The 53,850-nt window shown below is 70.4% G+C and carries 59 protein-coding genes and 1 pseudogene; 25 read left to right on the forward strand and 35 right to left on the reverse strand.

Annotation, left to right across the window (positions count from 1 at the left end):
* The first annotated feature begins 188 nt into the window (after positions 1–188).
* Positions 189–689, forward strand: a complete 501-nt coding sequence (locus AB0C27_RS41705) for a SigE family RNA polymerase sigma factor (RefSeq protein ID WP_357856676.1) — start codon at positions 189–191, stop codon at positions 687–689.
* Entirely contained in the window at positions 686–1,999 is a 1,314-nt protein-coding gene (locus AB0C27_RS41710) for a hypothetical protein (protein WP_357856679.1), read from the forward strand. The genes AB0C27_RS41705 and AB0C27_RS41710 overlap by 4 nt, the downstream gene beginning before the upstream one ends.
* Before the next feature lie 286 nt (positions 2,000–2,285).
* On the opposite strand, the gene AB0C27_RS41715 is transcribed toward AB0C27_RS41710, so the two are convergent.
* Entirely contained in the window at positions 2,286–3,230 is a 945-nt protein-coding gene (locus tag AB0C27_RS41715) for a TetR/AcrR family transcriptional regulator C-terminal domain-containing protein (RefSeq protein ID WP_357856682.1), read from the reverse strand.
* Positions 3,231–3,274: 44 nt separating this feature from the next.
* On the opposite strand from AB0C27_RS41715, the gene AB0C27_RS41720 reads away from it, so the two are divergent.
* Positions 3,275–4,057, forward strand: coding sequence for an alpha/beta hydrolase (locus AB0C27_RS41720; protein WP_357856685.1), 783 nt, complete (start codon positions 3,275–3,277; stop codon positions 4,055–4,057).
* A gap of 300 nt (positions 4,058–4,357) precedes the next feature.
* On the opposite strand, the gene AB0C27_RS41725 is transcribed toward AB0C27_RS41720, so the two are convergent.
* On the reverse strand, positions 4,358–4,762 hold the full coding sequence (locus AB0C27_RS41725) for a MerR family transcriptional regulator (RefSeq protein WP_357856688.1): 405 nt from the start codon (positions 4,760–4,762) through the stop codon (positions 4,358–4,360).
* 407 nt (positions 4,763–5,169) lie between these two features.
* The gene (locus tag AB0C27_RS41730) at positions 5,170–5,553 is read right to left on the reverse strand and encodes a VOC family protein (RefSeq protein ID WP_357857142.1); all 384 of its coding nucleotides are present in this window, start codon (positions 5,551–5,553) and stop codon (positions 5,170–5,172) included.
* 382 nt (positions 5,554–5,935) lie between these two features.
* On the opposite strand from AB0C27_RS41730, the gene AB0C27_RS41735 reads away from it, so the two are divergent.
* The 3 genes from AB0C27_RS41735 to AB0C27_RS41745 all read left to right on the forward strand — a co-directional run bounded on the left by AB0C27_RS41735 (position 5,936) and on the right by AB0C27_RS41745 (position 7,716).
* The gene (locus AB0C27_RS41735) at positions 5,936–6,343 is read left to right on the forward strand and encodes an ArsI/CadI family heavy metal resistance metalloenzyme (RefSeq protein WP_357856691.1); all 408 of its coding nucleotides are present in this window, start codon (positions 5,936–5,938) and stop codon (positions 6,341–6,343) included.
* An 84-nt stretch (positions 6,344–6,427) separates the two neighbouring features.
* A complete protein-coding gene (locus AB0C27_RS41740; RefSeq protein WP_357856694.1) occupies positions 6,428–7,093 on the forward strand; it encodes a nitroreductase in 666 nt (221 codons plus the stop codon).
* A 161-nt stretch (positions 7,094–7,254) separates the two neighbouring features.
* On the forward strand, positions 7,255–7,716 hold the full coding sequence (locus tag AB0C27_RS41745) for a hypothetical protein (RefSeq protein WP_357856697.1): 462 nt from the start codon (positions 7,255–7,257) through the stop codon (positions 7,714–7,716).
* 49 nt (positions 7,717–7,765) lie between these two features.
* On the opposite strand, the gene AB0C27_RS41750 is transcribed toward AB0C27_RS41745, so the two are convergent.
* Together AB0C27_RS41750 and AB0C27_RS41755 are read right to left on the reverse strand one after the other, a co-directional pair.
* The gene (locus tag AB0C27_RS41750) at positions 7,766–8,752 is read right to left on the reverse strand and encodes an alpha/beta hydrolase family protein (RefSeq protein ID WP_357856700.1); all 987 of its coding nucleotides are present in this window, start codon (positions 8,750–8,752) and stop codon (positions 7,766–7,768) included.
* A 188-nt stretch (positions 8,753–8,940) separates the two neighbouring features.
* On the reverse strand, positions 8,941–9,618 hold the full coding sequence (locus AB0C27_RS41755) for a hypothetical protein (protein ID WP_357856703.1): 678 nt from the start codon (positions 9,616–9,618) through the stop codon (positions 8,941–8,943).
* Between the two features lie 159 nt (positions 9,619–9,777).
* Between AB0C27_RS41755 and AB0C27_RS41760 the strand changes: the two genes are divergently transcribed.
* Positions 9,778–11,766, forward strand: a complete 1,989-nt coding sequence (locus tag AB0C27_RS41760; protein WP_357856706.1) for a histidine kinase — start codon at positions 9,778–9,780, stop codon at positions 11,764–11,766.
* Positions 11,763–12,407 carry a response regulator transcription factor gene (locus AB0C27_RS41765; RefSeq protein WP_357856709.1) on the forward strand — a complete coding sequence of 215 codons (645 nt, stop codon included), beginning with the start codon at positions 11,763–11,765 and terminating at the stop codon, positions 12,405–12,407. Before AB0C27_RS41760 ends, AB0C27_RS41765 begins: the two co-directional genes overlap by 4 nt.
* A gap of 7 nt (positions 12,408–12,414) precedes the next feature.
* On the opposite strand, the gene AB0C27_RS41770 is transcribed toward AB0C27_RS41765, so the two are convergent.
* Positions 12,415–13,656 (reverse strand): DUF6596 domain-containing protein, encoded by a 1,242-nt coding sequence (locus tag AB0C27_RS41770; protein ID WP_357856712.1) that lies wholly within the window; start codon positions 13,654–13,656, stop codon positions 12,415–12,417.
* Between the two features lie 62 nt (positions 13,657–13,718).
* Complete coding sequence (locus tag AB0C27_RS41775) at positions 13,719–14,351, reverse strand: TetR/AcrR family transcriptional regulator (protein ID WP_357856715.1); 633 nt, start codon at positions 14,349–14,351, stop codon at positions 13,719–13,721.
* Between the two features lie 170 nt (positions 14,352–14,521).
* Between AB0C27_RS41775 and AB0C27_RS41780 the strand changes: the two genes are divergently transcribed.
* From AB0C27_RS41780 to AB0C27_RS41790, 3 genes are all read left to right on the forward strand, one after another.
* Entirely contained in the window at positions 14,522–15,916 is a 1,395-nt protein-coding gene (locus tag AB0C27_RS41780; RefSeq protein WP_357856718.1) for an MFS transporter, read from the forward strand.
* On the forward strand, positions 15,913–17,103 hold the full coding sequence (locus AB0C27_RS41785) for an FAD-dependent monooxygenase (protein ID WP_357856721.1): 1,191 nt from the start codon (positions 15,913–15,915) through the stop codon (positions 17,101–17,103). Before AB0C27_RS41780 ends, AB0C27_RS41785 begins: the two co-directional genes overlap by 4 nt.
* 116 nt (positions 17,104–17,219) lie before the next feature.
* A complete protein-coding gene (locus AB0C27_RS41790; protein WP_357856724.1) occupies positions 17,220–18,893 on the forward strand; it encodes a DUF4328 domain-containing protein in 1,674 nt (557 codons plus the stop codon).
* Positions 18,894–18,937: 44 nt separating this feature from the next.
* Here the strand turns inward: AB0C27_RS41790 and AB0C27_RS41795 are convergent, their stop codons facing one another.
* A complete protein-coding gene (locus AB0C27_RS41795) occupies positions 18,938–19,138 on the reverse strand; it encodes a DUF397 domain-containing protein (RefSeq protein ID WP_357856727.1) in 201 nt (66 codons plus the stop codon).
* Between the two features lie 27 nt (positions 19,139–19,165).
* Complete coding sequence (locus AB0C27_RS41800; protein WP_357856730.1) at positions 19,166–20,038, reverse strand: helix-turn-helix transcriptional regulator; 873 nt, start codon at positions 20,036–20,038, stop codon at positions 19,166–19,168.
* Between the two features lie 424 nt (positions 20,039–20,462).
* On the opposite strand from AB0C27_RS41800, the gene AB0C27_RS41805 reads away from it, so the two are divergent.
* Positions 20,463–20,708, forward strand: coding sequence for a hypothetical protein (locus AB0C27_RS41805; RefSeq protein ID WP_357856733.1), 246 nt, complete (start codon positions 20,463–20,465; stop codon positions 20,706–20,708).
* Positions 20,709–20,768: 60 nt separating this feature from the next.
* On the opposite strand, the gene AB0C27_RS41810 is transcribed toward AB0C27_RS41805, so the two are convergent.
* Complete coding sequence (locus AB0C27_RS41810; RefSeq protein WP_357856736.1) at positions 20,769–20,993, reverse strand: hypothetical protein; 225 nt, start codon at positions 20,991–20,993, stop codon at positions 20,769–20,771.
* Between the two features lie 284 nt (positions 20,994–21,277).
* Here AB0C27_RS41810 and AB0C27_RS41815 point away from each other — a divergent pair, with 284 nt between their 5' ends.
* Positions 21,278–21,631, forward strand: a complete 354-nt coding sequence (locus tag AB0C27_RS41815; RefSeq protein WP_357856739.1) for a VOC family protein — start codon at positions 21,278–21,280, stop codon at positions 21,629–21,631.
* A gap of 15 nt (positions 21,632–21,646) precedes the next feature.
* Here AB0C27_RS41815 and AB0C27_RS41820 read toward each other — a convergent pair whose 3' ends face one another.
* Positions 21,647–21,892, reverse strand: coding sequence for a hypothetical protein (locus tag AB0C27_RS41820; RefSeq protein ID WP_357856742.1), 246 nt, complete (start codon positions 21,890–21,892; stop codon positions 21,647–21,649).
* Between the two features lie 235 nt (positions 21,893–22,127).
* Here AB0C27_RS41820 and AB0C27_RS41825 point away from each other — a divergent pair, with 235 nt between their 5' ends.
* The 3 genes from AB0C27_RS41825 (at position 22,128) to AB0C27_RS41835 (ending at position 24,022) form a co-directional block, all read left to right on the forward strand.
* A complete protein-coding gene (locus AB0C27_RS41825; RefSeq protein ID WP_357856744.1) occupies positions 22,128–22,487 on the forward strand; it encodes a hypothetical protein in 360 nt (119 codons plus the stop codon).
* A complete protein-coding gene (locus tag AB0C27_RS41830; protein ID WP_357856747.1) occupies positions 22,484–22,678 on the forward strand; it encodes a helix-turn-helix transcriptional regulator in 195 nt (64 codons plus the stop codon). The genes AB0C27_RS41825 and AB0C27_RS41830 overlap by 4 nt, the downstream gene beginning before the upstream one ends.
* Positions 22,679–22,768: 90 nt before the next feature.
* The gene (locus AB0C27_RS41835; protein ID WP_357856750.1) at positions 22,769–24,022 is read left to right on the forward strand and encodes a hypothetical protein; all 1,254 of its coding nucleotides are present in this window, start codon (positions 22,769–22,771) and stop codon (positions 24,020–24,022) included.
* A gap of 52 nt (positions 24,023–24,074) precedes the next feature.
* Here the strand turns inward: AB0C27_RS41835 and AB0C27_RS41840 are convergent, their stop codons facing one another.
* Positions 24,075–24,911, reverse strand: coding sequence for an SDR family oxidoreductase (locus AB0C27_RS41840; RefSeq protein ID WP_357856753.1), 837 nt, complete (start codon positions 24,909–24,911; stop codon positions 24,075–24,077).
* A 186-nt stretch (positions 24,912–25,097) separates the two neighbouring features.
* On the opposite strand from AB0C27_RS41840, the gene AB0C27_RS41845 reads away from it, so the two are divergent.
* Positions 25,098–25,979 (forward strand): helix-turn-helix transcriptional regulator, encoded by an 882-nt coding sequence (locus AB0C27_RS41845; RefSeq protein ID WP_357856756.1) that lies wholly within the window; start codon positions 25,098–25,100, stop codon positions 25,977–25,979.
* On the opposite strand, the gene AB0C27_RS41850 is transcribed toward AB0C27_RS41845, so the two are convergent.
* The 9 genes from AB0C27_RS41850 to AB0C27_RS41890 all read right to left on the reverse strand — a co-directional run bounded on the left by AB0C27_RS41850 (position 25,963) and on the right by AB0C27_RS41890 (position 36,363).
* A complete protein-coding gene (locus AB0C27_RS41850; protein WP_357856759.1) occupies positions 25,963–27,462 on the reverse strand; it encodes an aldehyde dehydrogenase family protein in 1,500 nt (499 codons plus the stop codon). The two genes, AB0C27_RS41845 and AB0C27_RS41850, sit on opposite strands and share 17 nt — an antisense overlap.
* The gene (locus AB0C27_RS41855; RefSeq protein ID WP_357856763.1) at positions 27,459–28,190 is read right to left on the reverse strand and encodes a class II aldolase/adducin family protein; all 732 of its coding nucleotides are present in this window, start codon (positions 28,188–28,190) and stop codon (positions 27,459–27,461) included. Before AB0C27_RS41855 ends, AB0C27_RS41850 begins: the two co-directional genes overlap by 4 nt.
* A complete protein-coding gene (locus AB0C27_RS41860) occupies positions 28,187–29,977 on the reverse strand; it encodes a thiamine pyrophosphate-binding protein (protein WP_357856766.1) in 1,791 nt (596 codons plus the stop codon). Before AB0C27_RS41860 ends, AB0C27_RS41855 begins: the two co-directional genes overlap by 4 nt.
* A 42-nt stretch (positions 29,978–30,019) precedes the next feature.
* Positions 30,020–31,384: an SLC13 family permease gene (locus AB0C27_RS41865; RefSeq protein WP_357856769.1), complete on the reverse strand. Its 1,365-nt coding sequence runs from the start codon at positions 31,382–31,384 to the stop codon at positions 30,020–30,022.
* Positions 31,385–31,636: 252 nt separating this feature from the next.
* Positions 31,637–32,407 carry an IclR family transcriptional regulator gene (locus AB0C27_RS41870; protein ID WP_357856772.1) on the reverse strand — a complete coding sequence of 257 codons (771 nt, stop codon included), beginning with the start codon at positions 32,405–32,407 and terminating at the stop codon, positions 31,637–31,639.
* Between the two features lie 80 nt (positions 32,408–32,487).
* Entirely contained in the window at positions 32,488–33,777 is a 1,290-nt protein-coding gene (locus AB0C27_RS41875) for an FAD-dependent oxidoreductase (RefSeq protein ID WP_357856775.1), read from the reverse strand.
* A complete protein-coding gene (locus AB0C27_RS41880; protein WP_357856779.1) occupies positions 33,774–34,397 on the reverse strand; it encodes a maleylpyruvate isomerase N-terminal domain-containing protein in 624 nt (207 codons plus the stop codon). The genes AB0C27_RS41875 and AB0C27_RS41880 overlap by 4 nt, the downstream gene beginning before the upstream one ends.
* The gene (locus AB0C27_RS41885) at positions 34,394–35,227 is read right to left on the reverse strand and encodes a fumarylacetoacetate hydrolase family protein (RefSeq protein ID WP_357856782.1); all 834 of its coding nucleotides are present in this window, start codon (positions 35,225–35,227) and stop codon (positions 34,394–34,396) included. The genes AB0C27_RS41880 and AB0C27_RS41885 overlap by 4 nt, the downstream gene beginning before the upstream one ends.
* Positions 35,227–36,363, reverse strand: a complete 1,137-nt coding sequence (locus AB0C27_RS41890) for a cupin domain-containing protein (RefSeq protein WP_357856785.1) — start codon at positions 36,361–36,363, stop codon at positions 35,227–35,229. The genes AB0C27_RS41885 and AB0C27_RS41890 overlap by 1 nt, the downstream gene beginning before the upstream one ends.
* A 67-nt stretch (positions 36,364–36,430) precedes the next feature.
* Here AB0C27_RS41890 and AB0C27_RS41895 point away from each other — a divergent pair, with 67 nt between their 5' ends.
* The gene (locus AB0C27_RS41895) at positions 36,431–37,213 is read left to right on the forward strand and encodes an IclR family transcriptional regulator (RefSeq protein ID WP_357856788.1); all 783 of its coding nucleotides are present in this window, start codon (positions 36,431–36,433) and stop codon (positions 37,211–37,213) included.
* 9 nt (positions 37,214–37,222) lie between these two features.
* On the opposite strand, the gene AB0C27_RS41900 is transcribed toward AB0C27_RS41895, so the two are convergent.
* The 3 genes from AB0C27_RS41900 to AB0C27_RS41910 form a co-directional block, all read right to left on the reverse strand.
* Positions 37,223–37,531: a hypothetical protein gene (locus AB0C27_RS41900; protein WP_357856791.1), complete on the reverse strand. Its 309-nt coding sequence runs from the start codon at positions 37,529–37,531 to the stop codon at positions 37,223–37,225.
* 73 nt (positions 37,532–37,604) lie between these two features.
* On the reverse strand, positions 37,605–38,618 hold the full coding sequence (locus AB0C27_RS41905; protein ID WP_357856794.1) for a helix-turn-helix domain-containing protein: 1,014 nt from the start codon (positions 38,616–38,618) through the stop codon (positions 37,605–37,607).
* A gap of 189 nt (positions 38,619–38,807) precedes the next feature.
* The gene (locus AB0C27_RS41910) at positions 38,808–39,365 is read right to left on the reverse strand and encodes a zinc-binding dehydrogenase (protein WP_357856797.1); all 558 of its coding nucleotides are present in this window, start codon (positions 39,363–39,365) and stop codon (positions 38,808–38,810) included.
* Positions 39,366–39,485: 120 nt separating this feature from the next.
* Here AB0C27_RS41910 and AB0C27_RS41915 point away from each other — a divergent pair, with 120 nt between their 5' ends.
* Positions 39,486–40,049, forward strand: coding sequence for a TetR/AcrR family transcriptional regulator (locus AB0C27_RS41915; protein WP_357856799.1), 564 nt, complete (start codon positions 39,486–39,488; stop codon positions 40,047–40,049).
* 100 nt (positions 40,050–40,149) lie between these two features.
* Here AB0C27_RS41915 and AB0C27_RS41920 read toward each other — a convergent pair whose 3' ends face one another.
* Positions 40,150–40,386, reverse strand: coding sequence for a hypothetical protein (locus AB0C27_RS41920; RefSeq protein WP_357856802.1), 237 nt, complete (start codon positions 40,384–40,386; stop codon positions 40,150–40,152).
* 31 nt (positions 40,387–40,417) lie between these two features.
* Here AB0C27_RS41920 and AB0C27_RS41925 point away from each other — a divergent pair, with 31 nt between their 5' ends.
* Positions 40,418–41,542 carry a hypothetical protein gene (locus tag AB0C27_RS41925; protein ID WP_357856805.1) on the forward strand — a complete coding sequence of 375 codons (1,125 nt, stop codon included), beginning with the start codon at positions 40,418–40,420 and terminating at the stop codon, positions 41,540–41,542.
* Between the two features lie 107 nt (positions 41,543–41,649).
* The gene (locus AB0C27_RS41930) at positions 41,650–42,126 is read left to right on the forward strand and encodes a hypothetical protein (protein WP_357856807.1); all 477 of its coding nucleotides are present in this window, start codon (positions 41,650–41,652) and stop codon (positions 42,124–42,126) included.
* 131 nt (positions 42,127–42,257) lie between these two features.
* On the opposite strand, the gene AB0C27_RS41935 is transcribed toward AB0C27_RS41930, so the two are convergent.
* From AB0C27_RS41935 to AB0C27_RS41950, 4 genes and pseudogenes are all read right to left on the reverse strand, one after another.
* On the reverse strand, positions 42,258–42,422 hold the full coding sequence (locus AB0C27_RS41935; RefSeq protein ID WP_357856810.1) for a LuxR C-terminal-related transcriptional regulator: 165 nt from the start codon (positions 42,420–42,422) through the stop codon (positions 42,258–42,260).
* A 193-nt stretch (positions 42,423–42,615) separates the two neighbouring features.
* Positions 42,616–42,903 (reverse strand): annotated as a pseudogene (locus AB0C27_RS41940) (response regulator transcription factor); the annotation flags it as partial.
* Positions 42,900–44,897: a histidine kinase gene (locus AB0C27_RS41945; protein WP_357856813.1), complete on the reverse strand. Its 1,998-nt coding sequence runs from the start codon at positions 44,895–44,897 to the stop codon at positions 42,900–42,902. The pseudogene AB0C27_RS41940 and the gene AB0C27_RS41945, both read right to left, overlap by 4 nt.
* Before the next feature lie 69 nt (positions 44,898–44,966).
* Positions 44,967–45,614 carry a hypothetical protein gene (locus tag AB0C27_RS41950; protein ID WP_357856816.1) on the reverse strand — a complete coding sequence of 216 codons (648 nt, stop codon included), beginning with the start codon at positions 45,612–45,614 and terminating at the stop codon, positions 44,967–44,969.
* 220 nt (positions 45,615–45,834) lie between these two features.
* Here AB0C27_RS41950 and AB0C27_RS41955 point away from each other — a divergent pair, with 220 nt between their 5' ends.
* Positions 45,835–46,353, forward strand: coding sequence for an RICIN domain-containing protein (locus AB0C27_RS41955; RefSeq protein ID WP_357856819.1), 519 nt, complete (start codon positions 45,835–45,837; stop codon positions 46,351–46,353).
* 238 nt (positions 46,354–46,591) lie between these two features.
* On the opposite strand, the gene AB0C27_RS41960 is transcribed toward AB0C27_RS41955, so the two are convergent.
* Together AB0C27_RS41960 and AB0C27_RS41965 are read right to left on the reverse strand one after the other, a co-directional pair.
* Complete coding sequence (locus AB0C27_RS41960; RefSeq protein ID WP_357856821.1) at positions 46,592–46,957, reverse strand: hypothetical protein; 366 nt, start codon at positions 46,955–46,957, stop codon at positions 46,592–46,594.
* A 49-nt stretch (positions 46,958–47,006) separates the two neighbouring features.
* Complete coding sequence (locus tag AB0C27_RS41965; protein WP_357856824.1) at positions 47,007–47,549, reverse strand: hypothetical protein; 543 nt, start codon at positions 47,547–47,549, stop codon at positions 47,007–47,009.
* A 145-nt stretch (positions 47,550–47,694) separates the two neighbouring features.
* On the opposite strand from AB0C27_RS41965, the gene AB0C27_RS41970 reads away from it, so the two are divergent.
* Positions 47,695–48,441: an alpha/beta fold hydrolase gene (locus AB0C27_RS41970; RefSeq protein ID WP_357856827.1), complete on the forward strand. Its 747-nt coding sequence runs from the start codon at positions 47,695–47,697 to the stop codon at positions 48,439–48,441.
* A 74-nt stretch (positions 48,442–48,515) separates the two neighbouring features.
* Here the strand turns inward: AB0C27_RS41970 and AB0C27_RS41975 are convergent, their stop codons facing one another.
* Positions 48,516–49,328 (reverse strand): PIG-L family deacetylase, encoded by an 813-nt coding sequence (locus AB0C27_RS41975; protein WP_357856829.1) that lies wholly within the window; start codon positions 49,326–49,328, stop codon positions 48,516–48,518.
* A gap of 53 nt (positions 49,329–49,381) precedes the next feature.
* Positions 49,382–50,080, reverse strand: coding sequence for a methyltransferase domain-containing protein (locus AB0C27_RS41980; protein ID WP_357856831.1), 699 nt, complete (start codon positions 50,078–50,080; stop codon positions 49,382–49,384).
* Between the two features lie 341 nt (positions 50,081–50,421).
* Here AB0C27_RS41980 and AB0C27_RS41985 point away from each other — a divergent pair, with 341 nt between their 5' ends.
* Complete coding sequence (locus AB0C27_RS41985) at positions 50,422–51,090, forward strand: response regulator transcription factor (protein ID WP_357856834.1); 669 nt, start codon at positions 50,422–50,424, stop codon at positions 51,088–51,090.
* Complete coding sequence (locus AB0C27_RS41990; protein ID WP_357856836.1) at positions 51,087–52,478, forward strand: HAMP domain-containing sensor histidine kinase; 1,392 nt, start codon at positions 51,087–51,089, stop codon at positions 52,476–52,478. The genes AB0C27_RS41985 and AB0C27_RS41990 overlap by 4 nt, the downstream gene beginning before the upstream one ends.
* A gap of 147 nt (positions 52,479–52,625) precedes the next feature.
* Here the strand turns inward: AB0C27_RS41990 and AB0C27_RS41995 are convergent, their stop codons facing one another.
* Together AB0C27_RS41995 and AB0C27_RS42000 are read right to left on the reverse strand one after the other, a co-directional pair.
* Entirely contained in the window at positions 52,626–53,114 is a 489-nt protein-coding gene (locus AB0C27_RS41995; RefSeq protein ID WP_357856839.1) for a hypothetical protein, read from the reverse strand.
* Positions 53,115–53,161: 47 nt separating this feature from the next.
* The gene (locus AB0C27_RS42000; RefSeq protein WP_357856842.1) at positions 53,162–53,680 is read right to left on the reverse strand and encodes a nuclear transport factor 2 family protein; all 519 of its coding nucleotides are present in this window, start codon (positions 53,678–53,680) and stop codon (positions 53,162–53,164) included.
* Positions 53,681–53,850: the final 170 nt, after the last annotated feature.

Raw genomic sequence — 53,850 nt, forward strand, 5'->3', positions numbered from 1 at the left:
GCCAGCGGCTGGGTTGCTCCGACGTACTCGACCAAGATCGTGATTGTGGGGTGCAGGCTTGTCTGAGCTATACCCCTGTTGTGCGGTCCAGGGTGGTCATCCCCGAGATTCCCGGAAAATGTTCGCCGGACGATGCAACAGCTGCGCCTCTTCGGCCGTCTGGGACGTGACGACTGAAGGGACGACAAGTGGACGACGAGCCCGGCTTCGACGACTTCGTAGCAGAGCAGACGACAGCGCTGCTCCGTTACGGATACGTCCTGACCGGAAACCCGCATGACGCCGCCGACCTGGTTCAGGAGGCGCTGATACGGCTGTGTGGCGCCTGGCCGAGGGTGAGGCGGAAGGACAGCCCGCACAGCTATGTCCGGACGACGATGGCGCGCTTGCACATCAGTGTCTGGCGGCGGCACCGGCGGGAACACCTCACCGAGGCACCGCCGGACCGGGTGCACCGCGAGGTCTTTCCTTCCGACGAGGAACAGGGCCTGTGGCAGGAACTGGCCGCGCTGCCCCGCAGGCAGCGGGCCGTGCTGGTGCTGCGCTACTACGAGCAGCTCAGCGACGCCGAGATCGCCAAAGTGCTCGGCATCTCCGCCGGAACCGTGCGCAGCCAGGCATTCCGTGGCCTGGACAAGCTGCGTTCCTCCCCCTTCTCCTCGACGGCGACCCACGGGAGCATGCGATGACCGATCTGGAAGACAAGCTGAGCCGTGCCCTGTCCGGCGCGGCGCTGGATGCGCCGCAGGCGCCGGCCGGGCTGCTGGCGGCGGTCAAGACGCGCCATCGCCGGCGGCGGGCCAGGAGCGCCGCCCTGACCGCGGCCGCGGCCGTGGTGCTGGTGGCCGGCGGGGTGGGCGTGGTGGTGAACACTCTGGGTGTCGCGGCCGAGCCGCGTCCCGCGGTGAGCGCGACCGGAGAGGGCGGGCCGCCGCTGGACAAGGTGCCGCCGCCTGTCGAGAAGGTGTGGCCGCAGGCGGTGCACAAGATCCCGGCCAAGCTGCCCGACGGCCGAAAGTACTATCCGCAACTGCTCCTAGACGATCGCACGCTGTTGGTCATGACGGGCGTCAGCGACGGGAAGCGCCAGTACCTGTGGAGCTACGAGCTGAGCACTGGCCGGCCCAAGCGGATCGCCGAGATCCCCTCGACGAAGGGATCGGCGATCTTCGCCGACGACGTCGCCGCAGGTGGCGGCCACATCGTCTGGTGGGCCTCCGTCAAGGAGAAAGGCGGTCCCCGAGTCGCCCGGATCTGGACGGTGCCGGCGACCGGCGGCCGGCCTCGGCGGGTGACCGACGTGCCCCTCGGCAACGTCATGAAGGAGGGGCACATTCAGGGGTTGTCGGTGACGGGCTCGGACGTGGCCTTCTCGTACGAGAAGGGCGGCGTGTATCGGGTGCCCCTGAGCGGGGGGTCGCCGCAGCCGGTGAAGGGGGCCGAGCGGCACCACATCCTGAGCTGGCCGTGGGTGGGTTTGCATCAGGGGAAGTCGATCTTCCGCGAGATGCTCAACGTCGAGACCGGTGCGCGGAACGTGGCCGTGGTCAAGACCGGTGAGGAGGTCAGGTGCGGCGTCGAGCGGTGCTGGGGCACGCTTGGCCGGTACGAGACCGTCAAGGTCCCCCAGCGCCGTGACCGCTCCGGCAAGGTGATCACGTGCGGCGGTCGCAAGTGCCCGAAGACGGTGCAGACCCGTACCGTATTGCGGGGGTTTGTCCGTGACCGGGACGGCTCCCATGAGCGTGAAATGACGAAGCTCCTCCGGGACGGCGGCGTCGAAGCCGGTCTGGAGCGCTTCTTCCAGGTGGCGTCGGTGGGACCTGGGGAGCAGTTCTACGCGGCGCTTCACGACGCCGACACCGGCAAGTCTGCCGATCTCGGCATACGTCCGGAGGACGGGCGGGGCATGGCGATGCCGGACAGCGGCTCCGACCGGTTGCTGGCCTACGAGGTCGGGGACAAGATGTACGTCCTGGACCTGGCCGCGATCAAGTAGACGCTTCGCTCGTCCGGCAGCTTGATCGCCGCGATCGGTGAGGGCTGGTGCGAGGGCTTGGCCTCGGTCGAGTGGGGCCGGTGCGTGGGGCTTGGCCGCAATCACGTGGGGCCCCGTCCGGGGCTTGGCCGTGGTCAGGTGGGGTCCCGCTGGGGGTGTGGCCGCGATCAAGTGGGGCCGGTGCGGGGGCCTGGCCACGGTGATGGGTCCGGCCTGCCGGACCGCCACCGCGGCCTCTCCGCTGATGCTCGGGCCTGTCGCCGCTGCTCCGGTGGCAGGCACGCCTCTACGGTGCGGTGCGGGTGGGTGTGGTGGGTCCGTTGTGCTCGTGGGACAGTACGGCGGACGTGCCGGCGATGAACACCCGCAGGCCGTGTTCGAAGGCCGTTTCGCCGATCGACTGGCCTCCCTCGAGCACAGCGGCCGCCAGCGTGGCCGGTGCCGCGTCCAGGGACCCCGGTGCGCGACTCGAAGTGGGACCCGGAGCGGGAGCGGGGCTTGGAGCGGGCTCCGCCGGGGGTACTGCCGCTGGCTCCAGCGTAGGTTCCGGCGTGGGACCCGGCGTGGGACCTGGCGCGGGCTCCCGAGCGGGACTCGGCGCGGGCATCGCCGGGGGCCCTGGGGCCGGTTCTGGAGCGGGCTTCGGCGGGGGGCCTGCCGCGGGCTCCGGAGTGGGGCCCGGTTGGGGACCTGGCGTGGGTTCCAGAGCGGAACCCAGTGCAGGTGCCGCAGTGGGACCCAGTGCAGGTGCCGGCGCGGGGGCCGGTGCCTGCTCTCGCAGGACGAATCCGTTCACGTACGAGGTCAGGGCGCCGATGGTGTGCAGGGCCAGCGCCGGTGTGAAGCCCCGCTCGACCATGGCCGCCAGCTCCCGATCGAACAGGGCCACGGTCTCCTGGCTCAGCGACCGGGCGTGGGCGACCACGCGGGCGCCGTCACGCCGGGCCAGCAGCGTGGCGCGGTAGGCCCGGGCGCGGCGCAGGAGCCAGTCCTGCCAGGACTCGTCGTCACGGGGCGGGCCCATCCCCGGAGCGCGGCAGATCGCGTCGGCCATCCCGTCGAGAAGTTCCTGCTTGGTACGGATGTGCCAGTAAAGAGCAGGGGACTGAACGCCGAGCTCCGCGGACAGCCGGCGCACCGTGAGCCCCTCCAACCCCACCTCGTCGAGCAGGCGGAGGGCGGTGTCGATCAGCACCTGCTTGGTCAGGCCTGGCCTCTTGTCGCTGGGCATGCGGGTAGCTTAGCATCGCTAAGGGGCATCCTTAGCGATGCTAAATGGGAGGCGTGGTGCGTACGTACGACGAAGGCCAGGGGCGGCCGATCGTGATGGTCCATCCAGGACTGTCCGACGGGAGGCGATGCGGGAGAGTGGCCGCGATCCTCTCCTCCCGTTACCGGGTGCTGCGACTGGACCGCCTGCAGTACCGGCCGGATCGCGGCGCGCCCGTGCGGGTGGAGCAGGAGGCCGAGGACGTGCTGAGGCTCGCCCGCTCCGCCGGAGAGCCGGTGGTGCTCTACGGTCACTCCTCCGGCGGGGTGGTCGCGCTGGAGGCCCTGGTGGCCGCACCGGACGCGTTCGCCGGCGCCGTGATCTTCGAGCCGGCCGCGGTGATCGGGGCGCCGCTGTCAGGAGAGGGCGGCGAGGTGCTGCGACGGGCTCGCGCGGCGATGGCGTCGGGGCGGCCGGGCAAGGCGTTGAGGATCTTCATGCGCGACACCGTGGAGCTGCCGGATGGGCAGGCCCGGCTCGTCGGCGCGATCACCGCCCTTATCCCGCGCTACCGCCGCCTGATCCCCAGGCAGCTCGACGACCTGGAGGCGCTGGACCGGCTCGGTGTACGCCTCGACGCCTACGCCACGATCAAGGTCCCGGTGGTCCTGCTCGGCGGCGACCACGGCCCGGCGCACCTGTCCGAGCGGCTGGACGCGATCCAGCGTGTCCTGCCGAACGGCGAGCGGGTGGTGCTGCCGGGAGCCGACCATGGGGCCGACCTGAAGCGGCCCGCCGAGGTGGCGCGCGTCATCCGGGAACTGGCCGAGAAGGTGTTCACCGACTGAGCCGACAGGGCCGACTGAGCCCATAAAGCCGACCGGGCCGACAGGGCCAACCGAGCCGATGAGGCCAACTGGCCCGACGGGGCCGACGGGTGCCCGGCGCGCCCGCGGAGCCGTCTCCTCCAGCCCTGCCCCGCCGGCGCCTTTTACGGAGCCGTCCCTCCAGCTCCGCCAGCGCCTTTCGCGGAGCGGTCTCCTCGAGCCCCGCCGGTTGCTTGGACGGAGTGGTCTCCTCCAGCCCTGCCAACGCTTTTCGCGAAGCCGTCTGCACGGAGGCGCCGTGACGTGGCCCGGCCGCCGTGATCAGGTCGCCACGGGATGGCTCGCCTGCATCGAGGGTTCGGCGATCCACGTACACCCGCTGGCCGGATGCCCGGAGGTCAGGATGATCGCGTCGAGCCGGTCACGCGTAAGGGTCAGCGCGGCGATCTCGGAGTCGATGCGATCGCGTTCGGCGCTCAGCCGGGCCCGCATCTGCGGGGTGCTCACCCTGGCCTCGGCGAAGGGCAGCAGCTCGGCGATGGTCCGGCTGGACAGGCCGGCCGCGTACAACATCTGGATCAGTCGCACCCGGTCGATCGCGGACCCGGCGTAGTGACGCTGCCCTGAGCCGCTGCGTTCCGCCTCCAGCAGCCCCTGCTCCTCGTAGTAGCGCAGGGCCCGGACGCTGACGTCCGATCGCGCCGCCAGCTCTCCGATTCGCACCATGACCTCCGTCACCACACCTGCTTCCGACGTCTGCTCTCCAAGGTATCCGGCGCAGCGTCCGCGCTGTCGCGTTCGCCCGAGTCCGCGCCCGAAGCGCACCAGCGGCCGTACGTCAGAGGCCGCGCCGCGACCGAAACCGGATTCGAGGCCCTGGGCGGCATCGCGCGCGGCGTGCCTACCTCCCGGTGGCCTGGATCATGATCGGGGTCACGGCCGTGCTCCACGGCCTCGCGCCCCGGGCCGCGGCGGCGTGCGCGTGGGGGATCACCTGAGTGCCTGTTCCAAAGTCGGTGATCTTCCCCGGCGGGTGTTCTGGCACGTTGAAGTGGGCGGGGAGCATGCTTGTGGGGTTGCGGAGAAGTCTCAGCGGCGATGCCCGGGGTGTGGTGAGCGTCGGGAGCGCAGCCTCACGGGGTTGTCGCGGCCCGCTCGGACTCGCTGCGCAGGACACAGAACTCGTTGCCCTCGGGGTCGGCGAGAACGGCCCAGCCCGTGCCATCAGGGTCGCGGCGGTCGACGACGAAGGAGGCGCCCAGCCCCAGTAGGCGGTCTACCTCCTCTTCGCGCGAGGTCTCCGGACGCAGACAGAGGTGGAGCCGGTTCTTGGCCGTCTTGCGCTCCGGAACCTGGTTGAAGTGCAGCAGCGGTCCCTGCGGTAGCAGAACCTGCGTCTCCTCATCCCCGGGCCTGTCCTCGGGATGCATGGGACAACCGGTTACCTCGCTCCAGAACCGGGCGAGTTCGTAGGCATTTGCACAGTCGATCGCCACGTTCTGCACTACCGAGACCATGCAGACATTCTGCAGCACCAAGATCAGGATCGAAGGTGGAATCCGACAACTCACCCTGAACCCGACGCGAACGCCGACAGCCTCATCTGCAACCGACAGCCGCATGGTTGGCGTTACGTCCATCGGTAGCTGGTCGATCACGCTTCGTGAATTGCGGAACGCGACGTTTCGGCCTCCAGCATGATCTCGACGGAAGATCACCGGCTTTGGAACGGGCACTGACAGTCCCGTGAGGCGCCGTGACGGCGGCGCGCAGCACCCGCCGGAGGGGAGCGCCGGCGACTCTCGCTTCGACATGCATCTAATTTGACAAATCTCTAAGCAGAGGCGCAAACTCGAGACTAATTAGACGTTCGTCGAAACAAAGGGATGGGAGATCGTCATGTCTCGCGTTCAGCTCGCCCTCCGCGTCGCCGACCTGGAAGGCTCGATCACCTTCTACTCCAAGCTGTTCGGCGCCGAACCGGCCAAGCGCCGCCCCGGCTACGCCAACTTCGCCATCGCCGAGCCTCCGCTCAAGCTCGTCCTCATCGAGGGCGAGGCCGGCGAGGACACGCGGCTCGACCACCTGGGCGTCGAAGTGGAGGACGGCGCCGAGGTCACCGCCGCCACCCGGCGGCTCACCGAGGCCGGGCTGGCCACGTTCGAGGAGAAGGACACCTCCTGCTGCTACGCGCTGCAGGACAAGGTGTGGGTGCACGGGCCGGGCGCGGAGCCGTGGGAGGTGTACGTGGTCAAGGCCGACGCCGACACCCTGACCAGGCAGGCCGGCTCGCAGTGCTGCACGTGAGGCACCCCGGCCGCCACCCGTACCCCTCGGACGAGCACGATGTCGGGGGAAAGGTGATCGCGGCCGGAGGGAGAACGAGCGGACATGGACGTGTACGAAGCCGTGGACAGCCGGCGGGCGGTGCGGGCGTTCAGCGATGAGCCGGTGCCCATGGACGTGCTCGAACGGGTGCTCGCCGCCGCGACGCGGGCCCCGTCGAGCGGGAACCTCCAGCCCTGGCAGCTGTACGTCGTGACCGGCGAGCCGCTGGCCGAGCTGAAACGGCGCGCGACGGCCAGGGCTCAGGCGGGGGACCCGGGCGATGAGCGGGAATATCCGATGTATCCGGCCGAGCTCACCTCGCCTTACCTGGACCGCTTCTCCGCCGCGGCCGCCCAGCGGTACCAGGCCCTGGGGATCCGGCGTGACGCCCCCGACCGGCCCATGAGGATCGCCGCGCTGAACTCGGAGGCGTTCGGCGCGCCCGTCGTCCTGTTCTGCTACCTCGACCGGACGATGGGCCCCGGGCAGTGGGCGGACGCGGGGATGTACCTGCAGACGATCATGCTGCTGCTGCGGGCGGAGGGGGTGCACAGCTGCCCGCAGGTGATGTGGACGATGTTCCGCAGGACGGTCAGTGAGATCGTCGGAGCCGATGACGACCTCGTCCTGCTCTGCGGCGTCGCGGTGGGTTTCGAGAAGGAAGACGCGGTACGCGTGCGTACCGGCCGGGCGGACCTGACGGAAACGGTGCGCTTCATCGGACCGTGAGGCCCGCCCGGCGCCCCGGGCCGGCGGAGTTCCGCGAACAGCAGGTGGCGGCCTGCCGCGGACATACCCCCGCTATACCGCCGGTCTCTAGCGTTCCTCGCGGTGCTCCGGTCACAGGTGGAGCGCCGCGACGTGCACGCTCACTGACAAGGATCGAAATCATGCGGAAACTCTCGCCCTCGAAGACGCTCGCCACTGTCATCGGGGTCTCTGCCGCCTTCGCCGTAATGGCGCCGGCCACCGCCGCCACGGCCTCCACCACCTCCGCCTCGTCGAGTGTCTCCTCGGCCAAATGCAAGGAGAAGTGGAGCAAGCTCAACACGAAGGACGGCTTCGTCAGCTACGTGCTCCAGCTCTGCACCAACGGCTTCGGTAAGGCGCGCGGCAGCGTGACGGACACCAAGAGCGACGCCTGGACGGCCGTGGTCGAGGTCTCCTTCAAGAAGAAGAACGGCGACGAGATCTACGGCCAGTACCAGGAGGCCGGCCGGAAGAAGGGCCACAAGAGCTTCAACTGGTCCACGACCCGCACCAACCTCGACCGGATCACGATCAGGGCCAAGCGCTGCCTCCCGGGCACGATCGTGTGCAACAACACCAAGACCTACACGATCTACCCCTGATGCCGAGGCATGGCCGCCGCGGTGGACACCGCGGCGGCAGCCGCCTGAGCTACTTCGCCGGCCGCAGCGCGCCCAGCAGCAGGGGCAGCGACCGATGGAGCTCCCGCTCCCAGTACGCCGGCGAGTGCGTGCCCCGGTAGAAGTGGGTGCTCACCCGCACCCCGGCCCGCTCCAGCCGGCCGGCCAGCGAGCGGTTCAGCACCCTGTCGAACGCCTCGATCTCGTCGGCCTTCGCTCCGGCCTTGTCCAGCGGCCCTGGACGCCCGTCACCGCAGCTCAGGAAGACCGGAACGGGCCGCAGCCGCCGGGCCAGCGCGTACGGGTCGTGTCGTCGCCAGATCGCGCGCTGGGCGACCGGATCGCCCCAGAGATCGCGGTACTCCGGCGCCTGTTCGAACGCCACCCGCCACCTGCGTACGTGCTCGGGATGCAGCAGGTGGACCGGACCGCTGTAGCTGGCCACCGCCCGGAACATCCCGGGATGCCGGGCGGCGTAGGCCAGGGCGCCGTAGCCGCCCATGGACAGGCCCGCGACGGCCCGCCGCTCACCCGCCCCGTAACGGCGTTCGAGGATGCGACGCAGCTCGGTGAGATGGAACGTCTCCCATCCTGGTGGCCCGTACGACCCCTTGTTCCACCAGTCGGTGTAGTAGCCGGCGAAACCGGCGTCCGGCATCACGACCAGCACGTCGCGCAGCGCCGCGAGCCGTTCGACGTCGCTGTCACGGGTCCAGGTCCGGTGCGAGTCACCCAGGCCGTGCAGCAGGTAGAGCACCGGCCAGCGGTCACGGGGGCCGCGCCGCTGCCAGCCGTCGGGGGTGAGGAGCCGTACCTTCGCGGTCTTCCCCAGGGCGGGAGAGTCGATGGTCAGGTCGACGACGCGGGTCCGTACCCGCTGCTCGTCGACAACGTGCGCGCGAGCCGGCGTCGACGGCGCGGCGAGCGCGGGCCCCGCGCCGGCGCACAGCGCCAGCAGGGCGGCGAGCAGGAGCGGCAGCGTTCTGCGGCCGCCTCGGAATCTCGGTAAGCGAGTCATGGCACCCAGCGTCGGCCACCACCGTCGTGCCCGGCATCGGGTACGGCCCCTGCCTTCTCCCTGGCCGCCCCGGCCCGTGGTCAGGAGAGACAGTCTGCGCATGCCGCCGGGATCGGGGGAACCCTGGGGCCGTCACGGCCACGAGCAAGACCTGCCCCGACCCGACGACGGTCGTCGAGAATCGAACGTCAGGGTGTCGCGGGGGTACGGGGCACGGACACGGCGGCGAGGGCGAAGCCGATCGCGGTCAGGAGCCAGGCGCAGCCGTCGAGGAGCTGGTTGGGCGCGATCACCGCGAAGACCAGGTGCAGCGGCTGTGAGATCGCCAGGATGAACCCCGCCCAGCCCGGCAGGATGCCGCCGCGCCACAGGGCGATCCCCAGCAGCACCACGCCCACGATGTGCCCGATCACGAAGATCATGGTGCCGGCGGCGACAGTGGGCTCGCCGATCAGCTGATCGAGCAGGCGGGCGGCGACGTCGGCGGGCACGCCCGCGGCCGCCGCCGACAGCGCCGCCTGATCGACGGCCACGATCGCCGGCAGTCCGGAGAAGCCGGCCACCGAGATCACCAGCGCCGCCGTGCCGAGCCGGCGGCTGTGCCCGGCGGCCCGCAGACCGAGCGCGATCGTGCCCGGCACCAGGGTGAACGTGGCCAGCAGAGACAGCCACAGGACCGCCGACCCGACGTCCTGGTGGGCGGCGATCTTGGTGAACAACTCCGCCGAGGTGTCGGTGGTGCCGTACGGCAGGATCGCGCGGACGGCCGCGATGCTGAGTGGCCCGATCGCGACGAGCAGTCCGAGACTCAGGCGCCGAACCCGGGATGGGGCGGCGCTCGTCACCGGCGTGACGGTGGCGGTCATGGCTCTCTCCTTGGCAGGGGGATCGGATGACCACCAGCGTGTGCGTGACCCGTTCCCCTCGGTCAGGGTGTCCCGGGGGTATCGGCCGGGAATGTCTCCCGGCCGGTCCGGGTATCTGCCCCCAGGACAAGCCAGGACCGCGGCCCTCATCATGTGACTGTGACCACCGCACCCGCTGCCGAGGCCGATCGCCCGCGGAGCCGAGCCGGTCGCGCGGCGGCCGTGGCGCTGTCCGGCGTGGCGTTCGCGGAAGTGTGCGCTGCCGTGATCGGCAGTGTGGTCCTCGGCAGGGGAGTGGCGGCGGCCCTGGACTCCTTCGTCGTGACGAACGCCGCGATGGGCTTGGCGTTCTCGATGTGCGGCCTGCTCATCGCCTGGCACCGGCGGGGCAATCCGATCGGCTGGCTGCTGATCGCCGACGGCCTCGGCCACGCGACGTCGGTGGTCGCCGTCCCGCTGGTCCAGTACGGCCAGGACACCGGCTGGCCCACCGCCGCGCTGCGCGTGCTCGTGACGGTGGGCGCCTACGCCTGGCCGTGGTCGATCGGGCTGTGCCTGCCGCTGATCCTGCAGCTGTTCCCCGACGGCCGGGCGGCGGGGCCGGCCCTGCGAGTGCTGATGTGGGCCACCGTGGCCACCGCTCCGCTGTTCGTGCTGGAGATGGGTACCGGCCCCGACGGGATGGGCACCGGGCTGAGCGGATATCTGGTCCTTTCCGGCCATGCCGGGCTGGTGCCGCTGTGGCTCGTCAGCGAGATACGCGTCGTCATCACCGTCGTGATCGGCCTGGTCGCGCTGGCCGTCCGCTACCGGCGAGGGGACGAGGCGCGCCGCCGCCAGCTGCTGTGGCTGCTGCAGGCCGTCCTGGTCGTCGCGGTGGTCCTGACGGTCTGGGGCGTCTTCGCGTCAGGGCCGGTCCTGATCCTGCTGGCCATCCCGCTCATCCCGGCTGCGATCATGGTGGCGATCCTGCGTCATCAGCTGCTGGACATCCGGCTCGTCTTCTCCCGTACGGTGCTGTACGCACTCCTGACCACCGGGGTCGCCGGCGCCTACATGGCCCTGGTCGCGGTGCTGGACACCGTGATGCGGCGGCAGGTGGGGCTGGGTGGTTCTGTCGCGGCCACGGTGCTGATCGCGGTCGGGTTCAACCCGGTGCGGGTTCGCCTGCAGCGGGTCGTCGACCGGATCCTGTACGGAGACCGCGCCGACCCGATGCGAGCCGTCTCGCGGGTGGGCGAACGCCTGGACGCCGGGCTGCCCGGGGTGCTGGAGGCGGTGCGCGAAGCGCTGCGGATCCCGTACGCGGCGCTGCACACCGCCGGTGAGGTGGTCGTGTCCGGTCGTCCTCCGCACCACCTGCACACCTACCCGCTGCGCTACGGCAAGCAGGACGTCGGTGAGCTGGTGGTGGGCCTGCGCCCGGGGGAGAGCCGCCTCAGCGGCGCCGACCATGCCATCCTGCGGTTGCTCGCCGCGCCGCTGTCGGTCGCCGTGCACGCCCTGGCCCTGTCGGAGCAGGTGCAGCACTCCCGCGAGCAGATCGTCGTGGCCCGGGAGGAGGAGCGGCGGCGGCTGCGCCGCGACCTGCACGACGGGCTCGGCCCCGTGCTCACCGGGGTGACGTTCAAGGCCGATGCCACCGGCAACCTGATCGCCACCGACCCGGACGCGGCCAGGGAGCTGGTCGCCGAACTCCGTACCGAGACCGCCCAGGCGATCAACGACATCCGCCGGCTCGTCTACGACCTGCGCCCGCCCGCCCTGGACGATCTCGGCCTGGTCGGGGCGATCCGGCAACGCGCCACCCACCTGCGACGCGACGGCATCGCCGTCCACGTGACCGCTCCCGACACCCTGCCCGCACTGCCGGCAGCGGTCGAGGCGGCGGCTTTCCGCATCGCCACCGAGGCGATGACCAACGCCGTACGCCACTCCCGCGCCAGCCGCATCCACGTGCGGATCGACGCCGACACGCAGTTACAGCTGCGCGTCAGCGACAACGGCGACTCGTCTCACGCGTGGACACCGGGAGTGGGATTGTCATCCATGCGCGAACGCGCCGCCGAACTCGGCGGATCCTTGACAGCGGGCCCCGGCCCCGACGGCGGCCAGGTGGTGGCCATCCTGCCGATGGGAGCATCATGATCACTGTTTTGCTGGCCGACGACCACCCCGTCGTGCGCAGCGGCCTGCGCGCGCTGCTCGGCTCGATCGACGGGCTCACCGTGGTCGGCGACGCCGCCGACGGCCGCGAGGCCGTGCGCCAGGCCGTCACCCTCCACCCGGACGTCCTGGTCATGGACATCCAGATGCCCGATCTGGACGGCATCGCGGCGACCAGGCAGATCGCCCGCGACGCCCCCGACGTCGCGGTGCTCATGCTGACGATGTACCACGACGACGACTCGGTGTTCGCCGCCATGCGCGCCGGAGCCCGCGGCTACCTGCTCAAAGGCGCCGAACAGGACGAGATCGTACGAGCCATCCGGGCCGTGGCCGCCGGTGAGGCGATCTTCGGGCCCGGCATCGCGCAGCGGGTGCTCGGCTTCTTCTCCGCCCCTCCGCCGGCCGAGGTGCCTTTTCCCCAGCTGACCGATCGGGAGCGGGACGTGCTCGACCTGATCGCGGACGGCCGCCCGAACGGCGAGATAGGCCGCCGCCTGGGCATCTCCCCCAAGACCGTGGCCAACCACATCTCGAGCATCTTCGCCAAACTCCAGGTCGCCGACCGCGCCGAGGCCATCATCCGCGCCCGCGACGCCGGGCTGGGCCGGCCCTCCGAGTAGGGGAGATCTACCCCAGCTCGTCACGACGGCGGGTCAGGTAGGCGGTCTCGGCGGTGTTGCCCGCCAGGCCGATGGCCTGCTCGTACGCCAGGCGCGCCTCCCGCCCACGGCCCAGCCGGCGCAGCAGGTCGGCGCGGGCGGCGTGGTAGGCGTGATAGCCGGTCAGCGCCTCGGCGAGCCCGTCGACGACGGACAGCGCCGCCTGCGGCCCGTCGAGCTCGGCCACGGCGACGGCCCGGTTGAGGGCGACGATCGGCGAGGGGTCGAGGCGGACGAGCTGGTCGTAGAGGGCGAGGACCTGTGACCAGTCGGTGTCGCGGCTGTCGCCGGCGGAGGTGTGCACCGCGTTGATCGCGGCGAGGATCTGGTAGCGGCCGGGGGCCGCCCCGGCCGCGGCGGCGGCCAGGCGCTCGCGTACCAGCCGATGGCCTTCGGCGATCAGCTCCGCGTCCCAGACGCCGCGGTCCTGCTTGGTCAGGGGGACCAGCTCGCCGTCGGCCGAGACCCGGGCGGGGCGGCGGGCCTCGATGAGCAGCATCAGCGCCAGCAGCCCGGCCACCTCGCCGTCGTCCGGCAGCAGGGCGCGGATCAGGCGGGTGAGCCGGAGCGCCTCGGCGGTCAGGTCGTGCCGTACGGGATCGCTGTCAGGGCCGCTGGCCAGGTAACCCTCGTTGAAGACGAGGAACAGGACGGCCAGCACGCCGGAGACGCGGACCGGCAGGTCGCCGGCGGACGGCATCCGGTACGGGATCCCAGCCGCCTTGATCTTGGCCTTCGCGCGGGTGATGCGCTGCTCCATGGTGGTCCGCTGCACCAGGAACGCGCTGGCGATCTCGGGCACGGTCAGGCCGCCCACCATGCGCAGCGTCAACGCCACCCGCGCCTCCATCGCCAGCGCCGGATGGCAGCAGGTGAAGATCAGCCGGAGCCGGTCGTCGTCGATGGCGCCCAGCGGTTCAGGCGGGGCGGTGTCGTTCACGAGTTGCGCTGCTTTGTGCTTGTCGTCGCGTTTGTTCTCGCGCCTGATCCGGTCGATGGCCTTGCGGTTGGCGGTGGTGGTCAGCCAGGCGCCCGGGTTGGGCGGCAGGCCGTCGGCCCGCCACCGCTCGACTGCGGTCGCGAACGCCTCGGCCGCCGCCTCCTCGGCGATGTCGAGATCGCCGAAACGCCTGGTCAGGGCGGCGACCACCCGGGCCCACTCCTCGCGGTGAGCCTGGGTGACCGCCTCATGGACGTCGATCTCGTTCACAGGAACGGCCGCACCTCGCTCTTCCGGTCGCACGCTTTCGATCCTCCCTGACGGCACACGTGTCACCTTTTTCCGTACGCCCGCAGGAACGCCCGCACCCCCTCGACGATGAGCGGCCGGACCCGGTCGTCGCCCGCAGCGTTGGCGGAGCCGAGGCGGCTGATGGCGACGCCGAAGGTCAGCGCGATGAAGTGGTCGGCCGCGAGCCGCGGGTCGGGGACGTCGAGCAGCCCGGCCCTGGCCAGGGCAGCGAGCCGCTCGCCGACGGCCTCGTCGGGGGCGTTGGCCATCGCGCGGTCGTCCCTGGGCGGCAGGTGGTCGGACTCGGTCTGGCCCAGGCGTTGCAGCGTGGCGTACTCGGCCGAGTTGAGCATGTCGGTGGCGATTCTCATGGAGAACGTGACGAGCGCGTCCTCCAGCTCGCCGGCCTCGGTGAGGTCGGTGAGCGTGTCGTCGAGGGTGCGCTGGATCGTGGTGATCAGCGACTGGCCGATGTTCTCGACGACGGCGTGCAGCAGGGTCTGCTTGTCGCCGAAGTAGTCGTAGACCGTGCGCGTGGACACCTTGGCCCGGGCGGCGATGGCGTCGATGCTCGACCGGTCGAAGCCGTTGGTGAGGAACAGCTCCTGGGCCGCGGTGAGGATGGCGGCCCGCTTCTTCGCGGATCCTTCACGCAGCGTCTTCGTAGGCGGCATGAATCGAATCCTAGCGGAACTACACCGATCGTTGTAATGAACTACAGTACATGTTGTAGTGTAATTTTCGCGGCGGCATGGATCGCGCCGCACTCCTGTTCCGAGCACGTCCCCCAGCAGCAGTTCTGGGCCGCGCGCGCCGCTCGCCCGGTCACCAGGAAAGGACGTCCATGACTACATCTCTGGCTCCACCGGTCGGCATCGGGAAGGCCGCCATCGGCGCCCTGAGCCTGCTGGCCATCGCCACCGGCGCCCTGGAGTCGGTGCTGACGCCGACGCTCCCGCTGCTGCAACGCGAGCTGGCCTTAAGCCCGGCCCAGGGGGCCTTGCTCAGCACCGCGCTGCTCATCAGCGGCGCCCTTCTGCTGCCCGTCTCGGGCACCCTCGGCGACCGCTTCGGCGGAAGGCGGGTCATGACCCTGCTGATGACCGTGGTGCTGGCCGGCGGCCTGGTGTCGTCGCTGGCGCCCAACCTGCCGGTGCTGCTGGCCGGGCAGATCCTGCAGGGTGCGATGGTGGGCGCGCTGCCGCTCTCGTTCATCCTCGTACGCAAGCACCTTCCTCCCGGATCGGCCCACGCGGCGATCGGCGTGGTCAGCGGCATGTTCGTGGGCGGCAACCTGGTGGGCTCGATGATCTCCGGGCCCATCGCGGAAGGCCTGTCGCGGCACTGGATGTTCGCGATACCGACCATCGCCATCGCCGTGGCGACCGTGCTCGTCCACCGGCTGATCCCGGACGACCCGCCCACCCGGTCCGAGACCAGGATCGACTGGCCCGGCCTGGTTCTCCTGAGCGGCGCCCTGCTGACGCTTATGCTGGTGCTCCCGATGGTGCCCGAGGCCGGCAGCCGGCCGCTCGAATTCAGCGCCCTCGTCCTGCTCCTGGCCGGCCTCGTGATCGGCTGGATCCGGGTCGAACGCCGCTCGGCCGCGCCGATGGTCGATCTGCGCCTGCTCGCGCGGCCGGGGATGTGGAGCTCGTACGCGATCACGTTCGCCGTCTGCCTCGGCACCGCGGCGTCCATGTATCTCGTCCCGCAGCTGTTCGCGGTGCCCGCCGACGCCTACGGTTTCAGCGCTAGCGCCAGCGACATGGGCCTGTACCTGCTGCCCAGCGCCGTTGCGGCGGCGGTCAGCGGCCCGATCGCCGGGTTCGCGGCGCGGCGGTTCGGCGCGCGCACGGCGGTCGCCGCCGGCATCGCCGGCACCACGGCCACACTGGCGGCCGTGGCGCTGATGCACGGCGAGGTCTGGCAGCTCGTCATCGGCAAGATGCTGATCTCCCTTGCCAGCGGCATCTGCGTCACGGCGGTGGTCGTCAAGACCGCCACCACCGGCGACGGCGGCGACACCGGCACCGCCACCAGCCTGATCCTGGTGACCCGCGTGATCGGCTTCACCGCGGGCGCGCAGCTCGGCGGCATCCTCCTCACCGCCATGACCCCCTCCGGGGCGAACGTCCCGGACGAATCGGCTTTCATCATCGGCTTCGGCATCGCCAGCGCCGTCGTGGCACTGGCGCTGCTCGCCGTCCGCACAGTGGACAAAGGAGAAGAACAATGACGAACATCCACAGCACGCGGAAGCGCGAGGTCCTGGTGTCGGGGGCCAGCGTCGCGGGGCTCGCCCTCGCGTACTGGCTGAACCGCCACGGATTCGCCGTCACGGTGGTGGAGAAGGCGGCCACCGTCCGCAACGGCGGCTACCCCATCGACGTGCGCGGCACCGCGCTCGACGTGGTCGAGCGCATGGGCATCCTGCCGCGCCTGCGCGACGCGCACGTCGACCTGCGCCGGATGACCTTCCTGGACGAGGACGGCAGCCAGGTGGCCTCGGTCAGCCCCCGCACCGTCACCGGCGACACTGAGGGACGAGACCTCGAAGTGCGGCGCGGTGACCTGAGCGACGCCCTGCACGCGACGGTCCGCGACGACGCCGAGTTTCTGTTCGGCGACTCCATCGACATTCTCGACCAGTCCCGCGACGGGGTGGACGTCACCTTCCGCGGCGGCGCCCGGCGCACGTTCGACCTGGTCTTCGGCGCGGACGGGATGCACTCGCGCACCCGGGAGCGGCTGTTCGGCCCCGAGCACCTGTTCGACCGGTACCTCGGCTACTGCTTCGCCGTGTTCACCATGCGCAACACGTTCGGGCTCTCCCGGGAACTCGTCATGTGGAACACCCCCGGCCGGGCCGCGGCGCTCTACGCCACCGGGGACGACGACGACCAGGTGCACGCCTTCCTGAACTTCGCCCGTCCGCGGCGGCCGTTCGACGAGTTCCCGACCCCCGAAGCGCAGCAGGACCTGGTCGCGTCGGTGTTCGCGGACGCGGGATGGGAGGTTCCCGGCATGCTGGCCGCCATGCACACGGCGGACGACCTGTTCTTCGACACGGTCGCCCAGATCCGCCTGCCCCGCTGGTCCAGCGGCCGGGTCGCGCTGGTGGGCGACGCCGCGTACGCGCCCTCGTTCCTCACCGGGCAGGGCACCAGCCTCGCGCTCGTCGGGGCGTACATGCTGGCCGGTTCGCTGGCGAACCAGGACCACGCCACGGGCTTCGCCGCCTACGAACGCGACACGCGCGCGTTCGTCACCCAGAACCAGGGGCTGGTGGACGAGGGCGGCGCCTCCCTCTTCCCGACCACCGCCGAGGCGCTGGAGCAGCGCAACGAGATGCTGCGCGGGCTCACCTCCCTGCGCGCCCCGGAGGCGATCGCAGCCCATTCGGCCCTCACCTTGCCCGACTGACAGGTTCGGGGAGCGCCGCCCTTGTCCTTGCGCCGAACGTCGAAGATTTCCTCCGGAGCGCACCTTTTGGGATCATTGTCAGCAACCGGTAAGGATCTCAACGCGGAAACGGTGCCATGGCCAACCCCCTACGTGACGGCGACCCGACCCAGATGGGCCCTTATCGGCTGCACGCACGGCTAGGCGGGGGCGGGATGGGACAGGTGTTCCTGGGCCGTTCGCCGGGCGGGCGCCTGGTGGCCGTCAAGGTGGTACGCCCCGAACTGGCCGACGACGCGGACTTCCGGCGCCGCTTCGCCTCAGAGGTGGAGGCCGCCGGCAAGGTCGGCGGGTTCTACACCGCCCAGGTAGTGGACGCCGACACCGACGCCGACCAGCCGTGGCTGGCTACCGCCTACATCCCCGGCCCCTCCCTGCACCAGGCCATCGAAGACCATGGGCCGTTGTCCCTGGAGTCGGCCGCGGTGCTGGGAGCCGGGCTGGCCGAAGGACTCGCCGCCGTGCACGCCTGCGAGATGGTGCACCGCGACCTCAAACCCGCCAACGTCATCCTCGCCGAGGACGGGCCCCGCTTGATCGATTTCGGCATCGCCCGCGCCCTGGACGCCACCAGCCACACCCGCACCTCCACCGTGCTGGGCACCGCCGCGTTCATGTCCCCAGAACAGGCCATGGCTCAGGAGGTCGGGCCGCCCTCGGACGTGTTCTCGCTCGGCTGCGTGCTCGCCTTCGCCGCGACCGGCCGCAGCCCTTTCGGGTCGGGGCCCGTTCACGCGGTCGTCTTCCGCGTGGTGCACGCCGACCCCGACCTGCGCGGGGTGCCCGCTCCACTGGCCGCTCTGGTGGCGGCCTGCCTGGCCAAGGACCCCGTCGCCCGGCCTGGCCTGGAGCACGTGCTGAGCAACCTCACCGCGCTCGCCTCGCCCGGTCAGGGGCCGTGGCTGCCTGAGGCGCTCACTCAGGTCATCGCCGAACGCCGGACCCTGGCGCTGACCGCCCCGCACGACCCGGCCACCGGGCCCGGCACCGGTGGCCCCCGTACGATGACGCCACCATCACCCAGGCACGCGGATCAGCCGCGGGCGCTCCAGGCTTCGCTGGCCGACGAACGCCGCCAGCTGCGCAACGGCAGCAAGCCGTACCGTGCCACCGGACACCAGATCGCCGTCTATGTGCTGCTCGCCCTCTTCGCCCTGGTCTCCGCGAGCACCGTGGTCTACCAGCTCGATGTCTTCGACGACGCGGGACGGTGGTATGAGCCGGAGGTCTTCGAGGAGATCGAGACGGTCAGCAAGATCATGCTGGCGGCCCAGGTCGTCTCCGGCCTGGGATTGACGGCGTGCTGGCTGCTGTGGTTCTTCCGGGTCCGGGCCGTCGCCGAACGGCTCGCGCCCGGCCGGCTGCGCCGCAGCCAAGCCATGGCCGTCTACGGCTGGTTCATCCCGATCGGCAACCTGTGGCTGCCGAAGCAGATCGCCGACGACATCTGGCACGCCTCCAGCCCGCCCGAACGCGGCGGCACGACGGCCCCGGCCGGTCTCCTGCACACCTGGTGGATCCTGTGGCTGGTCACCTTCCTGACCTGGCCCCTGTTCTGGGTCGAGTGGACGACACTCCTCGCGACACACGACGACCGCACGACGGACGACGACCTGATCCGGATGTACGAGTTCACGCCGGACGTTTGGGCCAGCCTGGCCCTGCACGTCCTGGCCGTACCGACGACGATCGTCACCGCTTGGTCGGTGCGTCGGCTGAGCACCATGCAGGCGGCCAGACTCAACAGCTGACCGCGGGGCCTGCCTCCGGAAAGCGCAGGCCCCGCGGTCGAACGCTAAACGATGCCCTTCTTTATGCGAGAAAGAAGGTTCTCGAAGTCGGCTTCCGGCATGACGAGCATGCCCATGCCCGGATTCTTGGAATCGCGTATCGCAACCCGCCCGTTCATCGCCGCGACCTCGACGCACTCGCCATTGGTCCCACAGTAGGAGCTCGTGCGCCAGTTGTTGAAGACAGGGCTGGTGGAGTTGTTCATGGTTCCTTTACCTGATGATCGAGTGACTTATTTCCATTTTTGCATGCGCTCCTCGATGTAGCGGATCGTGTCCTGAGAGCTTAATGCGGCTTCCGATAGATACTTGAATGCCATGAAATGACGGTGTGCCCTCATTTCATCGGCATCCAATTGCCCACCCGCGTCGTCCTCCTGGTAAAGAACGTCGGGGTGCAACTCGCCGAGGCCTTCAAGTTTCGGGAACCTCAGCAGAATGAAATTCGACATGTAGCCTCCGGGGAGGCCCCTGCTGTTGGGCAGGATCTGGATGTTGAGATTGGACAGCTTCGCCAGCTCCGCGATGTGGCGGAGCTGGGCCGTCATGATGGCGTCATCACCGATCCGGCGGGCCAGTACCGACTCGTCCATGACGACGTTGTGGACGGTGGAAGGATCGTCGATGAATCGCCGCTGACGGGCCATGCGAATTTCCACGCGCCGGCGGACCTGCCGGGGTGTCAACTGAGCGATGTGAGGGACGTCGATGAGCGCCTGGGAGTAATGTTCCGTCTGCAGCAGCCCGGATATCACCAGCGACTGCCATTCCCATCGTTCCGCCGCCCCGCTCTCGAAGCCGAGATATTCCCGGTACTGAACGGGGATCGCCTCGGCGTACGGCTCCCACCATTCCGGAACAGTCGCCTGGGGAACCAGTTCGAGCAGGAGAGTGCGGCCTGGCTCAGGCATTTCGTAGAGATCGAGCAGCGACTCCACATCTTTGATGTTGAGCAGGATCTGTCCGGTCTCCAGGCGCGAGAACCGCGAGGTCGACCAGCCGAGGGTCTTCGCCGCCTGAGGGCCGGTGAGGCCGACCGCGTCACGCCGCTTGCGGAGCTCGCTCAGGATGCGGCTGCGGAACACGGCAGGACTGCCTTGTGCCACCGGGATGCCTCCTCTCCGAGCGTGTCAGACGATCATGCCCAACCAGAAGTCGTACGATCGGAATCCTCACCGGGACGTATCAACTATGTACCGCTGAGATTCCTGACACTGTTCCCGGCGGGAATCCCGCTGAGCTTCCCAGCGCCATACCCTGAGGGTAGCCCACTGGGCATCACAATCAAGGAAGGATGGGCGACATGACGCCGTGTCGGACGAAGAAGACCGTCTGGCCGGTGGCGTCGTCCCATCCCCGCAGCTCGGTTTCGAGCGCCAGTCGGGCCCACTGCCGTGCCTCTGATCCTGCGCCGCGTCCATGCACCTGGGACATCCGTGCTGCATCGCCAAGCGCAAGGCGGGTTCCGCGTTCCCGGCTTCCTTGTCGCTTGCGTGTTGACTCGCGTGGCGAGAGGAGAGGGCCCCGATCATGGTCCATGCTGTACGGGTTCTGCACTGGCTGGTTCACGCGATGGAGACGGCCTTCATCGCAGGACTGATCGCGTACTGTTTCACCCGCGAACTTGGGGCGGAGCCGCTCGCGGCGTTCGCCGCGGCAGGCGGGGCCTTTATGGCGGTCTCCATGGCCTTCGCCGCGTACCTCACGGCGACGGGCGCGATCAGGGCACCGGACTCACCCGTCAAGAACGACGGAGGTTCCGGAACGGGCACCTGAGACGATCACCGCCACGGCTTCGGCGTCGAGCGCCGGCGGGCGGACGCGGCTTGGGGTGTTTCAGGAGGCGCCGGTCGTCGCGTTGACGCGGGTCCGCGCAAGGGCGTTGCTCCATGACAGGAGCTGGTCGAGCATCGCGGTCAGGGCGGGGCCCTGGTGCTCGCCGGGGGTGAACTCGGCACCGAAGCCGGCGAAGTCGGTGTGCATGTTCAAGGTGACCTGCATGGCGACGTTGGCGAGTTGCAGGGCGCCCAGGACCGGACGCAGGGCTTCGACGGCGCGCACTCCGCCGTCCAGGCCATAGGCCTTGTTGTTTCCTTCGGCGTAGACGCGGTCGAGGGCGTTTTCAGCACGCCGGGGAAGGAGCGGTTGTACTCAGGGGGTGCTGCCGAGAATGATGGCGATCTTCGTCATGATGCTTCCGTTCGGTTGAGGGGGTCGACCGCTCGACGGGTTGTCAGCGGTCGGCGGAGGAGAGGAAGGAGTCGCCTGCCCGGTCCACTTCCGGGATCACGAACATGATCGCCTCCTCCGAGGCCGGGCTGCCGGTCCTGTCTAAGCTCAAGCCCATGGCACTGGAATGGGAACAGATCATCGTCGACTCCGCCGACCCTGTCGCTCTCGGGCGCTGGTGGGCCGAGGCTCTCGGCTGGGTTGTGGTCGACGAATCTGAGGAGATCATCGAGATCCGGCCTGAGTCGGACCGGATGCCGGGGTTGCTCTTCGTGCCTGTCGCCGAGGGCAAGACGTTCAAGAACCGGCTCCACCCCGACTTCCGCCCCGACGACCAGGAGGCCGAGGTCGCCCGGCTGCTCTCCCTCGGTGCCCGGTGCGTCGACACCGTGCAGGACGAGCAGCACTGGGTGACCCTCCTCGACCCGGAGGGCAACGAGTTCTGCGTCCTGGGTGAGCGGAAGAGCTGAGCGGAGGCCGACAGTCTAGGAGGGGTGATGCCACCGGTAGCGGCGTTCCGGGCGGCCGGTGCCGCCGTAGCGCAGGGAGACCTCGGCGGCGCCGATGGCGGTGAGGCGTTCGAGGTAGCGGCGGGCGCTGACCCGGGGGATGCCCACCTGGGTGGCGCATTCGGTGGCCGACAGCGTGCTGCCGGTCTCGGGGAGGGCGCGTTCGACCAGTTCGGCGGTCTCGACGGCGAGAGTCGTTAGAAATCTACATTGTAAAGGCACTGGGCTAGAGCAAAAACCTCACATGCACCCCATAAGGGCACGGGCTACGCCCGTCCGCCTCCCACAAACAGGAGGCCGGGTCGGCTCGTTCCGATGTCAAGTACGCTTGACATCGGAACGAGCGCCTCCTACCGTGTCAAGTGTACTTGACATCTCGCCGGCGGGAGGGCCATTCGTGCAAGCACACAACGCGGCCGGGGGCTACAGGGAGTCGGCCAGGGCGTCCGTTCGACTCGTGCTCTGGACGTTCGCCTGGGCGGCGACCCTGGCCTTGTCGAAATTCGGTCCCGGACTCGCGTGGGGCTCGGGGCGGCCGGTGGCGAGCTGGGCCGCGGTCGCGGTCAACCTGGTCGTCGGCATCGGATGGATCGTCGCCTTCGCACGCTTCTTCCGGGGGATCGATGAGTTGCAGCGGAAGATCGTGCAGGACGCGTTGGTGATCACTCTTGGGGTGGGGTGGGTCGGCGGGTTCTCGTACGTCGTCGCGGACGCCGCCGGTCTCGTTGCGTATGACGTCGATATCGCGGTCTTTCCCGCGCTTCTGGGGGCCGTTTACATGGTCGCCTTCGTCGTGGGCAAGATCAGGTACCGATGAAGAATCGTATTACGGAGCTGCGGGCCGAGCGTGGCTGGACGCAGGCTGATCTGGCTCGGCGGATCAGTGTGTCGAGGCAGACGATCAATGCCATCGAGACGGAGAAGTTCGATCCGAGTCTTCCTGTGGCGTTCCGTCTCGCCAGGGTGTTCGCGCTGAGGATCGAGGAGGTTTTTTTCGACGATCAGTGAGGTGGGGGTGGTGTGTTGACGGGGTGGGTGTGGCGTGTTGTGATCCACTCATGCGTATTTCGTACTCGTTTAGTAGGAAATAGGGTGGTTATGGGGTTATTTCAGCGTGCCGCCGCGGTTGTCGCGCTGCTGGTGAGTGTGGCGGGTGTCCAGGTGGTGCAGGGCGGGCCGGCGCAGGCGGCTCTGCCTACCGCCGCTGTCGCGCTCGGCGACAGTTTCGTCAGTGGCGAGGGTGCGGGGAGCTATCAGCCCGTCGTCGATGCCTCGGGTACGGCGCAGGGTTTCCCTGGGTGGTCGGCGGCCAACGGCAACGCCTATTTCTGTCATCGGTCGGCGAACGCGTCGGTGTTCGCGGCGGCGCTTCCTGGGATTCAGCAGCGTTTCAACCTGGCGTGCTCCGGTGCTCAGCCGGCTGACATCGCGGCTCCGTCGAGTGCTCGGGCTGAGGGGCGGGCGGTTGCTTCGCAGCTCGATCAGTTGCGTGCCGTCGCGCGGACGCATGATGTCGATGTGGTTCTGGTCGGTCTCGGGTCGAACAACACGCAGTTCACCTTTGGTGATGTGGCCACGTTGTGTGCCAATCGGTTCATCGCGGATGCCTGGACGGGGTGGTGGGAGTTCTGGGCCTATCTGAAGGGTGAGGTGCCGCAGCGGCCCTGTACGGCTGCGGATCTGGCCACCGGCGCTGAGGTCGATGCCGCTACGGCTGAGACGACGGCGGCTTTGCGGTTGATTCTGGATACTCTGGCGCAGGTTGATGCTGATGGCAGTCATCAGGTGATTCTGCAGACGTATACGAATCCGTTGCCGCCGGAGCTCGCCGCGCAGTATCACGAGGAGGACAACCGTTCCGATACTCGTGACAAGTTCCGTGCTCTGGGTGCGGAGCGGTATGCGGCTGGGTGTCCGATTCATCGGGCGAGTCTTGGTCCTGGGCAGGTGTTCTCGGAGAGTCTGGGGTCTCTGGTACGGAATGCGCAGGCCGTGCTGGTGGCTGAGCGTCCGGCGGCTGATGTGCGGGTGCTGGATGTTCAGCGGGCTTTCGACGGGGCCAGGTTGTGTGAGAATCCGGGTAGTCCGGGGGGTGCGCTGGCGACGCCGGTGCGGGTGCAGGATGGGCCGTCCGGTTCGTTCATCACGAGTCTGTCCGGCTGGGACAAGATCGGTATCCAGCGGGCGGCGAATACATGTGTCACCTATTTCCAGACGTGTCAGGAGTCGTGGCACCCTAACGCCGCGGGTCATGCGGTGCTCGGTCAGTGTCTGGCCGGTGCTTTCGCCGCGGCGCCGCGTGCGGTGGTCGGGTGTGCCCGTAACGCGGACGGCACGTTGAGCATTTCCTGAGGCTGCGCGTCCGGCTGTACGGGAGCCGGGCGCGTCGTCTCGAAAGTGCGGGTCAGGCGGCGTCGTACGCGGTGGCGGCGGACTTGTCACGCCAAGGGGCCACGTCCTGGTCGATCCGGTCGAGGGTGACCTGGAGTCGTTCGAGGGTGTCGGGTCCGAGGTACAGGTGTCCTGGGAGTTCGTCGTGGCTGGTGACCTCGTAGATCAGGGCGGCGCTTTTGATCGGGTCGCCGAGCTGGGTGTGGTTGGCGGTGCCGGCCCAGTCGAGGGTGACGTGGGCGGGGGTGCCGTCGTAGGCGTCGATGCGGTGTGCGGCGGTGGACAGGGAGTTGGTGTCGAGGAAGTCGGTACGCAGGACGCCGGGTTCGACGACCATGCACTGGATGCCGAACGGCGCCAGTTCGGCTGAGAGTGCTTCGCTGAGGCCGGCGACGGCGAATTTCGAGGCGGAGTACATGCTCACGCCTGGTTCGCCTTCGAAGCCGGACCGGGATCCGATGTTGACGATCTTTCCGCCGCCCGCGGCGCGCATGCCGGGCAGGACGGCGCGGGTGAGGTTGATGAGGGCGAAGACGTTGAGGTCGAACAGGGAGCGGGCTTCGGCGTCGGTGATCTCCTCCAGTGCGCCGAGCAGGCCGCGGCCGGCGTTGTTGACGAGGACGTCGATGGTGCCGTAGCGCTGGACGGCCGTTTCGACGGCTTGGGTGATCTCGTCGTCGCGGGTGACGTCGAGGCGGACGCCGAGCACCCGGTCGGACTGCTGGAGGTCGTCGGGCAGGCGGGCGGGGTCGCGGACGGCGGCCACCACGGTGTCGCCGTGGGTGAGGGCGGTGCGGGCGAGGTGCAGGCCGAGGCCTCGGGAGGCGCCGGTGATGAACCAGGTGGACATGTGCGTGGCTCCTTCGTGCCGATGAGTGGAACGGGCTGGGGCGGGTCGTTTCCCGTCTCCTGCCCGGCTTCCACTGAACCAGCCCTGAGCTGCGAAAACGGTCCTCATCCTGGCCTAGGGGATCGGGGGACAGTTTGGGCCACCCTGGCGGAGCGCCGGCTCGCGCGAAGGGGTGACACTGGGGGTATGGACCGTGACCACAGCCCGCTCGCCCAGTTCCTGCGTTCGGCCCGTTCCCGGCTCGGCCCGGAGGAGGCGGGGATCGAGGAGCCGGTGCTGGGGCGGCGCCGGGTGTCGGGGTTGCGTCGTGAGGAGCTGGCGCGGCTTGCCGGGGTGAGCGTGGATTACTACACCCGTCTGGAGCAGGGTCGTAGCCGGAGTGCTTCGCCTGAGGTGCTGGACGCGCTGGCCACGGCGCTGCGCCTGGACGACGCCGAGCGTGAGCATCTGCATGTTCTCGCGCGTCCTGCGCCTGCGCGGCGTCGTCGGCGTCCGCGTCCGCAGCGGGTTCATCCCGCTACCTGGCGGTTGCTGGAGGTTTTCGAGGGGGCGCGGCGGCCGGCTTTCGTTCTGGGGCGCCGGTTGGATGTGCTGGCGCACAACCGGCTGGCCGGGCGGCTGATCGCCGATTTCCGGGCGTTGCCGGCGGCTGAGCGGAATCAGGCGCGTTTCGTCTTTCTTGATCCGCACGCGCGGGAGTTGTACGCGAACTGGGCGGCCGTCGCGGCCGACACGGCCGCCATGCTCCGCCGTGATGCTGGCCGTCATCCGGAGGACCCGGCGCTGAGTGCGCTGGTCGGTGATCTGTCCATCCGGAGTGAGGCGTTCCGGCGTTACTGGTCGGACAACAAGGTGTATCAGCGCACCACGGGGAGCAAGGAGTATCACCATCCCCTGGTCGGTGATCTCACGGTCACGTATCAGGCGTTGATTCTGGCCGATGATCCCGATCAGACGTTGTTCGTCTATGACGTCGAGCCGGGGAGCCCGTCGGAGATGGCGTTGCGGTTGCTCGCCCAGTGGAGTGAGCCGGTCGGTGTGCTGTCACGTCCTAGCGTCGGATCATGATGTTGATGACTTTCTCCGTGGTGTAGGAGAGGAGTTCTTCGAGGCATTCTTCCTTGGCGCCGACGCCGGAGGCTTTGACGCCGCCGTAGGGCACGTTGGGGAAGTGTGCTCCGGATCCGTTGATCCAGGTGAAGCCGGCTTCCATCGCTTCGGCGACGCGGAAGGCGCGGTCGAGGTCGTTGGTCCAGACCGCTCCGGTGAGGCCGTAGCGGACGTCGTTGGCGATCTGGACGGCTTCCTGTTCGGTGTGGAAGCGCAGGACGGACAGGACGGGTCCGAAGATCTCTTCCTGGGCGACGCGGGCGGCGGGGGTGACGTCGGCCAGGATGGTCGGTGTGACGAAGGCGGCCGGTTCGGCGGCTGGTGGGGCTGTGCCGCCGCGGATGAGCCGGGCGCCGTCGTCGAGGGCGATCTTGACGTGGTCGAGGGCTTTGGCCTGGGCGCGCCGGTCGACCATGGTGCCCTGGGTGGTGGTGGGGTCGAGGGGGTCGCCGAGGCGGATCTCGTCGACGGCGCGGGTGACTTCGGCGAGGACGTCGTCGTACACGCTGTCGTGGATGAGCAGGCGTGAGGTGGAGCCGCAGGACTGGCCGGCCCACATGAAGTTCATGCCCGCGACGGCGCTGCGCGCGGCTTCGGTGGCGGGGGCGTCGTCGAAGACGATCATCGCGTTCTTGCCGCCCAGTTCCAGGGTGACGTGTTTGACGCCGGATTCGGCCGCGGCGCGCTGGATGGCGCGGCCGGTGGGCTCGGATCCGATGAATCCGATGCGGCGGACGGCGGGGTGGCGCACGATCCGGTCGGGGACGGCGGGTCCGTCGCCGACGACGATGTTGAGCACGCCTGGCGGGAGGAGGTCGCGGGCCAGTTCGCCGAGCCGCAGCGTCGACAGGGGTCCTGCTTCGGGCGGCTTGATGACGCACGGGTTTCCGGCGATGAGGGGTGCCGCGACGCGGCAGGCGAACATCAGCGGGTGGTTGAACGGGAAGATCTTGGCCACGACGCCGACGGGTTCGCGCAGGGTCAGGTGCACGGCTCCGGAGCCGGGGATGGTCTGGCCTTTCAGCTCCAGGGCGAGCCCGGCGTACATGCGCATCTGCTCGACGGCGATGCGGACGTCGGTGCGGGCGTTGGTGATGGGGGAGCCGACGTCGAGGGTGTCCAGGAGCGCGAGTTCTTCGGCGTGCTCCTCGACGGCGTCGGCGAGGGCGAGGATGCGGCGGGCGCGTTCGGCGACCGGGGTGGAGCGCCAGCCGGCGCGTGCCTGTTCGGCGGCTTCGGCGGCGGCGTCCACGTCGGCCGGCTGGGCGTCGGGGACCGTGGCGAGCGCGTTGCCGGTGTAGGGGTCGGTGGTGGTGAACGTGGCCCCGCCTGTGGCGGCGGTCAGCCGGCCGCCGATCAGCATGAGGAAGGGCCGCCGGAGCAGGCGGTCGATCTCGTGGCGGCGTTCCTGCCGGGGTCCGGTGATGTGCTGGGTGGTCATCGGGTGTGGTTCCCGTCCTGTGTGACCTGGCGGTACCAGACGTCCCAGGCGCGGCGGGCCTGGGCGCCGACGGTCTGGTCGGCGGCCTTGGCCTCGCCGGCGCTGAGGTAGCGCGGGGTGCCCAGGGTCAGGGCCTGGAGCTGGATGCGGGCGTTGACCTCGGTGTAGACGGCGCGGTAGACGACGTCCATGAGGGTGGGGCCTGCGGTCACGGAGCCGTGGCCGCGCATCAGGGCGACGGCGCCGCCGCCGAGGGTGGTCGCGAGGGAGGCGCCGAGTCGGGGTGAGGTGATGAGGAGGTCGCTGGCGTCGCCGGCGTGGTCGCTGATCTCGTAGATGGGGGTGCGTTCTGCGGCGAGGAATCCGGCCATGTGGACGAGCGGGCGCAGGGGGGTGTCGCTGACGCCGAACGGGATGACCGAGGGTGAGTGGCTGTGCACGACGGCGAGGACGTCGGGGCGGTGCCGGTAGATCTCGGCGTGGATGAAGCGTTCGAGGTAGGGGGTGCGGGGGTCTTCGCTCTGGCCGTCGAGGTGGTGGACGAGCAGGTCGGACGGTGTCACGGATCCCGGTGCGAGGTTGCGTGAGAGCAGGAAGGTGTCGGCGCCGGGTGCGGTGCGGGCGCTGACGTGGCCGAAGGCGTCGAGGACTCCTTCGCGTACCAGGATGTGGTTGGCGGCGGTGAGGGCGTCGCGCAGGTCGGCGCCGGTCGGGTGCGGGTGGGTCATGGTGTCCTTCCAGCCTCGTCGGCTCGGTCTTCGCGGGTGAGTGCGGCGGCCATGGCGGGGGCGTAGCCGGTTTCGACGACCACGTCCACGATGACGGTGGCGCCGGCGTGGGCGTCCTGGACGGCGGTGCGCAGGGTGTCGGCGAGGTCCGTCTGGTCGGTGATGGGCCCGTAGCCGGTGGCGCCCTGGGCGCGGGCGAGTGCGGCGAGGTCGGGGGCGGGGTCGGCGATGCGCTGGCCGACCCATTTGCGGGTGACGTCGCGGTCGCGTACGAGGGCGACCTTCTCCTGGTGGACTTCGTCGTTGAAGTAGGAGCGGTTGTTGGCGACGATGATGAGGGCGGGAATGTGCTGGTTGACGGCGGTCCAGATGGCCTGGACTCCCATGAGGTAGTCGCCGTCGCCGAGGACGGCGACGGGCAGTCGTCCGCTGTCGCGCAGGGCGAGGGCGGCGCCGACGGTCATGCCCGGTCCTGAGCCGATTCCGCCGCCGCCGTCGTAGCCGAGGTAGTCGAGCGGGTGCTCGAAGTCCCAGCTGTCTCCGTCCCATCCGAGGGGGAGGCGGACGAGGGTGGTGTCGGCGCCGTCCAGGACGGAGCGCAGGGTGGCGCTGAGGCGTGGCAGGTCGATGGGTCCGGTGCCGGCGTCCGGTACGGGTGCCGGGCGGGGGGTCCACGACGTGCTGGGGCCGGGGGTCAGGTGGGTGAGCAGGTCGGCCACGGCCGTGTCGGGTTCGGCGGGGAGCCACACGTCGATGGGGGCGCGGCCTTGGTGGTCTTTGCTCCAGCCGTTGGCCAGCAGCGGTTCCAGGGTCGCGGAGACGACGGCGGTGGAGCCGGGCACGGCGGCCTGGGCCAGGGTGCCGGCGAGGTCGATCCAGCCCAGGGCGAGGACGGCGTCGGCGCCGCGCAGGGCTTCCTGGGCGGGCCGGCCGAGGAAGAAGCCGGGTCCTGGGACGTGGGCGGGGTGGCGGCTGGGGAAGGTGGAGCCGGCTTTGAGGTCGGTGATGACGCGGGCGCCGAGCGCTTCGGCCAGTTTGATGCGGTTGGTCCAGGCGGTTTCGTCGCGCCGGCCGGGGCCGAGGAGGATGACGGGCGAGGTGGCCCCGGCCAGGACGGCCGCGGCTCTGGCGATCGAGTCCGCCGACGCGGTCGGCTGGTCGGCGGCGCGTCCCTTGCTGATGGTGGGGGGTTGGGGCGGGTTGGTGAGCTGCTGCTCCTGGACCGCGCTGTCGAGGACGACGTACGTGGGCGCGGTCGGTGCGGTGCGGGTGATGTCCCAGGCGCGGGCGAGGGACTCCAGCGAGGAGGGGACCGAGGTCGGGGTGTCGTCCCATTTGACGAAGTTGCGGACGAGTGCCGGTTGGTCGGCGGAGGTGTGGATCCAGTCGATCCAGGGCCGGCGTTTGGCCGCGTCGAGGGGTCCGGTGGCGCCGATGACGAGCATGGGGACGCGGTCGCACCAGGCGTTGTAGAGGGCCATGGTGGCGTGCATGAGGCCGACGTTGCTGTGCAGGGCCACGGCCATCGGCTCGCCGGTGACCTTGGCCCAGCCGTGGGCGATGGCGACGGCGTGCTCCTCGTGCAGGCACAGCAGCAGGTGCGGGCCCGCGTCGCCGGCGTAGTTGACGAGGCTGTCGTGCAGGCCGCGGAAGCTGGCGCCCGGGTTGAGCGCGATGTGCCGGATGCCGGCGTGCTGCAGCAGGTCGACGATGGCGTCGCTGCCCCATTGCGGGGTGTGGCCGGTCGGTGGTGCGGCGTCCGCGCGTACGTCGTCGGTGGTGGTCATCGATCGCCTTTCAGACTTTCGGAGTGGTGCGCGTGGCTTCCATCAGAGCAGTCCGGGAAGGACGAAGGCCATGGTGAGGACCGGCGCGGTCACCACCATGAGGGCGCCCCAGGACAGGAAGCCGCGGTAGGTGTAGTCGCGGTCCTCGGAGTCGGCGTTGGACAGCACGACCGCGCCGATCGTCGAGAACGGGGTGGAGTCGACGACGGTGGCGCTGATCGCGACGGCGATGGCCATGCCGGTCACCGAGATCTGGCCGCTGAGCAGGAACGGCATCGCGAGCGGGATGAGGACGGCGATGATGCCGGCGCTGGAGGCGAAGGCCGAGACGACCGCGCCGATCAGGCAGATGAGGAACGCGGTGGCGAGCGGCGAGCCGAGGCTGTTGGCGGCGTCGCCGACGAACTTGATGGTGCCGATCTCGTTGAGCAGGCCGACGTAGGTGACGACGCCGCAGATGAGCAGGACGACGTCCCAGGCGATGCGCTTGGCGGCGCCGGTCGAGCTCTTCGGGGCGACGACCATAAGGAGCACGGATGCGGACAGGGCCAGGATGCCGAGGTCGACCTTGCCGACCATGGCGATCACGCCGACGGCGACGATGACGGCGAGGGTCAGGCCCTTGATCCGGTCGAAGGTCAGGGGCTGCGCGTCGGGCGTGTCGGCCGGGTCGGCCGCCGGCGTTCCGGATGCCGCTGGGGGTGTGGGGGCCACCCGCGCCGAGGTCGCGGCCGCGGTGACGCCGGCGGTGACCGGCTCGGCGAGAGCGGTGACGGGGAGGGCGGCGGTGCCGCGTTCGGCGCGCCACAGCTTCAGGCCGCCGAAGAAGCAGTAGATGACGACGCCGAGCATGACGTTGTAGCCGATGTTGGCCAGGAACAGCGCGATGGGGTTGGGGTCGAGCCCGGCCCGTTCGATGGTGGTGTTGACGGTGGCGCCGAGCAGGTTGACGGGTGAGAAGTTGCCGCAGCAGGCGCCGTGCAGGATCATCAGGCCGGCCAGTCTGGGGCTGATCCCGTGTTTTTTGGCCAGCCGCATCCCGATGGGGGCGACCAGGCCGACGACGACGGGGGCGAGCGCGCCCAGGCTGGTGACGACTCCGGCGATGAGGAACAGCAGCCAGGGCATGACGGACGCGCGGCCGCGTACGGATCGGCTGAGGACGTCGACGACCCATTCGATGGTGCCGTTGACGGCGGCGATGCCGAACAGGAACGTGACCCCGATCAGCAGCACGAACAGGTCGGCGGGGAAGGCGGCGTAGAGCTCGTCGACGCCTTTTCCGGTGACGAGCAGGACCATGGCCCCGCCGCCGACGAGGGCGACGGCGCCGAGGTTGATGCCGCGCAGTGCGCCGAGGAGGAACGCGAGTGCGAGCACTCCGATGGCGAGCAGATGGACTTGCATGAGTTGGATCCGTTCATCACGGCTGGTTGAGGATTCCAGCCCTCGGGATTTCGCCCCCCGACGACCGGGCTGCTCCCGCGGCTTGAGCCCGGCAGATGTCTCGCGTCCAGCGGTCGCCCGGCCCGGTCACTGGACTGTAGGCGCCGGTGCAGTCTGCTGTCGATACTCCGCGTTCTGCATAGCAGAAAGTTTCCAGGGTATTTCGGGCGTGGCACACGTCCGCCCGGCGGGGGCGGTGCGGGTGTGGTGTGGTTATCCGCGTCCGGCCAGGCGGGCGGCGGCGGCGTGCAGCCGCTGGACGTGGGCCTTCTCCAGGGCCGGGCTCCAGCGGGAGTCGGGTGCGGCGATGCTCAGGCCGCCGAGCAGGTCGCCGCCGGGGTCGACGACGGCGACGCCGACGGAGCAGACGCCCAGCTCGACCTCGCCCCGGTTGCGGGCGTAGCCGCGGGCCCGGGTCCTGGCCAGCTCGCGCAGGAGGGTTTCGTGGGCGGTCGCGTCGTGGTCGCCGAGCTGGGCGGGGGCGCCGTAGCGGGCGCTGACCCACTCGTCGCTCTCGGCGGCGAGCATGGCGCGGCCGATGCTGGTGTCGCGGGCGGGCATGGTGCGGCCCTGCCGGCCGGTGACCCGCAGCGCGCGGGTGCTCTCCACGACGTCGATGTAGCGCACGTCGGTGCCGTCGAGGACGGCGAAGTGCGCCGTCTCGCCGCTCTCCTTGGCCAGGTGGGCGAGGGTGGGGCGGATCTCGCGGGCGACGTCGAAGCGGATGCCGGTGTCGCGGCGCAGGTCGAGGAGGTAGGGGCCGGCCCGGTAGCTGCGGGTGCGGGGGTCTTGCACCGCGAACCCGCGGTAGACGAACATCGCGAGCAGGCGGTGGGCGGTGGACTGGCCGACGTCGAGCCGGGCCCTGACCTCCGACAGCTTCACCTCGGGGCTCTCGGCGAGCATCTGGATGAGGCTGAGCGCGCGGTCCACCGATGCGATGGGATACGGCGGTGCGGGCCGTTCCCTGTCCGCTCCCGTCATGTGGACGAACGCTACCGGCCCGGTGAACGGGGGCGCAAACGCCCGTCAGAGCGCCAGCTCAGCTCGCCGCCGGCCTCCCGTCAGGTCTGCGCGAGTGTCACGGACGACAGCGGGATCACCGGGTACATCGGCGGTTCCTCCTCGGGGACGAGCGCGGTCGGCCCGTAGATCCAGTCGGTGTAGGTGTAGTCGTGCGGCCGGCGGGCCCGCAGGATCGTGTTGCGGCGCAGGCGGGGCTCGCCGTCGAGGTGCCACAGGTCGCCCCAGGCGCGCGCGGTGAGCACGACGCGGCGGCAGTGCTCGGGCCGTACGGCCTCGTAGGCGGCCAGCGCGGCGGCCCAGTCGACCCGGCCCGTCGCGTCCCGTTGGCGGGCGACGTGCTCGGCGAGCACCCAGCCGTCCTCGATCGCCATGATCGCGCCCTGTGCCATGTACTGCAGCGGCGGGTGGGCCGCGTCGCCGAGCAGCGCGATGCGGCCGTGAACCCAGGTCATGATCGGGTCGCGGTCGTACATGCGCCACCAGCGGTCCCGCCACATCAGCGGGATCCCCGAGCGCACCACGGGGGCGGTGGCGGCGAACGCGGCGTCCAGTTCGTCCGGCGTGCCCCACTCCTGTTCGCCGGCCAGCGCTTTGGGTGAGCGGAAGACGGCGACCTGGTTGAGCAGGTCGCCGCCGCGCAGCCCGTAGCGGACGAAGTGGCAGCCGGGGCCGACGTACACGACGACCTCGGACAGGTTGACGTCGCCGGGCGACATCTCCTCCATCGGGACGGTGGCGCGGTAGGCGACGTAGGCGGAGCTGACCGGTTCGTCGTCGACGAGCAGTTTGCGGGCGACCGAGTGCAGGCCGTCGGCGGCGATCACGACCGGCGCCCGCATGACGCGGCCGTCGGCGAGTTTCACCTCCGCGCCCTTCCTTCCGCAGGGTGCGGTGGTGTTGGCGTAGCCGTCGACGCGGTGGTCGGTGAGCAGGTCCACGCCGGCGCGCCGGCAGGCGCGCAGGAACAGGCCGTGCAGGTCGCTGCGGTGGATCACCATGTACGGGGAGCCGTAGGCGCGTTCGAGGTCGGTCAGGTCGAGCCGGGTGAGCTCGCTGCCGTCCAGGGCGTCGCGCATGACCATGCCGGTCGGCAGGAGGCCGAGTGACTTGGCCTCCTCCAGCAGGCCGTACTCGGCCAGGATCCGGGTGCAGTTGGGCGCGATCTGGATGCCTGCGCCGACCTCGCCGAACTCCTTCGCCTGCTCCAGCACGCGGACCTTGAGGTCCTTGCGGGTCAGGGCGTAGGCCGTGGACAGCCCGCCGATGCCGCCGCCGACGACCAGCACATCCACCTCACCGGCCCCGATACCGGCCGGGTCGCTGCTCACAGCCACGCTCCCAGCTCGGGCGCGCCGGTCAGCCGGTGCGGGCGTCCGGTCAGCCAGGCGGCGCGTTCGGCCAGAGGTCCTTCGACGGGCGGCACGCCGCCGCGCTGGGCGGCGACGTCGGCGCACAGCGCCTCCAGGTAGGCGGGCGGCAGGTCGGCGAAGGCGACGCCGAGACCGAGATCGACGGTGTGCACGTAGACCTCGCGGGCGCGCAGCCACGGCACTTCGGTGGCCGGCACGGTACGGCCCTGCGCGGTGACGACCTCGGCCGCCCACTGCCGCTCGCTCAGCGCCGCCGACGCCTCGGCCAGGGCGGTCGCGGAGCGGCGCAGCCAGGTCTCCAAGCCGGCGGCCGGCATCCGCACGCCGCGTTCGATCCCGGCGGCGCGCTCGGCGGGGGAGGCGTACATCGGCGTGGGCTCGCCGGTGGCCGCCCAGCGCACGAGGTTGCCGAGCGCGTCGGCGTTGGCGGCGACGTGGGCGAGCACGTGCCCGCGGGTCCAGCCCGGCAGCAGGCTGGGCCGCGCGTACTGTGCCTCGTCCAGCCCGGCCACCGTGCCGAGGAGCAGCTTGGTGCCGTCGTCCGCCCAGCGCCGGGCGTCGGCGAAACTCCGCCTCACGGCCGCACCACCACCTGGTTGACGCAGGCGCCGATGCCCTCGACCTCCGTCACGACGCTCTCGCCTCCGGTGAGGTACACCTTCGGGTCGCGGGCATGGCCGACGCCGGCGGGGGTGCCGGTGGCGATCAGGTCGCCGGGGTTGAGCCGTACGACGGTGGAGACGTAACGCACCAGGTGCACGGGGTCGAAGAGCAGCGTGGCGGTGTCGTCCTCCTGCATGAGGCGGCCGCCGACGGTGGTGCGCACCGTCAGTGCCGGGCGGACGCCGCCGGGGAGCTCGTCGGGGGTCACGACGTACGGGCCCACCGGGGTGGAGGAGTCCCAGATCTTGCCCTGGGTCCACTCGACGGTGCGGAACTGCCAGTCGCGTACCGACACGTCGTTCATGACGGTGAATCCGGCGATGGCCGCGGCGGCCTCCTGCTCGCCGGCGCGGCGCACGGGCCGGCCGATCACCACGGCGAGCTCGACCTCCCAGTCGAGCGCGTCGGTCTCGGGAGGCTTGACGATGTCGTCGCGCGCGCCGATCAGGGAGTCGGCGAACTTGGGGAACAGCGTCGGGTACGCCGGCAGCTCGCGGCCCATCTCCTTGATGTGCCCGGTGTAGTTGTGGCCGACGCAGATCACCTTCGACGGGCGCGGCACCACGGGCGCGAAGTCGGCGCCTTCGGCGTCGTAGGCGGGGCCGGTCGCGGCCGCGGCGGCCCGCTCCCAGCCGGGATCGGCCAGGAAGGCGCCGAGATCCTCGGCGGCGAGGTCGACCAGCGTGCCGCCGTCGAGCTTCACGGCGCGGGTGCCGCCGGGGGTGCGGATGGTGGCCAGCCTCATCAGGCGTTCCCTCTCCGGTCGAGCCGCAGCGCCTCGAAGACGGGCGAGTCGGAGAAGCGGAACAGGTCCATCGCGCCGGAGTCCGAATCGGCGGACCCCGCCTCCGACCGTACGGAGAACGGCTCCCAGGAGGGCACCACGAACAGGTCGCCGCGGGTGACCGACCAGGTCGTCTCGCCGACGGTGACCGTTCCCGCGCCGTTGAAGACCTGGTAGACGCTCGATCCGGTCTCCCGGACCGGGGCGGTCTCGGCGCCGCGCACGACGCGGTGCATCTCGGCGCGGATGGTGGACAGCACGTCGCCGCCCGTCGCGGGGTTGGCGAAGCGGACCGCGGCGTGGCCCGGCTCGACCGTCCCGCCGTACCCCTCGGCCTCAAGAGTGAGCTGGTCGGCGAGCGCGGCGTCGGTGAACTCCCACTTGTAGGCCAGCAGCGGCGAGTCCCCGGCGGGGGCCGGCGTCGCCGAGAGCGGGCGCAGGCCGGGGTGGCCCCACAGGCGCTCAGAACGGCTCCGCTCGGGGGTGGTGCGTTCGGCGCCGGGCAGCTCGTCGCGGCCGAACTCGAAGAACTGCGCCTCGGTGACGTACTGGAACGGGATGTCCAGGCCGTCGAGCCAGGCCATGGGCTCGGTGGTGGCGTTGTGGTGGGCGTGCCAGTTCCAGCCCGCCTGCGGCAGGAAGTCGCCCCGGTTCATCGGCACGGGGTCGCCGTCGACCACCGTCCACACGCCCGAGCCCTCGACCACGAACCGGAAGGCGTGCTGGGTGTGGCGGTGCTCGGGGGCGTCCTCGCCGGGCATCAGGTACTGGATCGCGGCCCACAGCGTCGGAGTGGCGAACGGGCGGCCTCCCAGCGACGGGTTGGCCAGGGCGATCGCGCGGCGCTCGCCGCCGCGGCCGACCGGCACGATCTCGCCGGCGCGGGCCGCGAGCTTGAGCAGGGTGTCCCAGTGCCACAGGTGCGCCACCGCCCGCGAGCGCGGGTGGGCCGGCATCAGGTCGCCGATCTCCGTCCACAGCGGGACCAGCAGTTCCTCCTCGAAACCGCGGTAGAGCTCTTGCAGGGCGGGCGTGACGTCGGGCTGGTCGGGGGCCGAGACGGCCTGCAGCCGGACCGGGGTTCGTATCGTGCTCATATGTGAGAGAGTGCTGGATATCCCACCATATAGAACAACATATTCTTCTGTGCAGAACGGAGATCCGGTGGACAAGCCGCTGAAGACCCCACCGGCGTACGCGGTCGCCAGCGTCGACCACGCGCTGAGAATCGCGACGATGCTGCAGCTCGAAGGCGCCCTGACCGTCTCGGAGGCGGCCGGGCGGCTCGGCGTGGCCCGCTCGACCGCGCACCGGCTGCTGCAGATGCTCGTCTACCGCGACTTCGCCGTCCAGGACGAACGGCACCGCTACCACGCCGGCCCCGTGCTCCAGCTCGCCGAGCACTCGCGCTCGCGCACCTCGCAGCTGCGCGCGACCGCCCTGCCGCACCTGCGCCGCCTGGTCGACGCCGTGCGGGAGTCGGCCAACCTGACCATCCGCACCGGCGACACGGCCCGGTTCATCGCCAGCGTCGAATGCGATCAGGCGCTGCGCGTCGGCAACCGGGAGGGCATGGTCTTCCCCGCCCACCAGACCACGGCGGGCCTGCTGCTGCTGGCCGAGCTCGGCGCCGAGGAGGTCGACGCCGTCTACGCCCCCGACCGGTACGCCGAGCAGCCGTCCGCCCGCCCCGACCTGACCCGGCTCAAGAGCGAGCTCACCCGCATCAGGCGGGCCGGGTTCGTGGTCAACCAGGGCCGCTCCGAGCACGGCGTCGTCGCCGTCGGCGTCCCCGTGCGCGACGACCAGGGGGTGGCGGTGGCGGGCCTGTCGATCTCGATGCCGAGCGTCCGCTACCAGCACACCGAGCTGCCCGCCCTCGTGGCGACCCTCCAGGCCGCCGCCCGCCGGCTGGAGGCGGACCTGGCCATGGCCACGGCCCTGTGACGCCGCGGGCTAGTTCCTGTGCTCCCCGCGGCCGTCCGAGGTCTCCTCGCTGGACAGGCACTGGGCTCGGGACGGGCCCTCGCCGACCCGCTCCCAGACGCCGTATCTGGTCACGTACGTCGAATGGCCGATCCGGTAGCAGCGCACCACGGCCCGGAACGATCCCGATCCCTTGGTGCAGTTGTACCAGTAGGCGTTGTCCCGATACAGGTCGCTGCAGCCCGAGGGGGCCGCGTGCGCGGCGCTCGCGGGCGCGATCAGCGCCGCGGCCATCAGCGCGCCGACCCCGGCGATCTTGAGGGTTTCACGGAGATTCATGGCTCGACCTTCGCAGGAGCGGCCGGCGCGCACTTGCCCGCGAGCGCACGGGCCTTGCCTCAGAGCGCAGCACTCAGCGCGCCACGGCCTCATGCTCGCGGACCAGCCGCCGGTAGGCCGCGGGGGAGACGTCGTAGGCGCGCTGGAAGACGCGGTTGAAGTGGGACGGGCTGGTGAATCCCCAGCGGGCGGCGACGGCCTGGACGGCAAGGTGCCGCAGGAGGGGGTCGGCCAGGTCGCGGCGGCAGCGTTCGAGCCGGCGTTCGCGGATCCAGCCGCCGACGGTGAGCCCCGCGTTCTGGAAGAGCTTGTGCAGGTGACGCACCGAGATGTAGTGGCCGGCGGCGATGACCGAGGGCGTCAGCCCGGGGTCGCCCAGCCGCTCCTCGACGAAGGACTTGACGCGCAGCAGGAGCACCTCGCCGGGGTCGGCCTGGTAGGCGGAGGCGTCCCGGCCGAGCCGCTGGCCCAGCAGGGCCGCGACCAGGTCCAGCACGATGGACGACAGCCGGGCCAGGTCGCGGGCCGGCCACTCGGGCTGGGCGATGAGGCGGCGCAGCAGCCCGGCGAGCAGCGGGCCGACGCCCTCGTGCCCCGGTAAAGGCACCGCGAGCAGGGGTTCGACCATGGCGGCGGGCAGTGGCAGCGCCTGGTGCGGAAAGCGCAGGATCATCCCCTCGGCCACCTCGCCGCGATGCTCGTGCGACGGGGCGGGGCCTTGGCTCACCGTCCAGGCGAGAAAGCTGCGGGAGGTGTCGTAGAGCACCAGCTCGCCGGGCTCCAGGCGGGTGTCGCGCCGGTTCTGCCACACGCCCGACCGGCCCCGTACGGTCACGGCCAGCTGGTAGAGGTCGGCGTCGGAGCGCCGGATGTGGCTCGCGCCCCTGCGCGCGTCGAAGGACACGCAGCGCACCTGGGACAGCTGGGCCAGGCCGAGATCGAGGCCGCGCATCTCGGCCCAGAAGTCCTCGGCCCGATCGCTGGTGGCGTCCACCGACACCACCGACTCCGCGACGGCCTGCCACCAGAAGTCGAACCGCTCGCGCACCGGCACGTCGTCGAGCTGAAGAACGGAGACGGACGGCACCGCTTTCCTCCCAGGACGAAAGCCCGCGGTGCTCGCGGGCGCCCAGGCCCCCATCGGCCGCACGATGGCTCCCAGCCGGCCGCACGATCAGGCTAACCTCCGGCCGCGAGCCCGCGCGCGCCAATTTCGGCTCCGCCCGGCCTGCGCCCGGCGACGGTGTGAGGGGACGGCGTGGACGAGGCCGGCGCGTCAGGCCGCCGGCGGGTGCAGGACGATCTTGCCGACGTGCCGGCGCCGTGAAAGTTCCCGCTGGGCCGCGGCCGCCTCGCCGAGCGGGTAGACCGCGGCGATGACAGGCCGGATCTCCCCCTGGCGGGCCAGATCCATGAGGAGGTCGAAGTGCGCGGGCGTGTGCATCGACGATCCGATCAGCTGGATGTTGTGCAGGTACAGGCGGCGTACGTCGAAGCTCACGCCGTGCCCGCCGAGCGCGCCGGCGACCACCCACCGGCCGCCCTCGCGCAGCAGCGGCAGGCCATCACCCACCAGGTCGCCCGCGACCACGTCCAGCGCGACGTCGATGCCGTCCGGGGCGGCCGCGCGGATCTGGGCGGGCAGATCGCGGGCCCGGTCCAGGACGCTGTGCGCTCCGGCGGCGCGTACGGCGTCCATCTTGGCCGCGCTGCTGACGGCGAGCACCCGCGCGCCGCGCGCACGGGCGAGCTGCACCGCGGCCAGCCCCACGCCTCCTGAGGCCCCCGAGACCAGGACGGTCTGCCCCCGCTGGAGGCGGCCCCTCTCGATCATCCCGAGCGCGGTCCCGTAGGCGGTGGTCGGCGTCGTAGATGGCCGGGTCGACGACGACGCGGCGGCCGATCAGCGCCTCGTCCGCCCGCGGCCCGACGGCCGTGATGCGGCCGGCGCATCGTGGCCGCGGCCGAGGAGCTCTTCTACAACAACGGGATCACGCCCGTGGGAGTGGACCTGATCGCTGAGCGGGCCGGCGTGACCAAGCGGACCCTCTACAACCAGTTCGGCTCGAAGGACGACCTCGTCGCGGCCTACCTCGCCGGGCGCGATCGGCGCTGGCGATCCCTCGTCTCCTCGGCCGTCGGCGCGTGCGCCGATCCGGTCGAGGCGGTCACCGCTCCCTTCGACGCGCTGCGGAGCTGGAGCGAGAGCAACGACCGCGGCTGCGCGTTCATGAATGCCCTGGCCGAACTGCCGGACCCCGCGCATCCCGCCCACCGCGTCGCCGCGGAGCAGAAGCTCTGGCTGCTGCACCTCTTCGAGGAACTCGCCGCCGCGGCGGGCTGCCAGGACCCGGCCGTGCTCGCCACCCGGCTGCTCGTGCTGCACGAAGGCGCGCTCGCGACCCAGCCGCTCCCTCTCGACACCCTCCCAGAAAGCACCGCTCTCGCGCGGGGCCTCGTACGAGCCGCCCTGGCGACCGGCCGGCCCCCACGCCGGGAGACAACCATCGGCCGGTGACCCGCAACCTGCGGCCGTAACGGCGCGGGACGGCCGGTGCCGGACGTGCCGGCCTGAGTTCGCCACGAGAGGAAGCGGCCCTGATCGGCCGGCCCCGCGATCAGGTCCGGGGTGCGATGCGGTACGCCCGGATGACCGTCTGCTCGACGGCGTTGCCCGCGGTGTCGACGGCCTTGGCGCACAACGAGGCGAATCCCTCCATGGCCGGATGGTTCACCACGACCTGGCCCTTGCGGATCGGGGCCGGCTTCCAGATGGCGCCGTCGTCGAAGGAGATCTCTGCGGCCAGGTCGCGTACCGCGCCGGCGGCCGAGCCCCGCTGCCGCTCCACGCGCACCGGAACCGCGTACGTCTCGCCGCTGGGCGCGGTGTTGCGGGCGTCCAGTGCGGGGGAGAAGCGGACGACGGAGACCAGCAGCGGCCGGCCGTCCCCGGTGCGCTCGGAGCGGAACGTCCAGGCGGTCGAGGCGCGGGTCGACGGGGTCGTACGCGGTGAGCTCCGTGATCAGGCCTGCGGAGTCCGTCCGGTGCAGCGTGGTGAGGTGGCCGGCGCTCGGGCGGCCGTCGCGGCCGGTGTGCATGAGGGTCAGCGCGTACGCCTCCCGCTCGTTCTCCACCGCCAGCGGCGTGCTCACCCGGACGTCGCCACCGGCGGCGACGAGGTGCCCGCCGAGGTAGCCCGCCGCCGCCGCGGTGGCGGCGGTGACCGAGACGACGGCCTGTCCGCCCGCGGGCGCCGTCACCGTCGCCGGACTCACCGTGAACGGCCGCGCCTCGCCCTGGCCCTCCACCGACAGCTCCAGCGTCATCGGGACGGTGCCGTCCAGGCCCGCGCCCTGAAGGACGAGGCGGCCTGGCGTGCCGACGGCTCTCCGGCCACGTGGGCCTACCGCACGGAAGGCATGAAGATCCGCCTGTCCACCCGTCCGGGCAAGGGCACTCTGCACCCGGTGGAGGAGGATGTGCCCGCGTTCCGGCTGGGCGAGAAGAACGTCACGTACGAGCAGCTCCAGACGCTGCAGACGGATGCCGAGGCGCTCAGGAAGCAGCTGGCCGCCGAGGTCAGCGCCTGGATCGACGAAGCCGCAGAAGAGGCCAAGACCACCACTCCGAAGGCCACGAAGAACGAGTGGTTGGTCAACTTCGACCGGTATGTCGCCGGGAGGGCGATCGATCTCCTGTACACGGTCCCGGTGCCCGACAAGGCCAGGGCCGGCGCGTACCAGGTGCTCAAGACCACCAAGGGCGTCACCGACCTCGGCCGGGCCAAGGACCCGCTGGGCCGCCCCGGCCAGAAGTTCGCCCTGCCCGTCCCGGTCAACGAGAAGTCGGTGCTCAAGCAGCAGTACGTCGTGGACACCAAGACCATGATCCTGCTGGCCGAGTACACCGACCTCAAGCACGGCGGCAAGCCGATGCTCGGCAAGTCCGGCGTACAGACGATCAAGGCCGGCTGGACGAACGACAAGCCCACCGCCCCAGGCACGAACTGACCTTCACCGCGGCCCCGGCGTCCGCGCCGGGGCCACCCCGGATCCGCGACCCTGGTCTCCGCACGAGGGGCGACGGCCATGCGCCGCGATAGGCGATCATGGACCTCATGCCGCCCCCCGCGTCCACCTCACCCGGACGATCGCGCATCACCCGAAGGCTCGGTTGCCTGGCCTGGCTGCTGATGCCGTTCGTGCTGCTCTGGGCGCTGGCCAAGACGCCCGAGTGGATCAACGACTTCGAACTCGCCCGGATGGCCGACCGTGTCAAGGCGTATCCGCGGCCGCCCGGAACGACCTTCGGCGACTTCGGCCCGCAGACGAAGGTACGCGGCGGCGACTCCGGCGACTGCCGGTACACCATCCGCTTCGGCCTCGACGTGGACCTGCCGGTGGAGCAGGTGCTGAACCACTACCGCCAGGCGAAGATCGAGGACCCCGACGGACAACTCGGCGACTACGAGGTCTGGGCCTGGGCTGTGGTGGACGAGCCGGGCGGTGAGGCAGCGGAGGACTCCGCTCCGTCCTCCTTGATCATCGACCTGGACGGCACGCTGAACGGCGGGCTGGACCTGCGCTGCATGTAAGATCCGGTTGGCCTCGGCCATATTGCGGGCGAACCGGGCGGACTTGGTCACGGTGAAGACCTCCCTGCCGGCCCGAGGCATCGCCTCCCAGGCGGGTGAAATGATCACCGAGGAGCTGGGCCGGTTCGTCGTCACCGTTGCGAGTCACCCAGACCGGCGGCGCGGGCGCGGTCGACGGCTTCGGCGCGGGAGGTGGCGTTGAGCTTGGCGAGGATGGTGGAGATGTAGTTGCGCACGGTCTTGGCGGTCAGCCCGGCGCGCTCGGCGATGGCGGGATTGGTGTACCCCGCCGCCACAAGCTCCAGGATGTCGTGTTCGCGTGGGGTCAGTTCGGGGAAGGGCTGCCGCCGCGGATCGCGGGCGGGCGATCTGGCTGGTCAGGTGCTGGGCCGCCACAGGGCTGAGGATGGCGTGGCCGGCGGCGGCGGCTCGTACGGCGCGCAGCAGCTCCTCGCGATCCGTGCCCTTGATGAGGTAGCCGCGGGCTCCGGCTCTGAGCGCCGCGAGCACCGAGGCGCTGTCGTCGTACATCGTGACGATGAGGATGTTGGTGCCGGGAAGTTCGGCGAGGATGCGGCGGGTCGCCTCGACGCCGTTCAGGCCGGGCATGGTGATGTCCATGAGAACCACGTCGGGTCGCAGCCGGCGGGTCAGTTCGACGGCCTCCTCCCCGGAGCCGGCCTCGCCGACCAGCTCGGTCTCCGGGTCGGAGGCGAGGACGGCGCGTAGTCCGTACCGGAAGATCGGGTGATCGTCGGCGAGCAGGATCCGGATCATGTGCTCTCCTCGGCCAGCGGCAGGCGAGCGGCGACCCGGGTGCCGCCGGCGTCGCTGGTGACGGTGATGACGCCGCCGAGTTCTTCGGCGCGTTCGCGCATCGACGCGGTGCCGACACCGGGGCGGCTGGAGGGGTTGATGCCGGTGCCGTCGTCGGCCACCAGGAGTTCGGCGGCGTGCTCGGCGGCGTTCAGTTCGATCAGGCACGAGCCGGCGCCGGAGTGCCGGATGACGTTGGTGACGGCTTCCTGCGCGATCCGGTAGACGGCGACCTCGACGGCGGCGGGCATCGCCGGCGGTTCCGGGACGCGCACGGTGGTGGCCAGGCCCGCCTGCTCGGCACCCTCCGCCAGGTGGGCCAGGGCGCCGGCGAGGCCGAGCTCGTCCAGGGCGGGGGGACGGAGCATGCGCGCCAGGCGGCGTACCTCCTCCAATGTCTGCCTGCTCTGATCCTTCAACGCGCGCATCAGTTTGTCCGCGGCGGCGGCGTCGGTGGCCATGACGGCGTGGGCGGCGTCGACGGTCAGCGCGAGACCGCTCAACGCGGGGCCGAGGGAGTCGTGCAGGTCGCGGCGGATCCTGCGGCGCTCCTCCTCTCGCGCGAGGACGAGGTTCTCGCGGGTCTTCTGCAGGTCGGTGGCGAGCCGGCGGATGCGCAGGGATTCCTGGGCGGCGAACACCGCCGCGCCGCAGTGGCGGGCGAGGTCGGCGAGCAGCCGCAGGTCCCTGGCGGACAGGTTGTCGCCGGGGGTGGCGACGACGAGCCGGCCGAACGATGCGCCCCGGTGGCCGATCTCGAAACTCTCCGTGGCGCCCGCGGGTCTCCCGGTGCTGGCGACGATCTCGTGGTCGAGTTCGAGGGCCGTGTAGGGGGCCTTGAGCGTGCGGGCGACGGTCTCGACGATGGCGGGGGCGATCTCCTCGGGCCGGGCAAGGCTGCCGAGCTGCTGCCCCAGCCTGCTGAGCACGACGTACGGATCGCCGCGCTCGCCGTACACCAAGCGGTTGACGTGCCGCTGGACCCGCTCGCGCAGGGGACTGAAGGCCAGCGCCACCGCGGCTGCCGCGACGACCGTCAGCAACCCGCCGGTGCCATCGGCCCACAGCGCGCCGATGCCGCCGACGACCGCCGCGTAAGCGGCCACCACAAAGGCGGTCAGGACGCCGTAGACCAGCGCCCGATTGATCCAGACGTCCAGGTCGAACAGCCGGTGACGCAGCACCGCGATCGCCACCGCCGTGGGGATCAGCGCCATCAGCGCGGCCGTGAGCAGACCGATGAGGACGAACGCGATCAGCCCGCGGGCGCTGGCCTCGTAGTACAGGGCGCCCAGGGGACTCACGTTGAGCGTGAGCGCGAACAGGAACCACAGGGCGATCGCCACCATCAGCCACTTGGCCTGCTGTCTCTCGACCGGTCCGGAAACCCGGAGATAGCGGTGGAGCTGGGCGGCGACGCAGGTCCCGACCAGGACCAGGACGATGAAGGCGTCCACCGCCTGCGATCCTCCTCCGACCCCGGCCAGACCCAGCGCCAGGTAGACGGCCCACGCCGCAGCCGGCCAGCGGCTCCAGGCGGGGACGAAGCGACCGTCGGGGAAGACGTACGCCACAGGGAACAACGCGATCCAGGCCAGGCCCTGCACGCCACGGGCCACACCATCGAGTTCGGGATGTAAAGCGGCCACGACCAGCGGCGCCTCGCTGCCCCCCGTCGCGAACAGGACGAGCGTGAAGCCCAGATAGAGGCCGAACCACGACGTCCCGTGGCGCAGGATCAACGTCGCGGACGTCACGGCGGCGGCCGTCACGATGACCCCGGGCAGGGCCACCAGGGCGGCCCACGACTCGATCGGCATGCCCCACGCGTCGAGGACCGCGCGCCCCCGCGGTGTGGACCACGGTGCGAATGCGACCTCCGGCAGCCGGGCCGCCTCGACGATCCACATCACCAGCCCGGCGGCGTACATGACGAGCACGAGGCCCGTGAGCATGAGCACGACGGCGCGGCCGACACGTCGCGCGTCGGCCGCAAGGCACCTGCCATACACCGGTGCAGCCCCTTACTCGATGCGGCCACGCCAGGCGAACCAGGCGATCGTGACCAGTGTCGCCATGAAGACCGCGTGGACGACATCGTAAACGACACCCGCGCCGGCGGCGATCATCGCGATCTGGCTCAGCGGCACCGCGGCCGCCAGCCACCGAGGCACCGCGCGAGAGCGCCACAGAGCGGCCCCGAGCACGGCGAAGCCCACCACGGACAGCAGGAATCCGATCGCCTGGATGCCGAAGACCCGTCCCGAGTCGGACTGGAAGGCGTCGAACAGCGCACGGCCGGCGGTCGCGTCGGACGTCAGATACCAGTCGACGGCGCCGATGGCGAAGAAACCGGCGCAGAACAGCACCCCGGCCAGGCCGGTGAGCACGGCGGCGACCGTTGCGAGGGCCGCGCCCCTGTGACGGACGAGCAGGCAGGCGGCGAGGCCGGCGGCGATGTGGGCGACGGCCGTTCCCACCCCTCCCAGCAGGCTGAACAGCCACACGGCGTCGCGCTCGGCCCGCATCGTGGCGAACGTGCCGAAGTCGAGCGCCGGGACCGGGCGCAGGAGGAGATCGGCCGCGGCCGTGACGGCGCCGGCGCAGAGCAGCACGGCGACGACGCCGGTGCGGCTCGATCGAGTGGTTCGTGAGGGGGCGAGGGTTTCCATAGGGCTCTCCCTTGTTCCGGCGGGAGCCTCAATGTCGCGTTCCCGCCGTCCCTGGTTCCAGAGACGTCAGGTCCCAGCGGGATCAGGGACGTCATGTCCCATGAGGGGCATTCGTCCCTGGTTGCGGAAGGGACATCTCGCCTCTGGGCGCTGGGACGCCGGGATCGCGACTCTGAGAGCACCCGCCAGCCGGCGGCCACAACCCCGGAAGGACACTCCCATGCGCAGAATCCGCCTGACCGCCTCGCTGACCGTGCTGTGCGCGATGACCGGAGCCCTCGCGGCGACGGCGGTCCCCGCTCACGCCGCACCCGCGTACTACAAGTTCGTCGCGGAGCACAGCGGCAAGTGCCTCGATGTACTGGGGGGGAGCACCCGGCACGCCAGCCCGACACATCAGTGGCGGTGCCTGGGCCAAGTGCTCAGCCAGCAGTGGGAGGCCCGCAGGTTCGACGACGGGGCGTACGTGTTCATCGCCAGGCACAGCGGCAAGTGCCTGGACGTCGCCTATGCGAGCACCGCGAACGCGGCAGCCGTGGTCCAGGCGACCTGCCGCTTCACGAACAACCAGCGGTGGCGGATCAAGACCAACGCCGACGGCACCAAGCGGGTCATCGCCAAGCACAGCGGTCTGTGCCTGGACGTGGCCAACGTGGACCCCGCCGACGGCGCCAGGGTGGTCCAGGCCCGGTGCTGGGGCGGGGAGAACCAGAGCTGGCACGTCAGCAGGGTCGGCTAGCGGGATGGCGGCCAGGAGGGCGCCGGGGTGGCCGGCGCCCAGCGCCCGCTCAGAGGCCGCACGGGCGCGGGCGGGTACGTCGATCGGGCCGCTGATGGCGCCGGACGCTGCCGGCACCGCGTGACTCGCCGCGAACTGTCGTCCTCTCGCACTATTGTCGCGTGTGCGGCGTCGGCAGTCCGCCGGGGTGATGACGCTTCTGGGGTACGGCAGAGAAGCGGGCACGGGGCAGGCGGAGTCAGCGAGCGAAGATGGTCTGGGCAGGGCCGCAGGTCATGGACTCCCACGCCGTCCACCGGCAGACAGACGCGCCGATGTGAGTGATCTCCTCGACCGGCCTGTCAAGGTACGTCCGGAACGGTGTCGTAGTCTCCAACGCCGCCGGCGAGCAGGCAGGCTCCGAGTACGACCACTGCGTGATGTTATACCCGGCGCCCGCAGGCTGGTAGCTGGTCTCGATGAAGGCCCTGGCGCACTGGCCGGCGTAGGCCCAGATCTCCCCGCTGACCACGCCGTTCTCGTACGTCCCTGACATCGAGGCGAGGTAGGTCGGGTGGTACAGAGGACCCCAGAACACTAGAAACAGTGCCACGAGCTTTGTCATGGTCAACAGCGTCAGGGATCACCGGCGGCGCCGCTTGAGTAGGGCGTACTCAACTCAGGTCCGCCGGGCCGTGAGCCGAGGGCGGACGCGTCGCGCTCCAGACATCGCGTAGCGGTCGCATGCCCTCCTCGACGTAGTCGGCGATGGAGCCGGTGCCGCCGTCGAGATGCCACTGCTCGAGCGCGGCGAAGTAGCCGAAGGCGAGGGCGTTCGCGAGCACCCGGGCCTGCGTCGGGCTCAGACCGCAGGTCTCGGCGAGCAGCGGTGCGATCCGCCCGCCCGCCCGGTCGAGCGTGGCGCAGACGGCCATGCGCACCGACGGCTCGGCGAAGAAGTAAGGAACCCTGCGCCAGGGGCCGTTCTGTACAGAGGGCTCGGATGCGCCCTCTGACATGGCTTCGTACGCGCGGATGGCCTGGAGCAGGCTGCCGACCGGATCACCGGGGTCGAGGAGCTCTTTGATCGTCTCCAGGCTCATGCTGTCGAACTCGTCGACGACCAGGATCCGCACCTCGGCCTTCGCGAACGGGCGATCGCCTGCCTGACCGTGGACGTCTTCTACCAGACGCTGGGCCGGTCGATGCGCCTGCACGCCGCCTTGGCGCGGGCGGACGGGCCACCGAGGAGACCTTCCGTGACCTGATCCGCGGCGTGGCGGAGTTCGGGCTCGCCCGAGCCTGGGCGGCCGCGGCGGCTCTGCTTCCTCAGCGGGGCCACGGCGCCGAGGACTGACGCCCATGGATCCCTCATCCCGCCGGCGGCGCTGGCCGCGATGGCTCGCGGGCCTGGTCGCGCTGCTGGTGGCCGGGGTTCAGGTGATCGCGTACGTGTGGCAGCCGCCCGCCGTACGGGGATACCGCTCGCCGTACCTGAGCCGCGTCCACTCCCTGTACGCCGACACCTCCGTGGCTCGCTTCCACTACACCAGAACCGGACGAGGCGCACCGGTGGTGCTGATCGCGGGCGGCGCCCAGTGGCAGTACTCCTATCGCGATGCCATCCCCGCCCTGGCCAGGAACCACACGGTCTACGCCGTCGACCTGCCGAGCCAGGGCTCCACCCGCGCGGCGCGGAACTTCACGTACACGATCCCGGCCATGGCGGAGGCCATCAGAGCCTTCCTCGACGCGATGGGCTTGACGAAGGCGTCGCTGGTCGGTCACTCGTGGGGCGACGCCTGGACCCTCTCCTTCGCCGAGCGCCACCCGGAGCGGGTCGACAAGCTCGTGCTCCTGGACTCGCCCGGCCTGAACAAGGAACTCGCCTCGCAGACGGCGGTGTTCGGCGTGCCGGTGGTGGGGGAGGCCGTGGTGAAGCTGATGCGCCGCGCGGACTTCGAGACGAGCCTGCGCTCCGCGTTCGCTCACCAGGAACGGGTCGCCGCGGAGGTGGTCGACGAGAACTGGGCCTGGATGTCCAGGCTCGAACAGCGAGAAGCCTTCGTCAAGCTCGTCTGCAGCCAGGATTACGCCCCCGCGGCCTGAGCAGGCGTGCCTGAGGACTGTCCGGTGTTCGGGTGAGTTCCGTGTTCGGGTGTGGTCGCCTCAAGCGCTCAAGATCAAGGTTCTGAAAGGGTGGTCTGCGAGGTGCCGGTGTAGGAGACGCGTCGATACCACTCGTTCGCCAGCATCTGAGCGCGGGCCTGCTCCGGCAGTGACGTGAGCAAGGTCATCGACGCACCACGCCCGACCTCGGACTCGTGCGCATGCATCGCCGACCACTTGCGCTCGGCCCACTGCCCGACATCGAGGTGGGTGGTGACCTGCTCGTCGGGGACGCCTGGCAGCTTCTGCTCCGGTTCAGGAAGCGTTCCGAACACTGCCTGCCATTGTGACACCACGACGGACCGCGGGATGGTCGCCAGGTAGAGGGCGCGTGGCCTCCAGGGATCGCCCACGTCCGGGTAGAGCTGGTCATACCCCGCCGCTTCGACCGCGGCCATGGTCACCCGGTGTACCTGCACGTGATCCGGATTTCCGTACGAGCCGTAGCCGTCATAGGTGAGCACGACATCGGGCCTGAACTCCCTGATGTGCTCGACGACCCGTCTGACCGCCTCGTCGAATGGCACGTCCAGAAAACGTGGGCTGCCGGGCGCGGATTCCGGCTTGCGGGCGTCGGCGTAGCCGAGCAACCTCGGTCTGCCGGCGCCGAGGATGTCCAGAGAACGCTCCAGCTCTGCGGCCCGCTGGGTTCCCTGGGTCCACGTACACGTGACGACGGCGGTCCTGGCGCCCTCGTCGGCGTACTTGGCCAGGGTTCCACCGGTCCAGATCGCCTCGTCGTCCGGATGCGCATGCACGCATAGAACCCGCATATCCACTTGCACCTCCAAAGTGATCAACGGCCGGTAACCGTTGCGCCCACGCACCCATTCCAGGTGGTCGCGTGGCGGGCCTGTCCGCCCGGCGACCTCTCACGTGATCATGAACGTGGAGGCGGATCCGCGGTCGCGGGCGCGTCCCAGATCATGGCGTGCGGGCCCACATTACGGAAGCGGGCGGTGGGGAAGACCTCCCGGTAGATCCGCTCGAACTGTTCCCGGCTGAGGTAGCGGTCGCTGACCCGATGATCCAGCCATGCTCCGGTGGACAGCAGGAAGATCTCCCACGCCTGCGCCGGGTCCCGCCGGACGAGGTTGCGGAGGAGCTTGCGTACCGCGCCTCCGTAGAGCCACCAACGCGGGTTGGCGGGTCGCGGCGAGACGGTGTCGACGAGCACGGCCCGCCCGCCGGGTGCGACCAGCGTTTTGATGTGGTGCAAGGCGGCCCGTAGGTCAGGAACATGGTGCAAGGTCGCGACACTGAGCACGAGGTCGTAACGGCCCATGCCCCCGACGTCGAGAAGATCTGCTTGCCGGTAAGTGATGTTGTCCCGGGCGCGTTTGGCCTGGGCCAGGTCGATCATCGGACCGGAAAGGTCGACGGCGTCGACGTGCGCGAACCGCTCAGCGAGACCCACCGTGTGCTTGCCGGTGCCGCAGCCCAGGTCCAGCGCCCGCCGGCCGCCGGCCGGCAGGACTTCCGGCAGCCACTTCCTCAGGTTGTCGCCCTGAAGCTCGTGCAGACGCTCGTAGTCCTGAGCGACCCGGTCGAAGGATTGCGCGTCGGCGCGGCTGGTCATCTGTGATCTCCTGTCAGCGCCCGGGCGATCTGCGGCACCTGCCCAGGACGAGTACCCAGGCGCCGGAGATGCGCCGTACGCGCCAGCAGGCGAACCGCCCCAGGCGACAGCAACGTGGACAAGATAAGCTCCAAGGCGAAAGACTGGATCAGAGGCAGGCGGCCGGGCTGGGGCCGCGCCCGTTCCAAGCATGAGGCCGCCCGGCGCCCGGCGGCCTTCGCGGCGGACCTTTCACACGCAACTCCCATGAAGGCACGCCGCTGCGCGAGGATCCCCCAACTGCGAGGAGAAGCATCATTCTCGAACCAGCCAACCCGCCGGTCAGAGCGGCCAAGCTGCTCGTGGCGGACGACGAACCCGCCATCCTGGACGCCGTCTCCCGCTACCTGCGCCACATCGGGCACGAGGTGCGCACCGCCACCACCGCGCTGCAGGCGCTCACCGCGGCCCGCACGTTCATGCCGGAGCTGATCCTGCTCGACGTGATGCTGCCCGACCTGGACGGCTTCGAAGTGCTGCGCCGTATCCGCGCCGACGAACTCGAGGTCGCGGTGGTGTTCCTGACCGCCCGGGGCAGCCGCAAGGACGTGGTCGCCGGGCTGGCCGCGGGCGGTGACGACTACATCGCCAAGCCGTTCGGCCTGGACGAGGTCACCGCCCGGGTGGACGCGGTGCTGCGCCGCACGCGGGGACGGCAGCCCGACGACCACGTGCTCCGGGTGGACGACCTGACGCTGGACACCAGGAGCTACACGGTGCGGCGCGGCGATGTGCCGATCGAGCTGTCGCCCACCGAATACCGGCTGCTGCGCTACCTGATGCTGCACGCCGGACGGGTACTGACCCGGGCACAACTCCTGGAGCACGTCTGGAGTTACGACTTCGGCGGCGACGACACCGTGGTGGCCACCTACATCAGCTATCTACGCCGCAAGATCGACACGTTGGGGCCGCCGCTGATCCACACGCGGAGAGGCGTCGGCTACTGCCTGCGGTCCGCCGCGTCATGAGCCGTCCTGCCCGGCAACCGTTGCGGCTCCGCCTGACCGTACTCGTGGTCGGCCTGTGCGTGCTGGTGCTCGCGGTGACCGGATCGGCCACACTCGTCGTCCTGATCGGCTCACTGCACCAGCGGGTGGACGCCCAGCTTGCCACCACCGTCTCCGGCCTGCGCGCGCTGGCCACCATCGAGCACGACCTTCCCGGCCGGCTGATCCCTCCCGAGCGCACCTCCTTCGGCAGTCTCTACCTCGCCGTCCTGGAGCCGGGCAGAACTCCCCGCGGCCCCGGCCCGGCGCTCGCCCTGCCGCTTCCCGTCCCGGGAGAACTGGTGACCGTGCCAGGCACCGGTCCGGGCGCGGCGCGCAGCTACCGGGTGATGACCACCCTGCTCGCCGGCGGGCACGTGGGGGTGATCGGGCTGAGCCTGGACGAGACCGAGGACGCCGTCCATGCCATGGTCGCCGTCGTCGTCATCGTCGAAGTGCTCGGAGTCGCGATCCTGGGCCTGCTCAGCGCCTGGATCGTGCGCCGCGAGCTGCGTCCGCTGGAGAGCTCGGCGCGTACGGCGGACCTCATCGCCGCCGGAGACCTCACCCATCGTCTGAGCCGGTCCGGCGAACCACCGCTGAGCACCCGCACCGAGGTCGGCCGCCTGGCCGCCGCCCTGGACCGTATGCTCGACCAGATCCAGGCCGCTTTCGAGGCGCGCGACACCTCCGAAGGCAGGCTGCGGCAGTTCGTCGCCGACGCCTCCCACGAACTGCGCACTCCGCTCCAGTCCATTCGCGCCTACGCAGAGCTCTACCTCAGCGACGCTCTGCCGGACGCCGCCGCCGAGCGTGAGGCGGTCGAGCGGATGCACGCCGAGGCGCGGCGCATGGCCAGGCTGGTGCAGTCGCTGCTACAACTCGCCCGCTTCGACCAAGAGCACGAGACCGACTTCCAGGCCTTCGACCTGACCAGCGTCGTCCTGGACTGCTGTCGCGACGCCGCCGCGGTCGAGCCCGGGCGGCCGCTGACCTGGGACATCCACGAACGCATCACACTCGTAGGCGACGAGGAGCAGCTCAGCCAACTCGTCGGCAACCTGCTCGGCAACGTACGCATGCACACGCCCCCCGGCGTCTCCTGCCACCTTGACCTGGCCCTGGAAGGCGATGAGGTGGTGCTACGAGTGACCGATCAAGGGCCGGGCATTCCTGATGAGGCCCTGCCGCACGTGTTCGACCGCTTCTACCGGGCCGACAAGAGCCGCAGCCGGGCGAGCGGCGGCAGCGGGCTCGGCTTGGCCATCGTGGCGGCCATCGCCGATGCGCACCGCGGCCGCGTCCACATCGACAGCCCAGACGGGCAGGGGACCCGCATCGAGGTACGTCTGCCACACTGCATGCGATGACGAGGGCTAACGCCAATGCCGGAAAGTCAAGGGCTTGGAGCGGCTGTCAACAAGGGTTCTGTAAGGAGGAACGCATGCGCAGCACGTAGGCCTGCCCGTGCTGGTGCGGAAACAGGCGCAGCTTGGTGCAGGCGGACGCCGTCGGCGTCAGCCAGCAGGCTGATGGCGGGATGGGCCACCACCCGCCGGTTCGGGCCCGGCTGGCAGCCTGCCGGGGACCGGGTCGGCGGCGATCGCCGCGATGCGGGGATCGCGGCCGGCGACGGCGCGCATGTCGGCGTCCAGCAGGTCCTCAGGCGTCACGGGACGGGGCGGCAGCGGACGCAGCTGGACGCACAAGTGCTCCCGCCGCAGCCAGGAGCCGTCCACCCGCACCCCGGACAGTTCCCCGCCGACGGCCGGCGCCGCGCCGAACCCGTGCCGCCCAGCCAGCAGGATGTCGTCGGCCAGGTCGTCGTAAGCCTCACCTTCGGCGTCCTCCCACGTGGCAGGACGGGCGGTGGCCGGGTCGCCGCCGATACCGCGGACCAGGCCGGCGAAGGCGTCGTCCGTCGCGCCGGTCCTGATCCAGGTCAGGCAGCCGTGGCCGGGGAACAGGGGTTGTGACCGTTCGTAGGCGCTGAGGGAAACGTCCATGCCGGCCATGATCGTCACATCAGGCCAGGAGCGCTACGAACAGATCATCACTCGCGACCGGGAGCACGCGTATCAGCGTCACGTGGTCGGCAGGCGTCGGCGATGCCGTGGGGGTCCCAATAGAAGGGGCGGCATTCGAGCATGCGTCCGTTCCTTACCGTGATCAGTTGCACGATCAATGTGTCGACTTCCTGGCCGGTGGCACGGGCGCGAAGGCGCACCCGGTTCCGCACGACCACGGTGTCCTCGTCACCCCAATGCTCCTGCTCCAAGAACTCCATCGACTCCCACACCTCACTGAACCGGGCCAGAAAGCGCTCCATGCCGTCGTGACCGCGCCAGGTACCGGTGCCGGTGAAAGGCAGTCCGGGGGCCTGATGCAAGATCACCTCTGGGTCCAGGTGAGCGGCGACCTGGTCGTAGCTCGCCTTGCCGAATCCACCTGCGGCCACATACGCGGCCTCGGCCTCGTAGAACTTCCGCATCACCGCCCAAGCATCGGCCGGCGACCGCTCATCTGCCCTCGGTCCGCCGGCCTGATCCGTTGTCATGTCCGCTGTGCTCATGGCGCCAGCATCGCCGACCGGGACGGGTTCCCACTCGCGGCCATCAGACCTCTAACCCGATGCTGACGAGGGTGGCCATGGCGTGCAACGGCAGAGCGCCCCGGCGCCGGTGTGTGCGGCGAGCGTCGGAAGGGGGCGAATGCTTTTCCGGCCGCCCGATCGGATTTCCG

It is taken from the genome of Nonomuraea sp. NPDC048882 (genome assembly GCF_040649755.1).
GTDB lineage: Bacteria > Actinomycetota > Actinomycetes > Streptosporangiales > Streptosporangiaceae > Nonomuraea > Nonomuraea maheshkhaliensis.

Bases quoted from the DNA above. Each gene is read 5' to 3' on its own strand.
- AB0C27_RS41710 (WP_357856679.1), top strand. From the start codon at position 686: ATGACCGATCTGGAAGACAAGCTGAGCCGTGCCCTGTCCGGCGCGGCG.
- AB0C27_RS41715 (WP_357856682.1), bottom strand. From the start codon at position 3,230: ATGCCCAGCGACAAGAGGCCAGGCCTGACCAAGCAGGTGCTGATCGAC.
- AB0C27_RS41720 (WP_357856685.1), top strand. From the start codon at position 3,275: ATGGGAGGCGTGGTGCGTACGTACGACGAAGGCCAGGGGCGGCCGATC.
- AB0C27_RS41725 (WP_357856688.1), bottom strand. From the start codon at position 4,762: ATGGTGCGAATCGGAGAGCTGGCGGCGCGATCGGACGTCAGCGTCCGG.
- AB0C27_RS41730 (WP_357857142.1), bottom strand. From the start codon at position 5,553: ATGGTCTCGGTAGTGCAGAACGTGGCGATCGACTGTGCAAATGCCTAC.
- AB0C27_RS41735 (WP_357856691.1), top strand. From the start codon at position 5,936: ATGTCTCGCGTTCAGCTCGCCCTCCGCGTCGCCGACCTGGAAGGCTCG.
- AB0C27_RS41740 (WP_357856694.1), top strand. From the start codon at position 6,428: ATGGACGTGTACGAAGCCGTGGACAGCCGGCGGGCGGTGCGGGCGTTC.
- AB0C27_RS41745 (WP_357856697.1), top strand. From the start codon at position 7,255: ATGCGGAAACTCTCGCCCTCGAAGACGCTCGCCACTGTCATCGGGGTC.
- AB0C27_RS41750 (WP_357856700.1), bottom strand. From the start codon at position 8,752: ATGACTCGCTTACCGAGATTCCGAGGCGGCCGCAGAACGCTGCCGCTC.
- AB0C27_RS41755 (WP_357856703.1), bottom strand. From the start codon at position 9,618: ATGACCGCCACCGTCACGCCGGTGACGAGCGCCGCCCCATCCCGGGTT.
- AB0C27_RS41765 (WP_357856709.1), top strand. From the start codon at position 11,763: ATGATCACTGTTTTGCTGGCCGACGACCACCCCGTCGTGCGCAGCGGC.
- AB0C27_RS41775 (WP_357856715.1), bottom strand. From the start codon at position 14,351: ATGCCGCCTACGAAGACGCTGCGTGAAGGATCCGCGAAGAAGCGGGCC.
- AB0C27_RS41780 (WP_357856718.1), top strand. From the start codon at position 14,522: ATGACTACATCTCTGGCTCCACCGGTCGGCATCGGGAAGGCCGCCATC.
- AB0C27_RS41785 (WP_357856721.1), top strand. From the start codon at position 15,913: ATGACGAACATCCACAGCACGCGGAAGCGCGAGGTCCTGGTGTCGGGG.
- AB0C27_RS41790 (WP_357856724.1), top strand. From the start codon at position 17,220: ATGGCCAACCCCCTACGTGACGGCGACCCGACCCAGATGGGCCCTTAT.
- AB0C27_RS41795 (WP_357856727.1), bottom strand. From the start codon at position 19,138: ATGAACAACTCCACCAGCCCTGTCTTCAACAACTGGCGCACGAGCTCC.
- AB0C27_RS41805 (WP_357856733.1), top strand. From the start codon at position 20,463: ATGGTCCATGCTGTACGGGTTCTGCACTGGCTGGTTCACGCGATGGAG.
- AB0C27_RS41815 (WP_357856739.1), top strand. From the start codon at position 21,278: ATGGCACTGGAATGGGAACAGATCATCGTCGACTCCGCCGACCCTGTC.
- AB0C27_RS41830 (WP_357856747.1), top strand. From the start codon at position 22,484: ATGAAGAATCGTATTACGGAGCTGCGGGCCGAGCGTGGCTGGACGCAG.
- AB0C27_RS41835 (WP_357856750.1), top strand. From the start codon at position 22,769: ATGGGGTTATTTCAGCGTGCCGCCGCGGTTGTCGCGCTGCTGGTGAGT.
- AB0C27_RS41840 (WP_357856753.1), bottom strand. From the start codon at position 24,911: ATGTCCACCTGGTTCATCACCGGCGCCTCCCGAGGCCTCGGCCTGCAC.
- AB0C27_RS41845 (WP_357856756.1), top strand. From the start codon at position 25,098: ATGGACCGTGACCACAGCCCGCTCGCCCAGTTCCTGCGTTCGGCCCGT.
- AB0C27_RS41850 (WP_357856759.1), bottom strand. From the start codon at position 27,462: ATGACCACCCAGCACATCACCGGACCCCGGCAGGAACGCCGCCACGAG.
- AB0C27_RS41855 (WP_357856763.1), bottom strand. From the start codon at position 28,190: ATGACCCACCCGCACCCGACCGGCGCCGACCTGCGCGACGCCCTCACC.
- AB0C27_RS41860 (WP_357856766.1), bottom strand. From the start codon at position 29,977: ATGACCACCACCGACGACGTACGCGCGGACGCCGCACCACCGACCGGC.
- AB0C27_RS41865 (WP_357856769.1), bottom strand. From the start codon at position 31,384: ATGCAAGTCCATCTGCTCGCCATCGGAGTGCTCGCACTCGCGTTCCTC.
- AB0C27_RS41870 (WP_357856772.1), bottom strand. From the start codon at position 32,407: ATGACGGGAGCGGACAGGGAACGGCCCGCACCGCCGTATCCCATCGCA.
- AB0C27_RS41885 (WP_357856782.1), bottom strand. From the start codon at position 35,227: ATGAGGCTGGCCACCATCCGCACCCCCGGCGGCACCCGCGCCGTGAAG.
- AB0C27_RS41890 (WP_357856785.1), bottom strand. From the start codon at position 36,363: ATGAGCACGATACGAACCCCGGTCCGGCTGCAGGCCGTCTCGGCCCCC.
- AB0C27_RS41900 (WP_357856791.1), bottom strand. From the start codon at position 37,531: ATGAATCTCCGTGAAACCCTCAAGATCGCCGGGGTCGGCGCGCTGATG.
- AB0C27_RS41910 (WP_357856797.1), bottom strand. From the start codon at position 39,365: ATGATCGAGAGGGGCCGCCTCCAGCGGGGGCAGACCGTCCTGGTCTCG.
- AB0C27_RS41930 (WP_357856807.1), top strand. From the start codon at position 41,650: ATGCCGCCCCCCGCGTCCACCTCACCCGGACGATCGCGCATCACCCGA.
- AB0C27_RS41945 (WP_357856813.1), bottom strand. From the start codon at position 44,897: ATGCTCACGGGCCTCGTGCTCGTCATGTACGCCGCCGGGCTGGTGATG.
- AB0C27_RS41950 (WP_357856816.1), bottom strand. From the start codon at position 45,614: ATGGAAACCCTCGCCCCCTCACGAACCACTCGATCGAGCCGCACCGGC.
- AB0C27_RS41955 (WP_357856819.1), top strand. From the start codon at position 45,835: ATGCGCAGAATCCGCCTGACCGCCTCGCTGACCGTGCTGTGCGCGATG.
- AB0C27_RS41960 (WP_357856821.1), bottom strand. From the start codon at position 46,957: ATGACAAAGCTCGTGGCACTGTTTCTAGTGTTCTGGGGTCCTCTGTAC.
- AB0C27_RS41970 (WP_357856827.1), top strand. From the start codon at position 47,695: ATGGATCCCTCATCCCGCCGGCGGCGCTGGCCGCGATGGCTCGCGGGC.
- AB0C27_RS41980 (WP_357856831.1), bottom strand. From the start codon at position 50,080: ATGACCAGCCGCGCCGACGCGCAATCCTTCGACCGGGTCGCTCAGGAC.
- AB0C27_RS41990 (WP_357856836.1), top strand. From the start codon at position 51,087: ATGAGCCGTCCTGCCCGGCAACCGTTGCGGCTCCGCCTGACCGTACTC.
- AB0C27_RS41995 (WP_357856839.1), bottom strand. From the start codon at position 53,114: ATGGACGTTTCCCTCAGCGCCTACGAACGGTCACAACCCCTGTTCCCC.
- AB0C27_RS42000 (WP_357856842.1), bottom strand. From the start codon at position 53,680: ATGAGCACAGCGGACATGACAACGGATCAGGCCGGCGGACCGAGGGCA.